Source organism: Haloechinothrix sp. LS1_15, assembly GCF_033042135.1.
In the GTDB taxonomy this organism is placed as follows: Bacteria; Actinomycetota; Actinomycetes; order Mycobacteriales; family Pseudonocardiaceae; genus Haloechinothrix.
On the sequence record NZ_WBXM01000017.1, the window covers coordinates 1 to 47,024 of the forward strand.

40 protein-coding genes, 1 tRNA gene and 1 other RNA gene are annotated in these 47,024 nt (G+C 68.9%); 15 read left to right on the forward strand and 27 right to left on the reverse strand.

The genetic code is table 11. The annotated features are described in order from the left end of the window. Nucleotides 1-130: 130 nt before the first annotated feature. A complete protein-coding gene (gene glpK, locus F8178_RS19095; protein WP_317496229.1) occupies nucleotides 131-1,648 on the reverse strand; it encodes a glycerol kinase GlpK in 1,518 nt (505 codons plus the stop codon). A 60-nt stretch (nucleotides 1,649-1,708) separates the two neighbouring features. Further along, nucleotides 1,709-2,479, reverse strand: coding sequence for an IclR family transcriptional regulator (locus F8178_RS19100; RefSeq protein ID WP_317496230.1), 771 nt, complete (start codon nucleotides 2,477-2,479; stop codon nucleotides 1,709-1,711). Between the two features lie 304 nt (nucleotides 2,480-2,783). Here F8178_RS19100 and F8178_RS19105 point away from each other — a divergent pair, with 304 nt between their 5' ends. The 6 genes from F8178_RS19105 to F8178_RS19130 all read left to right on the forward strand — a co-directional run bounded on the left by F8178_RS19105 (nucleotide 2,784) and on the right by F8178_RS19130 (nucleotide 8,447). After that, on the forward strand, nucleotides 2,784-3,545 hold the full coding sequence (locus tag F8178_RS19105; RefSeq protein ID WP_396345831.1) for an MIP/aquaporin family protein: 762 nt from the start codon (nucleotides 2,784-2,786) through the stop codon (nucleotides 3,543-3,545). A gap of 36 nt (nucleotides 3,546-3,581) precedes the next feature. After that, the gene (glpK, locus tag F8178_RS19110; protein ID WP_317496232.1) at nucleotides 3,582-5,102 is read left to right on the forward strand and encodes a glycerol kinase GlpK; all 1,521 of its coding nucleotides are present in this window, start codon (nucleotides 3,582-3,584) and stop codon (nucleotides 5,100-5,102) included. Between the two features lie 12 nt (nucleotides 5,103-5,114). After that, complete coding sequence (gene glpD, locus F8178_RS19115; RefSeq protein ID WP_396345822.1) at nucleotides 5,115-6,827, forward strand: glycerol-3-phosphate dehydrogenase; 1,713 nt, start codon at nucleotides 5,115-5,117, stop codon at nucleotides 6,825-6,827. A 9-nt stretch (nucleotides 6,828-6,836) separates the two neighbouring features. Next, entirely contained in the window at nucleotides 6,837-7,628 is a 792-nt protein-coding gene (locus tag F8178_RS19120) for an HAD-IIA family hydrolase (protein ID WP_317496233.1), read from the forward strand. A gap of 27 nt (nucleotides 7,629-7,655) precedes the next feature. Then, nucleotides 7,656-8,138 carry a ribonuclease E activity regulator RraA gene (gene rraA, locus F8178_RS19125; RefSeq protein ID WP_317496234.1) on the forward strand — a complete coding sequence of 161 codons (483 nt, stop codon included), beginning with the start codon at nucleotides 7,656-7,658 and terminating at the stop codon, nucleotides 8,136-8,138. A gap of 147 nt (nucleotides 8,139-8,285) precedes the next feature. Then, the gene (locus F8178_RS19130) at nucleotides 8,286-8,447 is read left to right on the forward strand and encodes a hypothetical protein (RefSeq protein ID WP_317496235.1); all 162 of its coding nucleotides are present in this window, start codon (nucleotides 8,286-8,288) and stop codon (nucleotides 8,445-8,447) included. 30 nt (nucleotides 8,448-8,477) lie between these two features. On the opposite strand, the gene F8178_RS19135 is transcribed toward F8178_RS19130, so the two are convergent. Genes F8178_RS19135 through hutH form a run of 5 tightly spaced genes read right to left on the reverse strand, consistent with a single transcriptional unit; the run spans nucleotide 8,478 to nucleotide 15,505 of the window. Beyond that, entirely contained in the window at nucleotides 8,478-9,656 is a 1,179-nt protein-coding gene (locus tag F8178_RS19135) for an amidohydrolase family protein (protein WP_317496236.1), read from the reverse strand. Further along, nucleotides 9,653-10,963, reverse strand: a complete 1,311-nt coding sequence (locus tag F8178_RS19140) for a formimidoylglutamate deiminase (protein ID WP_317496237.1) — start codon at nucleotides 10,961-10,963, stop codon at nucleotides 9,653-9,655. The genes F8178_RS19135 and F8178_RS19140 overlap by 4 nt, the downstream gene beginning before the upstream one ends. A gap of 9 nt (nucleotides 10,964-10,972) precedes the next feature. Next, nucleotides 10,973-12,256 (reverse strand): allantoate amidohydrolase, encoded by a 1,284-nt coding sequence (locus F8178_RS19145; RefSeq protein ID WP_317496238.1) that lies wholly within the window; start codon nucleotides 12,254-12,256, stop codon nucleotides 10,973-10,975. Next, nucleotides 12,240-13,922 (reverse strand): urocanate hydratase, encoded by a 1,683-nt coding sequence (gene hutU, locus F8178_RS19150; protein WP_317496239.1) that lies wholly within the window; start codon nucleotides 13,920-13,922, stop codon nucleotides 12,240-12,242. The genes F8178_RS19145 and hutU overlap by 17 nt, the downstream gene beginning before the upstream one ends. After that, the gene (gene hutH, locus F8178_RS19155; protein ID WP_317496240.1) at nucleotides 13,919-15,505 is read right to left on the reverse strand and encodes a histidine ammonia-lyase; all 1,587 of its coding nucleotides are present in this window, start codon (nucleotides 15,503-15,505) and stop codon (nucleotides 13,919-13,921) included. Before hutH ends, hutU begins: the two co-directional genes overlap by 4 nt. 102 nt (nucleotides 15,506-15,607) lie before the next feature. On the opposite strand from hutH, the gene F8178_RS19160 reads away from it, so the two are divergent. Beyond that, nucleotides 15,608-16,393: an IclR family transcriptional regulator gene (locus F8178_RS19160; RefSeq protein ID WP_317496241.1), complete on the forward strand. Its 786-nt coding sequence runs from the start codon at nucleotides 15,608-15,610 to the stop codon at nucleotides 16,391-16,393. Nucleotides 16,394-16,400: 7 nt separating this feature from the next. Here the strand turns inward: F8178_RS19160 and F8178_RS19165 are convergent, their stop codons facing one another. Next, nucleotides 16,401-16,607 (reverse strand): hypothetical protein, encoded by a 207-nt coding sequence (locus tag F8178_RS19165; RefSeq protein ID WP_317496242.1) that lies wholly within the window; start codon nucleotides 16,605-16,607, stop codon nucleotides 16,401-16,403. Nucleotides 16,608-17,152: 545 nt separating this feature from the next. Between F8178_RS19165 and F8178_RS19170 the strand changes: the two genes are divergently transcribed. Further along, the gene (locus F8178_RS19170) at nucleotides 17,153-17,629 is read left to right on the forward strand and encodes a hypothetical protein (protein ID WP_317496243.1); all 477 of its coding nucleotides are present in this window, start codon (nucleotides 17,153-17,155) and stop codon (nucleotides 17,627-17,629) included. Nucleotides 17,630-18,020: 391 nt separating this feature from the next. Here the strand turns inward: F8178_RS19170 and ssrA are convergent. The 8 genes from ssrA to F8178_RS19210 form a co-directional block, all read right to left on the reverse strand. After that, nucleotides 18,021-18,401, reverse strand: a transfer-messenger RNA (tmRNA) gene (ssrA, locus tag F8178_RS19175). Nucleotides 18,402-18,489: 88 nt separating this feature from the next. Continuing rightward, nucleotides 18,490-18,966, reverse strand: a complete 477-nt coding sequence (gene smpB / locus F8178_RS19180) for an SsrA-binding protein SmpB (protein WP_317496244.1) — start codon at nucleotides 18,964-18,966, stop codon at nucleotides 18,490-18,492. A gap of 55 nt (nucleotides 18,967-19,021) precedes the next feature. Beyond that, nucleotides 19,022-19,927, reverse strand: a complete 906-nt coding sequence (ftsX, locus tag F8178_RS19185) for a permease-like cell division protein FtsX (protein ID WP_317496245.1) — start codon at nucleotides 19,925-19,927, stop codon at nucleotides 19,022-19,024. A 100-nt stretch (nucleotides 19,928-20,027) separates the two neighbouring features. Continuing rightward, nucleotides 20,028-20,717: a cell division ATP-binding protein FtsE gene (gene ftsE, locus F8178_RS19190; RefSeq protein WP_317496246.1), complete on the reverse strand. Its 690-nt coding sequence runs from the start codon at nucleotides 20,715-20,717 to the stop codon at nucleotides 20,028-20,030. A gap of 129 nt (nucleotides 20,718-20,846) precedes the next feature. Next, nucleotides 20,847-21,974, reverse strand: a complete 1,128-nt coding sequence (gene prfB, locus F8178_RS19195) for a peptide chain release factor 2 (RefSeq protein ID WP_317496247.1) — start codon at nucleotides 21,972-21,974, stop codon at nucleotides 20,847-20,849. A gap of 98 nt (nucleotides 21,975-22,072) precedes the next feature. Next, nucleotides 22,073-22,573, reverse strand: coding sequence for a PadR family transcriptional regulator (locus F8178_RS19200; protein ID WP_317496248.1), 501 nt, complete (start codon nucleotides 22,571-22,573; stop codon nucleotides 22,073-22,075). A gap of 259 nt (nucleotides 22,574-22,832) precedes the next feature. Then, nucleotides 22,833-22,909 (reverse strand) — tRNA-Met (locus F8178_RS19205). Nucleotides 22,910-23,164: 255 nt separating this feature from the next. Beyond that, on the reverse strand, nucleotides 23,165-26,131 hold the full coding sequence (locus F8178_RS19210; RefSeq protein ID WP_317496249.1) for a UPF0182 family protein: 2,967 nt from the start codon (nucleotides 26,129-26,131) through the stop codon (nucleotides 23,165-23,167). Between the two features lie 213 nt (nucleotides 26,132-26,344). Here F8178_RS19210 and F8178_RS19215 point away from each other — a divergent pair, with 213 nt between their 5' ends. Further along, nucleotides 26,345-27,001: a PPA1309 family protein gene (locus tag F8178_RS19215; protein WP_317496250.1), complete on the forward strand. Its 657-nt coding sequence runs from the start codon at nucleotides 26,345-26,347 to the stop codon at nucleotides 26,999-27,001. Nucleotides 27,002-27,014: 13 nt separating this feature from the next. On the opposite strand, the gene F8178_RS19220 is transcribed toward F8178_RS19215, so the two are convergent. Further along, nucleotides 27,015-28,190: a PDZ domain-containing protein gene (locus F8178_RS19220; protein WP_317496251.1), complete on the reverse strand. Its 1,176-nt coding sequence runs from the start codon at nucleotides 28,188-28,190 to the stop codon at nucleotides 27,015-27,017. Nucleotides 28,191-28,347: 157 nt separating this feature from the next. Between F8178_RS19220 and F8178_RS19225 the strand changes: the two genes are divergently transcribed. Next, nucleotides 28,348-29,787 (forward strand): zinc-dependent metalloprotease, encoded by a 1,440-nt coding sequence (locus F8178_RS19225; RefSeq protein ID WP_317496252.1) that lies wholly within the window; start codon nucleotides 28,348-28,350, stop codon nucleotides 29,785-29,787. 115 nt (nucleotides 29,788-29,902) lie between these two features. On the opposite strand, the gene F8178_RS20490 is transcribed toward F8178_RS19225, so the two are convergent. Next, a complete protein-coding gene (locus F8178_RS20490) occupies nucleotides 29,903-30,163 on the reverse strand; it encodes a DUF2283 domain-containing protein (RefSeq protein ID WP_396345827.1) in 261 nt (86 codons plus the stop codon). Nucleotides 30,164-31,422: 1,259 nt separating this feature from the next. Further along, entirely contained in the window at nucleotides 31,423-31,953 is a 531-nt protein-coding gene (locus tag F8178_RS19230) for a M48 family metallopeptidase (protein WP_317496265.1), read from the reverse strand. A 266-nt stretch (nucleotides 31,954-32,219) separates the two neighbouring features. Here F8178_RS19230 and F8178_RS19235 point away from each other — a divergent pair, with 266 nt between their 5' ends. From F8178_RS19235 to F8178_RS19245, 3 genes are all read left to right on the forward strand, one after another. After that, nucleotides 32,220-33,278 carry a hypothetical protein gene (locus tag F8178_RS19235; RefSeq protein ID WP_317496253.1) on the forward strand — a complete coding sequence of 353 codons (1,059 nt, stop codon included), beginning with the start codon at nucleotides 32,220-32,222 and terminating at the stop codon, nucleotides 33,276-33,278. A 109-nt stretch (nucleotides 33,279-33,387) separates the two neighbouring features. Beyond that, nucleotides 33,388-34,707, forward strand: coding sequence for an AarF/ABC1/UbiB kinase family protein (locus F8178_RS19240; RefSeq protein WP_317496266.1), 1,320 nt, complete (start codon nucleotides 33,388-33,390; stop codon nucleotides 34,705-34,707). Between the two features lie 128 nt (nucleotides 34,708-34,835). Next, on the forward strand, nucleotides 34,836-35,756 hold the full coding sequence (locus F8178_RS19245) for a hypothetical protein (RefSeq protein ID WP_317496254.1): 921 nt from the start codon (nucleotides 34,836-34,838) through the stop codon (nucleotides 35,754-35,756). 78 nt (nucleotides 35,757-35,834) lie between these two features. Here the strand turns inward: F8178_RS19245 and F8178_RS19250 are convergent, their stop codons facing one another. The 4 genes from F8178_RS19250 to F8178_RS19265 form a co-directional block, all read right to left on the reverse strand. Continuing rightward, nucleotides 35,835-36,029, reverse strand: a complete 195-nt coding sequence (locus F8178_RS19250) for a hypothetical protein (RefSeq protein WP_317496255.1) — start codon at nucleotides 36,027-36,029, stop codon at nucleotides 35,835-35,837. Between the two features lie 79 nt (nucleotides 36,030-36,108). After that, entirely contained in the window at nucleotides 36,109-36,429 is a 321-nt protein-coding gene (locus tag F8178_RS19255; RefSeq protein ID WP_317496256.1) for a WhiB family transcriptional regulator, read from the reverse strand. Between the two features lie 224 nt (nucleotides 36,430-36,653). Then, nucleotides 36,654-36,887, reverse strand: a complete 234-nt coding sequence (locus F8178_RS19260; RefSeq protein WP_317496257.1) for a hypothetical protein — start codon at nucleotides 36,885-36,887, stop codon at nucleotides 36,654-36,656. Nucleotides 36,888-37,076: 189 nt separating this feature from the next. Next, entirely contained in the window at nucleotides 37,077-39,173 is a 2,097-nt protein-coding gene (locus F8178_RS19265) for an ATP-dependent DNA helicase UvrD2 (protein WP_317496267.1), read from the reverse strand. A 238-nt stretch (nucleotides 39,174-39,411) separates the two neighbouring features. Between F8178_RS19265 and F8178_RS19270 the strand changes: the two genes are divergently transcribed. Then, on the forward strand, nucleotides 39,412-40,143 hold the full coding sequence (locus tag F8178_RS19270) for a DUF4191 domain-containing protein (RefSeq protein WP_317496258.1): 732 nt from the start codon (nucleotides 39,412-39,414) through the stop codon (nucleotides 40,141-40,143). On the opposite strand, the gene F8178_RS19275 is transcribed toward F8178_RS19270, so the two are convergent. After that, entirely contained in the window at nucleotides 40,144-40,644 is a 501-nt protein-coding gene (locus tag F8178_RS19275) for an RDD family protein (protein ID WP_317496259.1), read from the reverse strand. Between the two features lie 282 nt (nucleotides 40,645-40,926). Between F8178_RS19275 and glnA the strand changes: the two genes are divergently transcribed. Continuing rightward, complete coding sequence (gene glnA, locus F8178_RS19280) at nucleotides 40,927-42,351, forward strand: type I glutamate--ammonia ligase (protein WP_317496260.1); 1,425 nt, start codon at nucleotides 40,927-40,929, stop codon at nucleotides 42,349-42,351. Between the two features lie 85 nt (nucleotides 42,352-42,436). On the opposite strand, the gene F8178_RS19285 is transcribed toward glnA, so the two are convergent. The 3 genes from F8178_RS19285 to F8178_RS19295 form a co-directional block, all read right to left on the reverse strand. Further along, the gene (locus F8178_RS19285; protein ID WP_317496261.1) at nucleotides 42,437-42,853 is read right to left on the reverse strand and encodes an acyl-CoA thioesterase; all 417 of its coding nucleotides are present in this window, start codon (nucleotides 42,851-42,853) and stop codon (nucleotides 42,437-42,439) included. 82 nt (nucleotides 42,854-42,935) lie between these two features. Beyond that, entirely contained in the window at nucleotides 42,936-45,935 is a 3,000-nt protein-coding gene (locus tag F8178_RS19290) for a bifunctional [glutamine synthetase] adenylyltransferase/[glutamine synthetase]-adenylyl-L-tyrosine phosphorylase (RefSeq protein ID WP_317496262.1), read from the reverse strand. Nucleotides 45,936-45,977: 42 nt separating this feature from the next. Continuing rightward, nucleotides 45,978-46,835: a GNAT family N-acetyltransferase gene (locus tag F8178_RS19295; protein WP_317496263.1), complete on the reverse strand. Its 858-nt coding sequence runs from the start codon at nucleotides 46,833-46,835 to the stop codon at nucleotides 45,978-45,980. Between the last annotated feature and the right edge of the window lie 189 nt (nucleotides 46,836-47,024).

Here is a 47,024-nt window from a genome sequence, read left to right on the forward strand (position 1 = left end):
GGCAACCTCGGCACCATCACCCAAGGAGACACCCTCGAACTCGTCAGCGACTACCACAGCCACTACCCCCAACACAACGCCATGTCCATCATGATCGGATTCGTCGAAGAAACCGACTGACACCGGCGAATCAGGGCGCGTCCTGGTGCGGGCGCATCCAGCCGAACGTCAGCTCCACCGCGCGCCGCCAGTTGGCGTACTCCAGCTCCCTGGTCCGCCGATCCATTCGCGGTAGCCACTGCGCCGCGCGGTGCCAGTTGCCACGCAGTGCCTCCAGGTCGGGCCAGTACCCCACGGCCAGTCCCGCCGCGTACGCCGCACCGAGCGATACCGTCTCGGCGATCATCGGCCGCATCACCGGCACGTCGAGCACGTCGGCGATGAACTGCATCAGCAGGTGATCGGCCGTCATCCCGCCGTCCACCTTCAACGTGGCCAGCTCCAGGCCGGAATCGGCATTCATGGCGTCCACCACCTCACGCGTCTGCCAGCCGGTGGCCTCGAGTACCGCACGCGCGAGGTGCCCCTTGGTGATGTAGGAGGTCAGCCCGGCGATCACGCCGCGCGCCTCGCTCCGCCAGTGGGGAGCGAACAGCCCGGAGAAGGCGGGCACGATGTAACAGCCACCGTTGTCGTCGACGGTGCCCGCGAGTGTTTCGATCTCCGCTGCAGTGGAGATCAGGCCCAGGCTGTCACGGAACCATTGCACCAGTGACCCGGTCACGGCGATGGAACCTTCCAACGCGTACCGCGCCGGTTCGTCACCGATCTTGAAACCGACCGTGGTGAGCAGCCCGTGCGTGGAGTGCACCCGTACCGGGCCGGTGTTCATCAGCAGGAAGCCACCCGTGCCGTAGGTACACTTCGCCTCGCCTTCGGAGAAGCAGGTCTGGCCGAACAGCGCGGCGTGCTGGTCGCCAAGAGCGGCTGCGATGGGGATCCCCGGCACGACCCTGCGGGTGTGGGCGTAGATCTCTGCTGATGGCCGGATGCGGGGCAACATCGCCTGCGGCACCCCGAAGAACTCCAGCAGCTGCCTGTCCCAATCCAGCGTGTCGAGGTTCATCAGCAGGGTGCGGCTGGCGTTGGTGACATCGGTGACGTGCACGCCGCCATCGGTGCCGCCGGTGAGGTTCCAGATCAGCCAGCTCTCCATGGTGCCGAACAGCACGTCGCCCGCCTCGGCTCGGCTGCGCAATCCCGGCGTGTTGTCCAGCAACCACGTCAGGCGCGGGGCGGAAAAGTAGGTGGCCAGTGGCAGGCCGCACCGCCGGATCACTTCCTCGGCACCCGACTGCCCCCTGAGCTGCTCGACCAGCTCGCCGGTTCGGACGTCCTGCCACACCACGGCCCTGGTGACCGGGATCCCTGTGTGGCGGTCCCACAGCACCGTGGTCTCCCGCTGGTTGGTGATGCCCAGCGCCGCCACCTGCGTGGCGTCCGCACCCGCTTCACGCAACGCCTGGGGCAGCAGGCGGTCCACGGTTCGCCAGATCTCCAGCGCATCGTGCTCGACCCAGCCCGGCTTGGGGAAGTACTGGTGCTGCTCACGCTGGGCGATCGACACCAGCCTGCCGCGGTGATCGAAGACCATGCAGCGGGTCGAGGTCGTTCCCTGATCGATCGCCATCACGTAGCGCTGCGCCATGATCACTCGGCACTTTCTGTCGGTCGGGCGGCGGAAGGGGCGAGGGTGGCCCTGCCGGGGCTAGTGGTGGGTGAGGTCCCGGGATATCGCGCGGGCGGCCTCGGTGACCTGCGATACCACGGACTTCGCTGGCCTGCCCCCTGCATCGCAGATGCGCTCAGCCACACCCGTGACGCCGATCGCGCCGACGACGAGGCCACCGTGTGTGCGGATCGGCGCGGCGACGCTCGCCTCACCGGGCAGCGACTCACCGACCTCGACTGCCCAGCCCGATTCACGCACCGTGGCCAGCGCCCGTGCCAGCCCGTTCGGGGACGTGATCGTGCGCCGGGTGAACGAGGCCAGCTCGGATCGGCATACCCGCGCGGCGAGATCGGCATCGTAGGCCAGCAGGACCTTACCGATGGCCGTGGCGTGCGGCGCGAGCGACGAACCCACATCGAGGGTCTGCAGCGTGTCGTCCGGCCGGAAAACATGGTGCACCACGAGCACGCTCTCCTCGACGGGTACCCCGATCCGGACTGCCTCGCCGCTACGGGCAGCGAGCGCGTCCGCCCAGTTGATCGAGCGCGACCGCAGCTCGTGGACATCGAGCGCATCGAGGGAGCCCGACCCCAGGTGCAACAAGCCCCGCCCGAGCCGGTACTTGCCGGTGCCGCGGTCCTGCTCCACGAACCCGACTCCCCGCAGGGTGCGCAGGATCCCGTGAGCCGTCGGCTTCGCCAGCGCGAGGGACTCGGCGATCTCCCCGACTCCCAGCGGTGCCGAACCCCTGGCCAGCAGCCGCAGGATCGCCGCGGCGCGCTCGATGGACTGGACGGGTCCCGGCATGGGCGCAACCTACCGCGAAACCGGCGATTCGACAATGTCGAACACACGACCCGACCGCCCATCACGTCACCCGTAAGGGTTGTGAGCTGCGCCATGTTTTCTACCACGAGTACCGGAGGGTAAGGACCTCGTGCGACACCGGCCAGCCCAGCTGTTCGACATTGTCGAACCACCTGTGTTGTGACCCCTGGGGGCACTGCATAGCGTCACCGTCATCGCGCCGCCCGGCGCACCGGTTCCCAGGAAAGGAGGAGGCGTGGATCTTCTCAGCTCCGTGTTCCTCAGCGAGGTTCTCGGCACGGGCATGCTCACGCTGCTCGGCTGCGGGGTCGTCGCCAACGTGTTGCTGGCCAAGACCAAAGGTCTCGGCGGTGGTTGGCTCTTGATCAACATGGGGTGGGGGCTCGCCGTCATGGCTGGGGTATTCGTCGCCTTCCAGTCCGGCGGTCACATCAACCCCGCGGTCACGTTCGGCATCCTGGCCAGCGGCGCGAACGAGTACGCGCCCGGCATCGACATCACCGCGGGTTCGTCGGCCGCCTACGTCAGCGGCCAGATGCTCGGGGCGTTCCTGGGGGCCTGCGTCGCGTACCTGGCCTACAAAAAGCACTTCGACGCCGAGGAAGACGCGGGGGCCAAACTCGCGGTGTTCGCCACCGGCCCGGAGATCCGACACTACTCGTGGAACTTCGCCACCGAGGTCGTCGGGACGTTCGTGCTGGTAATCGTGGTGCTGTCGTTCGCCGAGACGCCCCACGGGCTCGGCCCGGCCGCCGTGGCCCTGCTGGTGGTCGGTATCGGTGCCTCGCTCGGCGGCCCCACCGGCTACGCCATCAACCCGGCGCGCGACCTCGGGCCGCGGATCGCGCACGCGGTCCTACCGGTGCAGCGCGCCACCGAGCCGGCCGCGCCAGCCACGGTCGGCGCCTCGCCGGGGCCGGGCACCGCGACCGAACCCGCTCCCGCGAGACGGAAGAGCTCCGACTGGGCATACTCGTGGGTGCCGGTGTTCGGCCCGCTCGTCGGCGGTGGCCTCGCCGGCCTGCTGTCGCAGCTCGTGTTCTAGACCGTCCTCGCAGGCTTCACTCTCGAAGGGACAGTGATGAGAAACTACGTCGGAGCTATCGACCAGGGCACGACCAGCACCCGCTTCATGGTGTTCGACCACTCCGGACGCGAGGTGACACGTCACCAGCTCGAGCACGAGCAGATCCTGCCACAGGCGGGGTGGGTGGAGCACAATCCCACCGAGATCTGGGAACGCACCCGCGCGGTGATCACCTCGGCGATGAACAAGGCGGATCTCAGCGCCGCGGACCTCGCGGCGATCGGGGTGACCAACCAGCGCGAGACCACGGTGGTGTGGAACCGCACGACGGGACGTCCCTACTGCAACGCGATCGTGTGGCAGGACACCCGCACGGACAAGATCGCGAGCGCGCTGGAACGCGACGGTAAGGGTGAGATCATCCGACAGCGTTCCGGCCTGCCTCCCGCCACATACTTCTCCGGCGGCAAGCTCAAGTGGATCCTGGACAACGTCCCCGGTGTGCGGGCAGACGCCGAGAAAGGCGAGGCGATCTTCGGCACCACCGACACGTGGCTGCTGTGGAACCTCACCGGCGGCACCGACGGCGGCGTGCACGTCACCGACGCCACCAACGCCAGCCGCACCATGCTGATGGATCTGGAAACCTGGGACTGGGACGACGAACTGCTGTCCTTCTTCGACGTTCCCCGCGCGATGCTGCCATTCATCCTTCCCTCGTCGAATCCGGAGTTCTACGGCAAGACACGCAGCGACGGCCCGTTCAGCGGCGAGATCCCGCTGACGGGGATCCTCGGTGACCAGCAAGCTGCCACTGTCGGCCAGGTGTGTTTCAACCCGGGCGAGGCCAAGAACACCTACGGCACCGGAAACTTCCTGCTGCTCAACACCGGACACGAGCTGGTCCGCTCGCAGCACGGGCTGCTGACCACGATCTGCTACCAGTTCGGCGAGCAGACCCCGGTCTATGCGCTGGAGGGCTCGATCGCGGTCACCGGATCGGCGGTGCAGTGGCTGCGCGACCAGCTCGGCATTATCTCGGGCGCTGCACAGAGCGAGAGCCTGGCAGGCCAGGTCTCCGACAACGGCGGAGTCTACTTCGTCCCGGCGTTTTCCGGGCTGTTCGCGCCGTACTGGCGATCGGACGCGCGCGGCGCCATCGTCGGTCTGTCCCGGTACAGCACGAACGCGCACATCGCCCGCGCAGCACTGGAAGCCATCTGCTACCAGACCCGCGACGTCGTCGAGGCGATGGAAGCCGACTCGGGTGTCGCGCTCGATGTGCTCCGGGTGGACGGCGGCGTGACCGTCAACGAACTGTGCATGCAGCTGCAGGCCGACATTCTCGGCGTGCCGGTCTCCCGACCGGTGGTCTCCGAGACCACCGCGCTCGGTGCAGCATACGCCGCCGGTCTGGCCGTCGGCTTCTGGCAGACCACCGACGAGCTGGTGGCGAACTGGCAGGAAGACAAGCGCTGGCAGCCCACCTGGAGCGAGCAGGAGCGCGACACCGCCCACGAACGGTGGAAGAAGGCAGTGTCTCGCACGCTCGACTGGGTGGATGTCGAGGACTGAGGAGGTCATGAGGTGTCAGCCGTCCCACTGAACGCGGACTACCGGACTCGGGCGCTGCGCGATCTCGGGGAACGGACCGTGGACGTGCTCGTCGTCGGCGGGGGCGTGGTCGGCACAGGGGCCGCCCTCGACGCTGCGTCCCGGGGGTTGTCGGTGGCGTTACTCGAAGCGCGCGACTGGGCCGCGGGTACGTCGAGCAGATCGAGCAAGCTCATCCACGGCGGGCTGCGCTATCTCGAGCAGCGTGACTTCGGGCTGGTCGCCGAGGCTCTCCGGGAACGCGGGCTGCTGCTGCGCAAGCTCGCCCCGCATCTCGTGCGCCCGGTGCCCTTCGTGCTTCCGCTGCACAACGGCGTCACCGAACGCGCCTACATCGGTGCGGGCGTGCTGCTCTACGACACCATGGGCGGGGCGCGCGCGTTGCCGAAGCACCGGCACCTGAGCCGGGGCGACGCGCTGGAGCACGCGCCCGCCCTGCGCCCCGACGCGCTCACCGGCGCGATCCGGTACTACGACGCGCAGGTCGACGACGCACGCCACACCATGACGCTGGCACGCACCGCCGCCCAGCACGGCGCCACGGTGCTGACCAGGACCCGGGTCACGCGCTACCTGCGGGAGAACGGGCGTGTCACCGGCGCCGTCGCCCGTGACACCGAGGGCGATCGCGAGATCGTCATCCGCGCGAACCGGGTGATCAACGCGACCGGGGTGTGGACCGACGAGATGCACGAGGCGGCAGGCGCACAGCCACCGTTCAGGGTGCGCATGTCCAAAGGAGTGCACCTGCTCGTCCCTCGGCAGCGCATCGCGATGGACACCGGCATGATCATGCGCACCGAGAAGAGCGTGCTGTTCGTCATCCCGTGGGGACAGCACTGGATCATCGGCACCACCGACACCGACTGGAGGTACGACAAGGAGCACCCCGCCGCGAGCAAGGCCGACGTCGACTACCTGCTCGCGACGGTCAACACCGTGCTGCGGGACCCGCTGACGACCGAGGACATCGAAGGGGTCTACGCGGGACTGCGCCCGTTGCTTGCCGGGACGAGCGACGACACCGCCACGCTCTCGCGCGAGCACGCCGTCGCCGAACCCATCGGTGGCCTCACCGTCGTGGCTGGCGGGAAGTACACCACCTACCGGGTGATGGCAGCCGACGCGGTCGACCACGCCATCGCCGGGCTCGGCCGGTCCATGAGCCCGTCGCTGACCGACAAGCTTCCTCTCGTCGGCGCGATCGGGTTCCACGAGATGTGGCAGCAGCGCCAGGCAGTGGCCGACCGCGCGGAACTCCCGCTCGCCATGGTGGAGCACCTGCTCGGCCGGTACGGCTCGGCGACCGGCGAGCTGCTCGAGATGATCGCGGCGGAGCCCGGGTTGGCCGAGCCGCTGCCCGGCGCGCCCGCTTACCACAGGGCCGAGGTGCGCTACGCGGTCACACACGAGGGAGCTATGCACCTTGAGGACGTGCTGACCCGGCGCACCAGAATCTCCGTCGAACAGTTCGACAGGGGGACCACCGCAGCCCGACCCGTGGCCGAGATGATGGGTGAGGTGCTCGGCTGGAGCGCCGAGCGAGTCGACGCCGAGGTGTCGCACTACTGCGAACGCGTGCACGCGGAGCGCCGCGCCCAGCAAGCTCCCGACGACGCGGCAGCCAATGCGGCGCGGCTGGCCGCGCCCGAGGTCGCGACGTCGGGCGCGCACCGCGCGGGCTAGGCTCGGGATATGACCGAGACGGCTTGGCGCTACCTGACCGACATGGATGGCGTCCTGGTGCACGAGGAACACCTGGTACCGGGCGCCGACGAGTTCCTCGGCGAGCTGCGCGCCAACGGGTGCCCGTTCCTCGTGCTGACCAATAACTCCATCTATACCCCGCGCGACCTGCGGGCACGCCTGCAGGTGACCGGGCTGGACGTGCCGGAGGACGCCATCTGGACGTCGGCGCTGGCGACGGCGAAGTTCCTGAGCTGGCAACGGCCGGACGGCTCGGCGTTCGTGATCGGAGAGGCGGGGTTGACGACCGCGCTGCACGAGGCGGGCTACGTGCTCACCGAACGCGACCCCGACTACGTCGTGCTCGGCGAGACCCGCACCTACAGCTTCAGCGCGATCACCAAGGCGATCAGGCTGATCAACGCCGGGGCGCGGTTCATCGCCACCAACCCCGATCCCACGGCGCCAAGTCGTGACGGGGTGCTGCCTGCCACCGGCTCGGTCGCCGCCCTGATCGAGCGGGCTACCGGGAAGCAGCCCTACTACGTCGGCAAGCCGAACCCGTTGATGATGCGCTCCGCGTTGCACGCTCTCGGTGCCCACTCGGGCGACACCGTGATGATCGGTGACCGGATGGACACCGATGTGCACGCGGGCATCGAGTCGGGTATGCGCACCATCCTGGTGCTCAGTGGGATCGCCGCCCGCGACACCGCAGAGCGCTATCCCTTCCGGCCGACGAAGGTCATCGACTCCATCGCCGACCTGGTCGGCAGCACCAAGGACCCGTTCCAGAACTGACGGGAAACGTGCTCTACATTCGAGCGTGTGAGTGAACTGATCAGTACCGCCGATCTCGTCGACCAGCACGGTGACGCACTGCGGGTGTGCGACACCCAGTTCCACCAGTTCGGCAAGCACCGGTCGTTCGCGGGCGCGGTGCGCACCGTGTCGTGCTATCAGGACAACGGCCTGCTGCGTGAGCTGCTCCGCACACCGGGCGAAGGCGGTGTGCTCGTCGTCGACGGTGGTGGTTCGCTGCACACCGCGCTCACCGGCGACCTCATCGCCCAGTCGGCCGTGGACAACGGGTGGCACGGGCTCGTGCTGCACGGCGCGGTGCGCGATAGCGCGGTGCTGGCCGATCTGCCCATCGGGATCAAGGCGCTCGGCACCAACCCCCGCAAGAGCAGCAAGGCAGGAGCGGGCAGCGTGGACGTCCCCGTGGGGTTCGGCGGCATCACCTTCCACCCCGGCGACCAGCTCTACGCCGACGACGACGGCGTCGTGCTGCTGCCCGCCACCGGCTGACGGCACGTGCGCTCATCATCCGATCGGGGATTCCTGGCTCCGTGACGTAACACACACCCTCTTGTCGAGATATCACGGATGCACAGGGTTTCGTGACTCTCTTTCGTCACGCGCGGCACCGCGCGACGCAGGCTGGAGGGAACGGTGATGACGCGGACGCAGGCCAGTAACCTCGATGTTCGATCGACAGCAGGGCACCGGGACAAGCGTGACCAGCACGAACGCGAGCACCAATCGCAGGTGATGGTGCCGCGGCCGCGCGATGACGACGAGGGCTTCGAACCCACCATCGTGCGCGGCAGGGAGTGACGGCAACCTGCGCTGGGCGGCGCCCGACAGCTAGCGCACCCGCTCCCCGCTCCGCCAGACGGCCCACGTCAGCGGGACGCCCGGCCGGTAGGCGAGATGGGTGATCGATGGTGCGTCCAGCACGTGCACGTCCGCCCGCGCACCGGGACGGAGCACGCCGACGGCACCGTCTCCGGTGTCCGCCCGCAATGCCTTGGCGCCGCCCCTGGTCGCTGCCCACACCGCCTCCTCGACGGATAACCCCAGCTGCAGCACGGCCGTGGCCACGCAGAAGGCCATCGAGGTCGTATACGAGCTCCCAGGGTTGGCGTTGGTGGCCAGCGCCACGACCGCACCGGCGTCCCACAACCTCCGGGCGGGTGCGAGCGGTCCCTTTGTCGACAAGTCACAGGCAGGGAGCACGGTGGCCACCGTTCCCGCCCGGCCGTCCCGCCAGCTACTGGCCAGCGCCTCGGTGTCGGCGTCGGTCGCGTAGCAGCAGTGGTCCACGCTCGCGGCGCCATGCCGCACAGCCAGCTGGATCCCCGGACCGTGACCGAGCTGGTTACCGTGCACCCGCGTCCCGAGTCCCCGCTCGGCGGCCGCCAGCAGCACCGTCTCCGCGTCCTGCTCACCGAATGCGCCCCGCTCGCAGAACACATCGACCCACTGGACGTGCCCGGACACCGCATCGAGCATCGGTCCCGTCACCTCGATCACATACTCCTCGCCGGAAACGCCCTCAGGGACGATGTGCGCACCGAGGAAGGTGACCTCGTCGGCGACCGAGGCGGCGATCCGTGCCGAGCGCGCCTCGTCGGCGACCGTCAGCCCATAGCCGGTCTTCGTCTCCAGATACGTGGTGCCCTGCATGCGGGCTTCGTGCGCCAACCTCGCGAGGTTGCTCGCCAGTCCGGCGTCTGAGGCTGACCTGGTGGCGGCCACTGTCACCGCGATCCCGCCTGCCGAATAGGGCTCGCCCGCCATCCGGGCGGTGAACTCCGCGGTGCGGTCACCGGCGAACACCAGGTGCGTATGCGCATCCACCCAGCCAGGCAGCACCGCTCGGCCGCCCGCGTCGAACCGGGCGTCGGCCGGGGGCGCCTCCGCAGCGGCCCCGACCCAGGCGACGCGCTGCCCGTCGAGTACGACGGCCGCGTCGCTGAGCGTGCCAAGCGCCGGCTCGTTCGTCGTCAACTCTCCGATACCGGTGATCAGCAGCGCCGTCATGCGGTGAGCTCCCTGATCGCGGTGTCCAGTTCCGCGGCGGTGTCGATGCCGAGGTGATTGCCCTGTCGCACCATCCACCGCCCGCCGACCATCACGTCCCGCACATCGGCAGCGGTCGCGCACAGCGGGATCCCCGCGGGGTCGCACCCCGCGGTCCGCACCGAGTCCAGCGATACCCGCACCAGGTCGGCGATCGCGCCGGTGGCGATGCGACCCGCTTCCGGCCAGCCGATCGCGCCGTGCGCGGCCCCGGCGGTGACCAGCTCGTGCGGCGAGAACCGGCCGCGCGACTCGGCGGCGAGCCGCTCGGCCATCTCCAGGCCGCGCAGTTCGGCCAGAGCATCGACCACGGCGTGCGAATCGCTGCCGAGCGCGAGCGAACACCCCGCGTTGGCCAGGCTGCGCGCCGGCCCGATGCCGTCACCGAGGTCCTGCTCGGTCGTCGGGCACAGGCACGCCCACGCCCCGCTGGAGCCCAGCCAGGTGATGTCCAGTCCCGTGGTGTGGGTGGCATGTACCGCGACGAACCGCTCGTCGAGCGCCCCCGCCTCGGCGAACAACTCGGTGGGGCTGCGCCCGTACACCGTGTGACACGTCTCGTTCTCCCCGCGCTGTTCGGACAGGTGAGCGTGCAGCGGCGCGTCACGCTGCCGTGCCCAGGCCACTATGACCGGCACCTGCTCCACGGGGACGGCGCGCAGCGAGTGCACCGCGGCACCGAGCCGTACCTGATCGCTACCCGGATCGAACCCGCTCGCCCGCTGCGCCCACGCGTCCGCGTCGGCATCGGCGAACCGGCGCTGTACCGGAGCCATCGGCGCACCACCGACCCCGCCCGCGAGGTAGCAGGCGTCCAGCAGGGTCAACCGGATCCCGGCGTCGACGGCCGCCGCGACGATGGCGCTCGACATCGCGTGCGGGTCGGCGTACGGGCTGCCGTCGGCGTCGTGGTGCAGGTAGTGGAACTCGCCGACCGCGGTGTAGCCTGCCAGCAACATCTCCGCGTAGACGGCCCTGGCCAACCGGTAGTACTGATCCGGGTCGATACGCTCGGCGAGCCGATACATGCGCTCCCGCCACGTCCAGAACGTGCCCCCGCCCGCGTGGGTCCTGCCGCGCAGCGCGCGATGGAAGGCGTGCGAATGCGCGTTGGCCATACCCGGCATGACCATCCCAGCCAGCACCGTGCCCGACCGGGGCGCGTCGCGCTGGACCGCGGTGATCCGGCCGTCATCGACCGTGACGGAGACCCCGCCCACAGGGCCTTCCGGCAGCCACGCGTGCTCGCACCAGTATGTCCGGCTCACCGCACCACCTCACCAGCTCCCGTTCCCACCGGTGCCGTCAGCACCGTCAGCGCCCGTCGAGCCAGCCAACTCGGACAGCACCCGCGTCAACGCCTCGACCCCCGATTCGCAGTCCTCCGGTTCGGCGTGCTCGGCGGGAGCGTGCGAGATGCCCGTCGGGTTACGCACGTACAGCATGCCCGCGGGCACGTGCGCGGCGAGCACGCCCGCATCGTGACCCGCCCCGGTGGCCAGTTCGGGAAGGTCACCGAGAATACCCCGCATCCGGGCGCGCAGCAGCGGATCGAACCGTGTCGCCTCGCTCCACGATTCGGCGAACACCTCGAGCTCGCAACCCTCCTGTTCGGCGGAACGCCCCGCCGCGGCACACACCTCGGCGACGACCTGGCGCACCACGTTCCCGTCGGCCGATCGCGCGTCCAACCACACATCCACCCGGGACGCGATGGCGTTGCTGCCGCCGGGGGACGGCTCAAGCCTGCCGACGGTCGCCCGCGCGCCGTCGTGGCTCGCGGCGCGGGCCGCCTGCCGCGCGGCCACCACCGCGTGCGCCGCGGGCACCATCGGGTCCCGCCGGTCGGCCAGCGCAGCCGAGCCTGCGTGATCACCCCGTCCCGTGATGCTCAGCCGCCAGCGGCCGTGCGGGTCGATGGACGTTCCCAGCGCCACCGGCGAGTCCAGGTCGACCAGCCCCCTGCCCTGCTCCACGTGCAGCTCCACGAACACCCCGATGCGCGCGAGCAGGTCGGCATCGGGCCCCATGCGCTCCGGTCGCAGCCCGGCGCGGGCCGCGACGTCGGCCAGCGTGTCGCCGTCCCCGTCGGTCAACCGCAACGCCGAGCCCGGTTCGATGGCGCCGGTGAGTAGCCGCGAGCCGAGGCACGGCACGCCGAAACGGCCGCCCTCCTCCTCGGCGAATGCCACGACCGCCAGTGGCCGCGCGGGCCGGAACCCGCTCGCGCGCAGCCGCTCGACCGCGCACAGCGCGGAGATCACCCCGAGCGGCCCGTCGAACGCGCCACCACCGGGCACCGAGTCCAGGTGGCTTCCCGTGACCACGGCAGGCGCATCGCCGCGCGGGCACGGGTGCCACCAGGCCCACACGTTGCCGTTGCCGTCCGGTTCGACGTCGAGGCCGCAGGCGGCGGCACGCTCGGCGAACCACTCGCGTAGCTCGCGCTCGGCGGTGGTGAACACGTGCCGCGAGTAGCCGCCGCGCCGCCGGTCTCTGCCGACGCCCTCGATCGCGCGCAACCGTGAGGCCACAGTGGCCGCGTCACTTACGGCCGTCATCGCGACCTCGCATCGGAATGCGGATCCCCTGCTGCCCGGCGACCCGCTCGGCACGTTCGTAGCCCGCGTCGGCGTGCCGCAGCACCCCCATCGCGGGATCGTTGCTCAGCACTCGCTCCAGCTTGCGCGCGGCCAGCTCGGTGCCGTCGGCAACGCAGACCTGCCCGGCGTGGATCGACCGCCCCATGCCGACACCGCCACCGTGATGCAGCGACACCCAGCTCGCGCCGGAGGCGGTGTTGACAAGCGCGTTGAGCAGCGGCCAGTCGGCGATGGCGTCCGAACCGTCGGCCATCGCCTCGGTCTCCCGGTACGGCGAAGCCACCGACCCACAGTCCAGGTGGTCGCGGCCGATCACGATCGGGCCGGATAGCTCACCGGAGGCGACCATGTCGTTGAACCGCAGGCCCGCCCTGTGCCGCTCGCCGTGACCCAACCAGCAGATCCTGGCGGGCAGCCCCTGGAAGGTCACCCGCTCGGCGGCCATGCCGAGCCAGCGCGCCAGCGAGGGCTGGTCGCCGAAGAGCTCGAGCACCGCACGGTCTGTCGCCGCGATGTCCGCGGGATCGCCGGACAGCGCCACCCACCGGAACGGACCTTTGCCCTCGCAGAACAGCGGCCGGATGTAGGCGGGCACGAAACCGGGGTAGGCGAACGCCCGCTCGCAGCCGCCCTGCGCGGCCTCGTTGCGCAGCGAGTTGCCGTAGTCGAACACCTCGGCCCCGGCGTCGTGGAAGTCCACCATGGCAGCCACGTGGCGAGCCATCGACTCCCTCGCACGCCCGGTGAACTCCTCCGGCTTGGCGCGCGCGTAGGCCTCCCACTCGTCCACGTCCACCCCGGACGGCAGGTAGGACAGCGGGTCGTGTGCCGAGGTCTGGTCGGTGACGATATCCACGGGCACGCCACGGCGGTACAGCTCGGGCAGTACGTCGGCGGCGTTGCCGATCACCCCGACCGACAGCGGCTGTCCCGCCTGCCTGGCTTCGGTGACCCGCCGCACCGCCTCGTCGAGATCACCCGCCACCTCGTCGAGGTACCGTGTGTCGACCCTGCGCCGCGCGCGGACCGGGTCGCACTCCACCACCAATGCCGCACCGCCGTTCATGGTCACCGCGAGCGGCTGGGCCCCACCCATACCGCCAAGGCCTGCCGTGACCGTCAAGCTCCCGGCCAGGGAGCCACCGAAACGCTTCTCCGCCACCGCGGCGAACGTCTCGTAGGTCCCCTGCAGGATGCCCTGGGTTCCGATGTAGATCCACGAACCGGCCGTCATCTGCCCGTACATGGTCAGCCCCAGCGACTCCAGCCTGCGGAACTCCGGCCAGCTCGCCCAATCCGGCACCAGGTTGGAGTTGGCGATCAGCACCCGCGGCGCCCACTCGTGGGTAGGCAGCACGCCGACCGGCTTGCCGGACTGCACCAGCAGGGTCTCGTCGGCGGCCAAGGCGGCCAGCTCGCGGCTGATGGCTCCGAAGCTGGCCGCATCTCGCGCCGCCTTGCCGCTGCCGCCGTAGACCACCAGTTCGTCGGGGCGCTCGGCTACCTCGGGGTCGAGGTTGTTGTGCAGCATGCGCAGGGCCGCTTCCGTCTGCCAGTTCCGCGCGGTGCGCTCGCTGCCGCGAGCCGCGCGGACGGTTCCCGGCCCGGTACCGCGTCCCATCATGACGTGACCTCCCCGTCGGAGCGCAGCGGCGCCACAGCCGCGTTCACCTTCCCCGCCGCGACCAGCTCCTCGGCGGCGGCGATCTCCGGAGCCACATGCCGGTCGGGCCCCATCCCCGGCACACGTTCCCGCAACGCATCGACCGCCGCGCCGGTGGCAGGCGCAGGCCGTAACGGTGCGCGCAGGTCGAGCGCGCGTGCCGCGACGAGGTACTCCACAGCGACGACCGTGGTCAGGCCCGCGAGAGCCGAGCGCAGCTTCCGCGCGGCCGACCACCCCATCGATACGTGGTCCTCCTGCATGGCCGAGCTGGGGATGGAATCCACAGAGGCCGGGGTGGCCAGCCGCTTGAGTTCCGAGACAACGGCGGCCTGGGTGTATTGCGCGATCATGTACCCGGAGTCGACACCGGGATCCTGCGCGAGGAACGGCGGCAATCCCTGCGAGCGCGCCACATCGAGCATCCGGTCGGTGCGGCGCTCGGCCATGCTCGCGATATCGGCGGCCGGGATGGCGAGGAAGTCGAGCACGTAACCGATGGGGGCGCCGTGGAAGTTCCCGTTGGACTCCACCCGGCCGTCGTCGAGGACCACGGGGTTGTCGATCGCCGAGGCCAGTTCCCTGCCAGCCACGGTGCGGGCGTGCTCCACGGTGTCCCGCGCGGCGCCGTGGACCTGTGGCGCGCAGCGCAACGAGTACGCGTCCTGCACACGCGGGCAGTCGTCACCGCGGTGGCTGGCCACGATCGCCGAACCGGCCAGCGCCGTGCTCATCCGCGCGGCCGAGATCGCCTGCCCCTGTTGCGGACGCAGGTACTGCAGGTCGTCTGCGAACACCCGATCGGTGCCGAACAGCGCTTCCACACTCATCGCAGCGGTCACGTCGACCGTGTCGATGAGGCACTCGAGATCGGTGATGGCCATGGCGAGCATGCCGAGCATCCCCTCGGTGCCGTTGGTCAGCGCGAGACCTTCCTTCTCGGCCAAGCTGACCGGCTCGATACCGGCCGCGGCCAGCGCCTCGGCAGCAGGGACCACGGTGCCGTCCGCGTCGAACACCTCACCCTCGCCGGTCAGCGCCAACGCCACCGCCGACAGTGGCGCCAGGTCACCGGAGCACCCGAGCGAGCCGTACTCGGCCACCACCGGCGTCACCGAGGCGTTGAGCAGCGAGACCAGGGCGTCGGCGGTGTCGATGCGCGCGCCGGTGCGGCCGGTGGCGATCGTCCGTAGCCGCAGCAGCATCATGGCGCGGACCACTTCGGTTTCCACCGGGGCGCCCGCGCCTGCCGCATGCGAGCGCACCAACGAACGCTGCAGCGTGGCACGCCGGTCGGGCGGGATGGACTGCACCGCGAGTGCCCCGAATCCTGTCGAGACGCCGTAGGCGGGGCGGGGTGCCGCGGCCAGCGCGTCCACGTGCCCGCGGGCGCTGAGGATGCGTTCGCGTGCGGCGGCGGTGAGCTTCACCCGCGTGCCGTGCCGCGCCACGTCAACAACCTGAGTCACCGTCAGTGGTTCCGGCCCGACCGCCACGATCGCGTGCTCGCCTACCTGGTCGTCGGTTACGGGGATCTCGCTCATACCGCCATTTCACCGCCTGTGTTGCGCGGGATCACCTGTCATCCGCAGAATTCTGTCTGGGATCCCAGACCGATCACGCGAGAGTGGGAGGCGGTGCCCGCGATGGGACCGAGCTCGGACATACCGGCGTTGCGGCGGGGCCTGGCCGTGCTGCGTACCCTCGCCTCCCACGCGGGCCCAGTACCCGCGGCCACGGTGGCCAGGTCGCTGCGCCTGCCGCGGTCGACGACCTATCACCTGCTCGCCGAGCTGGAACACGCCGGATTCGTGGTGCACCTGGCGAGCGAACGGCGGTACGGACTCGGTATCGCCGCTTTCGAGCTCGGTTCCGCCTATCTGCGGCACGAACCGCTGGAGCGGCTGGCAGGCCCGATCCTGCGCGCGCTGGTGGATCGCATGCAGCACACTGCCCACCTCGGCGTGCTGCACGGCAACGAGTCCCTCTACCTGGTCAAGGAACGTCCCGCGCACCCGGAGACGACGGTCACCGATGTCGGGGTGCGGCTACCCGCACACCTGACGGCCTCGGGGCGCGCGATCCTCGCCCACCTACCCCGCGCCCAGGTGCGCGCGCTCTTCCCGCAGCCAAGCTCGTTCCTCCGGCGGACCAACCGTGGCCCGCGCGACCTCCGTGAGCTACGCAGCCTGCTCGCCGTGGAACGCCGCACCGGCTGGGCCATCGAGGACGGCTTCGTCACCACGGACTTCGCCTCGGTCGCCTGCCCGGTGTTCGATCACAGCACTCACCCGATCGCGTCGATCAGCATGACCTTCCGGCACGCGTGCCACACCGAGGGCGGGTGCGCGGAGACGTGGCCCGCGCTGGCTGCCACGGTCCGCGCCGCGGCGCGGGAGCTCACCGGCCGTCTCGGCGGTCGGGCACCGTGACGCGACCTCAGCGCGCCGCGGTCTCGCGCACCACATCCAGTTCGAGACCCAACATGTCCAGCAGCTCACGACACTCGGCGGCGTCGGTGGCATGTCCGGCCACGGTGACCGCGGCTTTACCCGCTTGAGCCTCCCACCGGACACGCTCGGCTTCCCTGGCCTCCTCGGTCCACCTGTGCTCCTGCTGGACATCGGCGTGCTTCGACGCTGCCATGGGGCGTCCTCCTCGGGGTGGCGATATCGGCCCAGGCGTCTGCCCGCAAATCGTGACCATCATTACAGCCAGGTGGCCCGTCCGTGGGCACAGATACGTCAGTGGCGCAACTACGCCACCGATCGAGCGCGGATCCCGTTGTTGCGAAAAAGGCCCCGGGCTCAACGGCCTGGGGGGAAACCGGAGCCCGGGGCTACTGTCTGCCGCTGGGGGACCGGCAGACGTCTCTAGCGTAATCCATGCGCCGGTTCATGCAAAGAGATACACCGGCGTGTCGCACGCCACAGCGAGATCAACATGCGGTGTCCGCACGCCTTGTTACGAAACGTAACCAGGCTTACGGTCACTGTCCTCCCTAACCGCGTCCCTGGCCTCCCTGGCCGCCCCGGTTGTCGCCGTTGCCTCCGCCATTACCGCCGCTGTTGCCGTTGCCCTGTTCCTGTGGCTGCGACGAGCGCTCCGAAGACGGCTCTGTCGATCGTTCCGATGGTTCCGGAGAGCCCGACGGCTCTGGGGATCCGGACTCGGGCGGCCTCGATTCCGAGGTGCCGGACTCCCTCGGCGGAGCCGAAGAGGATTCCTTGGGCGGCGACGAGGGAGCCGAGGAATCCTCGGCCTCCTGCGAGGGTGGTGCGCTTGACTCCGCGGGCGGGCTCGTCCGGGACGGCTGCGAGGTGTCGCGCTCCGACGAACGCTCGGCTCGCTCACCACTCGCGGCGTCCCGCGACGAGCCGGTCGCGGTGGTTGAGGGGTCTGCGGAGCCGCCGGAGCCGGACCGCGCGCTGGCGGTCGACCGTGGGTGGGAACCGGCGGAGCCGCCGGTCGCCTGCGAACCGATGTCCGCTCCCAGCGGGTGGTACCGGGACGAGTCCTCGCGGTCCTGGTCACCGTCGGCGTGGCTGCCCGGTCTGCTCGGCGAGCCCGTCACGGTCGCCAGCGGCAACGGCAGCGTGCGCCCATCGGACGACTCGGGGGTGGCCAGGTCGCTCGGCGCGCTCGGGGCTGGCGACATCCCCGCGTGAGGTGCGAGCGCGAGCATCCCCGTCACGGTCGCGCCGCACAGCACCGTCACGCTCGCCGCAACCGCCACCGGCCCGCCACGGCGCTGCCGACCACGACGTCGCGGCGGTTGCCCGTCGACTCCCTCCCGGCGCAACAGCTCGGCGACCGAGACCTGCGATTCAGGCTTGTCCGCGGGCACCCGCACACCTCCCCGGTCATCGCTGCCAGTGTTCCATCTTTTCCTACATGTGTTACCGATTCGTTGCGACAAGGAGCGACGAACGTCACAGTCACGGAGTAGCGCTATCACGCGTTCGATACATGATTCGACGCTCGCGGATACTCCAAGTAACAGAACTCGGTCGCGCACGACAACGTCCCTGCCCGGTAGTACCGGACAGGGACGCGGCCAGGTGGAGGTGCCGGGAATCGAACCCGGGTCCTCTGCTGCTTTGCCAGGACTTCTCCGTGCGCAGTTCGCTATGCCTCTACTCGGCCCCACCGGTCACGCGAACAAGCCGGTGTGACGGGCCCAGCCGCTGTAAGATGTCCCGTCCAGGCCCGCGGCCGGCCTCGAACGGTCAGTCCTCCTTGCTGATGCCGGTCATCGGATCGGAGGACGAATCCGGACCGACAAGGATCAACTAGCTCACGCAGCGAGCGCGAACTGATCCTGGCGCGCTTCTTGCTTGTTGGCGCTTATATGTTTGCGACGACGCTTAACGGTGGTCTCTCGCCTGCACCGGCACGCTTCTCCTGACTCAACATGCAGAGTCGAAACCGTTCACCCCCTTCGTCCTCTTCCGAGTGGGCGCTATCAGCATAACGCGCACGGCAAGCTCGTGTGTTCCCGCCGCCCCGGACTACGGGTGGCGGCCTACTAGATCTTCCCCTTGACGGCCCTGCCGACAGACTTGGCGACCTCGCGCTGCGCTTCCCGCCGCGCGATGTCCCGCCGCTTGTCGTGCTTGCGCTTACCCTGCGCCAGCGCCAGCTCGACCTTGACCTTGCCGTCGGAGAAGTACAGCGACAGCGGGACCAGCGACAGCCCGCTCTGCTTGGTCTTGCCGATCAGCTTCGCGATCTCGGTGCGATGCAGCAACAGCTTGCGGTGCCTGCGCGGGTGATGGTTGGTCCAGGTCCCCTGCGCGTACTCGGGGATGTGCACCCCGCGCAGCCACACCTCGCCGTCGTCCACGGTGGCGAACGAATCCACCAACGAAGCCTTACCCGCACGCAGGCTTTTCACCTCGGTGCCCGTGAGCACAATCCCCGCCTCGAATGTCTCGAGGATCGTGTAGTCGTGCCGCGCGCGCCGGTTCGACACGATCGTGCTGCGACCACGTTCTTTCGGCATAACCACCACTCTACGGGCGAGCAGCGCCACTGTGACGCACGCTCGAGGCACACTCCTAGTGACGCACGTACATCCGTAGTGTCACGTAGCCGGTGACCGCCGAGATCACCACCGCGGACAGCAGCAGGACCGGTGCCACGATCAACACGGTGTACAGCAGCGACGGTATGGCGATGATCCCAGCATCGCGTATCTCGGCCAGCACGCCGTCCACCACGAACAGCTGCACGCCCACCAGGGAGGCAACCGCGAGTAACGCGCCGGTCACCCCGGCCACCACCGCCTCGAGCAGGAACGGCAGCTGCGTGTACCAGCGGGTGGCGCCAACCAGGCGCATGATGCCCACCTCGGTACGCCGCGTGAACGCCGAGATCTGCACCATGTTCGCGATCAGCAGCAACGCCGCTGCCAGCAACGCGACCGAACCGACCAGCGTGATGTTGCGGAAGCTGTTCAGCCCGTCGATCAACCGCTCGAGGAACACGCCCTGATCCTGGATCTGGTGGATCCCCGCTTCCCCCTCGTACTCGTTGGTGATCACATCGGCCCGTTCCGGATCGACCAGCCGCACCCGCAACGATGCGGGAAGGGCTTCGGGCCGAGCCAGCTCCACCAGCTCGGGCTGCTGCTCGAAGATGCGCTGGAAGCTCTCGTAGGCCTCTTCCCTGCTCTGGAAGACGACGGTCTCGACCTCGGGGTTTTCCTCCAGCGAGCGGCGCAGATCGGCACACGGCTGCTCCGTGCAGTTCTCGTCGTTGGCGCTGACGTCGTCGGTGAGGAAGATGGATACCTCGATGTCGTCGAGGTAGCGGTCCTTGGTGAGGTCGACCGTCTGCATGATGAGCAGGCCACCACCAAGCATGGTGAGCGAGATCGCGGTGGTCAGGATCATCGCGATGGTCATCGTGACGTTCCTGCGGAGACCGGTGGCGACCTCACTGAACACGAAGCTGGCACGCATCTGGCGACAGAGTCCTTCGGTCGGGGGTTAGCGGGTTGACGGGAGCGTGGCGCGGTTCGCCGGGCGGTGGCGCCACGGGCGCGGCAGGGCGCGCGGTGCGTCAGTGACCAACGCCGTACACCCCTCGCGCATCATCGCGGATGACCTTGCCGAACTCCAGCTCGACCACCCTCCTGCGCATCGAGTCGACGATCGAGTGATCGTGCGTGGCCATCAACACCGTGGTGCCCGTCCGATTGATGCGCTCGAGCAGCAACATGATGTCCTGACTGGTCTCCGGATCGAGATTGCCGGTCGGCTCGTCGGCAAGCAGCATCAGCGGGCGGTTCACGAACGCCCTGGCGATCGCCACGCGTTGCTGCTCGCCGCCGGAGAGCTCGTTCGGCATACGATCGGACTTGCCGTCGAGGCCGACCAGCTCCAGCACCTCGGGAACCACCTTGCGGATGGTGTGGGCGGGCTTGCCGATCACTTCGAGCGCGAAGGCGACGTTCTCGAACACGGTCTTGTTGCTCAGCAGCCGGAAATCCTGGAAGACGCACCCTATGGTCTGCCGCAGCCGCGGTACCTTCCGGCGCGGCATCTTGGCAACATCGACGTCGGAGATGAAGATCTTGCCGCGGGTCGGTGTCTCCTCACGGAGCAGCAGGCGAAGGAACGTGGACTTCCCCGAGCCGGACGGGCCGATGACGAACACGAACTCGCCCTTGTCGACCTCGACCGACACCTCGCTCAGCGCGGGTCGTGTCGAGGTCTTGTACACCTTGCTGACGTCTTCAAGCCGGATCACGATGCGTGATCCTACCCGCCAGACGTGTGAAATCTTGATAGTGCCCGCGGCGATGCGCCGAGCCGAAGGACTCCTCGGGTACCGAATATGTACCGAAGGGCCCCTTCGGCTCACCACCCGACGCGGGGGTCACGGCTGGCTACCGGCCTGCTCCTGCTGCTTGCGCCAGCGGATACCCGCCTCGAGGAAGCGGTCGATCTCGCCTTCCAGCACCGGCGTGGGGTTACCGACCTCGTAGTCGGTGCGCAGGTCCTTGACCATCTGGTACGGATGCAGCACGTAGGAGCGCATCTGATTGCCCCAGCTCGAGCCGCTGTCCTTGAGCGCATCGAGCTCGGCCTGCTCCTCCTCTTTCTTCCGCTGCAACAGCTTCGCCTGCAGCACCTTCAGCGCGGCGGCCTTGTTCTGCAACTGGGACTTCTCGTTCTGGCAGGAGACGACCACGCCCGTCGGCAGGTGGGTGATCCGCACGGCCGAGTCGGTCGTGTTGACGCTCTGGCCCCCTGGCCCGGAGGAGCGGTAGACGTCCACCCGGATGTCCTTCTCCGGGATGTCAATGTGGTCCACCTCGGCGACCTCGGGAAGCACCTCGACGTGGGCGAAGGAGGTCTGCCGCCTGCCCTGGTTGTCGAACGGTGAGATACGCACCAGCCGGTGGGTACCCTGCTCCACCGACAGTGTTCCGTAGGCGTAGGCTGCGGTGACCTTGAAGGTCGCCGATTTGATGCCTGCTTCCTCGGCGTAGGAGATGTCGTAGACCTCGGTCGGGTAGCCGTGCCGCTCCGCCCACCGCAGGTACATGCGCAGCAGCATCTCCGCCCAATCCGCGGCGTCCACTCCCCCGGCCTCGGCGCGGATGTTGACCACCGCGTTGCGGTCGTCGTACTCGCCGGACAGCAGGGTGCGCACCTCGAGGGCGTCGATCTCGGTCGCCAGGCGCTCACGCTCGGCGTCGGCCTCGCTGCGCGCCTGCTGCGCCTCCTCGTCGCTGTCCGACTCGGCGGCCAGCTCGTAGAGCACGGTCAGGTCGTCGAGGCGCTGCCGCAGCTCGGTCACCTTCCGCAGATCGGCCTGCCGGTAAGACAGCCTGCTGGTGACCTGCTGGGCGGTCTCCGGGTTATCCCATAGATGCGGGTCCGCGGCCTGTTCCTCCAGCGAAGCGACCTCGGCACGCAATGCGTCGAGATCCATCACCGCCTCGACCTGGCTCAGCGTGCCGGAGAGTTGCTTCAGCTGGGTGTCGACATCCACGCTCACAACTCTCCAGGTTACGCCTCACCAGCGTGCCATCGCCGCCGGGGCACAGGCGAAGCCCGCGTGACGCCGACCGGCGTCACGCCGGGCCGCCACCGCTCTCACGCGTTCTCGACGGCGTCGACCAGCTTCAGCGCCGCACGGGCGTAAGCGTAGCCGAACTCGGCTATCGCCTGGTCAATGGGATCCTCGGTCTCCTTGGCGACCGTCCGCATCGTCGCGGCTTGCTCCTTGTAGCGGGCACGTGCCTTGTCCATGAGCTCGGCACGCTGCTTGTCCGTCACCACACCCGAGTTGATCACACGCAGGATCATGGTGCTGCGGATGTGGTCGGGACCGGCGTCCTCGTTGATCCACTGTCGGAACGCCTTCTTGCCCGCGGGGGTGAGCACGTACTCCTGACTCGACCGCGCTCCACGCTTGCCCAACCGCACCAGCCCGGCCTCGGCGAGTACCGGGAGCTCCCGGTAGACCTGGCTGCGCGTCACGCTGAAGAAGGTTCCGAACGCATCCTCAGCGGCAGCGACGAGCTGGCCACCGGTGGCGGGCCCGTCGTGGAGCAAGCCGAGCAGCGCTGCTGATGTCGCATTGATATCGGCCATAGTGTCTACAGTGCCACTGATTCGTCGACTTGTCCACTGTGGCCCCGCTCAGGTCCACAATAGAAGTCGGTGCGCAGCGACTCAGCACCTGTTCGGGTGAGACAGCGGATGGGGCCACGTAGGACCCGCCGCTACCAACGATGCGCTGGTCGCCGGGGGTATGCCTGACCTCGGGCCTGTCAGTGCGCCACCAGGGGCCACGGCGGCCGGAACACGATCAGGGCCCTTACCGGAAATGCCCGGTAAGGGCCCTGATGTCTGGTAGCGGGGACAGGATTCGAACCTGCGACCTCTGGGTTATGAGCCCAGCGAGCTACCGAACTGCTCCACCCCGCGTCGTTGTGTTGTGCCTTCACCATACATGCCGCCCTCACGGCCCGTGCACGGGGGGTCCCGGCGGCCGAACCCGCCCCGTAACCAACCGAGATGCCGTGTCTGAAGCTGACCGTGCCACGAAAAGGCTCGTGGGGGCCACGAGTGTTCTCGTGGCCCCCACGAGCATCGGACGACTGGAAACTACCCAGCTAGCCGACGCAGGGTGTCACAGCGCCCAACACGGAGTGCCGAAGCCCTGGACATGGCTACCCGCGGTCAGCCGCCGGGCTGCACGTCGTCGTCACCGGCCTCGGCGTTGTTCTTCGCCTCCTCGTAGCGCTGGGCCGCCTCGTCGAGCTCGGTGAGCGCGTCACCCTGCTCGGCGAAGTCGCCGTTGCTCTGCGCCTCCTGGTACCGGGCCCATGCAGCCTGCATGTCCGCGGCCGCCTGCTCCATCTCGGCGGTCATCCCTTCGACCTGCGCGGGGGCCTCGTCCACCTCGTCGGCGTCCTCGGCGGGCTCCTCGTCCTCGTCGCGCACATCGGGCAGGTCGACATCGGCGTCGCCCTCGACGGGGGTGGTCACCACATCGGTGATGCCCTCACCGAAGACCTGCTCCATCGCGCCTTCCAAGGTCGGGTGGAAGCCCACCCGGTCACCGAAGGCGACCAGCACGCGCGCCAGCTGCGGGAAGGCGTGCTCCCTGGTCTGCTCGATGTAGACCGGCTCGACGTAGAGGAACCCACCGGCCACCGGCAGCGTGAGCTGGTTGCCGTAGATCACGTCGATGTTCGGGTTGTCGAACAGCGTGCGGTCCTGAGCGACGTCCGGATCACTCTCGAACCGGTTCTGCACCTGGATCGGGCCCTCGGTCTGCTGCGTCTCGTCCGTGGACGGCAGCCGCAGGACGTGCATCTCACCGTAGGTCTCCGGATCCGAGGACACCGACATCCATGCGGACAGGTACTGCCTGCGCAGTGGCGTCAACGGGCTGGTGAGCTGGAACGTCGGTTCCTCGAAGCCCGGCGTCTCCGCCATGATGTAGTACGGCGGCTGCTCGGGCTCGTCCTCGACCGTCGGGTCCGGCGGCACGTCCCAGAACTCGTTGGTGGTGTAGAACTCCCGCGGGCTCTCGACGTGGTACCGCGTCAGCAGCTCCCGCTGCACCTTGAACATGTCCGAGGGGTAGCGGAAGTGCTCCCGCAGCTCGTCCGAGATCGCCTCCTCCGGCTCCACCAGGTCGGGGAAGACGTTCTTCCACGCTTCCAACACCGGGTCGTCCGGGTCCTTGGTGTACAGCGTCACCGTGCCGTCATAGGCGTCCACGGTGGCCTTCACGGAGTTGCGAATGTAGTTGATCGTGTTCTGATCCGGCCGCTCGAGCCCGGTGATGGGGTCCTCGATGACCTCACCCAGCGGCTGCTGCTGCGAATACGGGTAGTTGTCCAGCGTGGTGTAGCCGTCCACGATCCACTTGATCTCCCCGTCGATCACGGCGGGGTACGGGTCACCGTCCACCGTCAGCCACGGGGCGATGTCCCGCACACGGTCGGTGGGGTCGCGCTTGTACAGGATCTTCGACCCGTCGCCGATCTGGCCGGTGAACAGGAAGTTCCGCTCGCCGTAATGGGCGGAGAAGATGGCCCGGTGGAAGAGGTTGTCCACCGGCACCCCGCCTTCGCCGGTGTAGACGTAGTCTTGCTCCTGATTGGTGCTGCGCTCACCGGGACCGGACTCGCCGACAATCGCGTAGTCGTGGTCCAACTCGCCGTAGTAGATCCGTGCCTGGTCGACCTCGATGCCGTGAGCGCCTGCCGGGGTCTCGGTGTCGCTGGTTCCCAGCACCGGGAAACCACCGTCGCTACCGTCATCGCCGCCAAGCGCGCGATCGATGCGGTTGGCCGGGGCGGCCACGAAGCCGTTGCCGTGGGTGTAGACCATGTGCCGGTTGATCCAGCTCCCCTGCGCCGGGGTCAGTCCCTCCGGGTCGATCTGCTTCAAGGCCACGATGAAGTCCTGCTTCTCCCCGTCGATCTCGTACCGGTCGATATCCAAGATCTCGGGGAAGCCGTAGTAGTTCTCCCGGCCAGCGAGCTGAGTGAAGGTTCGTTCCAGCACGGCCGGATCCAGCAACCGGATGTTCGGGATCGTGCCGATCTCCTCGGCGACCTCGTCAGCGGAGGCCTCCGTTCTGCCGGTGTAATCGTGGAACTCGACATCCTGGAGATCGTAGGCATGTCGCGTGGCGGTCATGTTCCGCTCGATCGATTCGGCCTCGCGCTCGATCTGGTTCGGCTGCACCGCGAACCGCTCCAGCAGCGCGGGCCACGCCGCACCCACCACCACGCTCGACAGCAGCAGCAACACCAGCGCGATCGCGGGCAGCTGAAGATTGCGCATCACCGCGCCCGCGAACAACGCCAGCGCGCAGAAGACGGCGATGCTGGTGAGGATCAGCTTGGCTGGCAACACCGCGTGCAGGTCGGTGTAGGTGGCGCCCATGAAGATGTCGTTACGATTCGACAGCAGCATGTCGTAGCGGTCGAGGAAGTAGTCGACCGCCTTGATCAGGACGAAGATGCCCGCCGTGATCGCCAGCTGCACTTTGGCGGCGCTGCTGAAGTAGCCGAGCCTGCCCATGCCGGTGCCGAATCGGATACCGCCGAAGACGTAGTGCACGACCGCGGCCGCGATGAACGCGAGGGCGCTGGCCACCAGCCCCAGGTTCACCAGCCAGTTGTAGAACGGCAGGCTGAACGCGAAGAAGCCGACGTCCAAGCCGAACTCGGGATCGGTCTCGCCGAACTCGGTGCCACCGAAGAACAGCCGCACCATCGCCCAGTCCGCCTGTGCCGTGGCGCCCGCAATGATGCCGATGAAGGCGGGGATACCGATCCCGAACCACTTCGCCCTGCCGATGATCGTCGTGCGGTACTTCGCGAGGGGATCATCCTCGGAGGAGACCGGGACGAACACCGGCCGGGTCCGATAGGCGAGGTAGAGACTCAGCGCGACGATCCCGCCGACGACGGCGCCGACGGAGAAGAACAGGCCGATCCTGGTCAGCAGGATCGTACTGAACACCGATCGCGCATCGACCTCGCCGAACCACAACCAATCGATATAGGTGTCGATCAGCCTCGTCCCGGCCAGCAACGCCAGCACGGCGATACCGCCGAGGACGAGAAGGACCCGGCTGCGCTTGCTCAGCTGGGGGACGTTCACAGGGGGCCTGGTGGCCACGGCACACGCTCCTGAGATCTGGGTTGTTCTGGCGGGCTACGCACGAGCGAGCTCCTCGTATAGCTCCGGCACGCTACTGCACGGAGCTACACGGCTGCACCTGCGTCCCTCATCACTCTCACTGCCTCTATCTGTTCAACTTTACGGATTATCCGCTGAGTTCCCCAACGGGGTGCCTCCCCAGTGGCGGACGTGCTGGGGCAGCATGGGGACATGGCAGAGTCCCAACCCGAATCCGAGCCTCACTCGCAGGTCCGGCCCCAGACGCATGTGAATACCAGCGTATCGAGTGCCGCACGCGAGGTCGAGGAGTTCCTGGCCGCAGGCGGGTGGGATCAGCCGGTACAGCTCTTCGCCCTTGTCGCCACCGACGAGCTGCTGGCCAAGCAGCCGGACCTGCGCGAGCAGCTGGATCCGCGGAACCCGCTGACCCCGGTGGCGCAGGACCAGCTCCCCGAGTCCGACCTCGCCGAGGCCCTGGCTGGCATCGTGTGGCCGGATACGGTGCACGGCTGTGCGCTGGCCCAGGAGATCATCGTGCTGCCTCCGGAGGCCGAGCAGGACCTGCCCGACAGCGGCGAGGACGCCGATGGCAGTGAGGCCGGTGCCACCCCCGACGCCGAGCGGCTGCGCCGGGCCGCCGCCGACCATCCCCACCGCACGGAGGCACGGCTGGTGGCCGCCGTGACCCGCGACGGTGCCAGGGCGTGCGTCATGCGGTTACGCGCGCAGCAGAGGTCCGGCGATCGGCCCGGTGATCAGCACAGCGCGGATGAGGAACCGCTCGACCTGCCCGTCGACGAGGTGATCGAGCACCCCGATCTGGCGCCGAACCTGCTCGACGCCCTCGAAGCGACCCTGTACCCGTAGCGGGCCGGGCGTCTCACTCGCAGGTCGGCACGTCCCCGCCGGCGGTGTAGGCCTCGAGCGCGTCGATCGTTTCCTCCAGAGTGCCCACACTGATCAGCGTCATATCGCCCGCGTCGGCCGCCACGGCTTCGGGGCAGTTCTGTTCCGGGACCAGGAACGCATCCACGCCCGCATCCCGCGCGGCGTCGACCTTGAAGCCGATACCACCGATAGGCCCGACCTCCCCGGTCACCGCGATCTCCCCGGAGCCTGCGACGTGCTCGCCGTCGAGCAGGTCCTCCTCGGTCATCCGGTCCACGATCGCGACCGCGAACATGATCCCGGCCGAGGGCCCGCCCACGTCGGCGAGCTCGATGTCGATGGTGAAGTCCACCTCGGCGCGTTCGGTGAGCGTGACTCCCATGAAGCCCTGCTCCCTGTCCTCGCGCGCGCCGAGCTCCAGCGTGTCGCTGTGCTCCTGTCCGTCCTCGTCGCGGTAGTCCAGCTCGACCACCTCCCCCGGTCCGCGGTCGGCCAGCACGTCGTGCACCTCGTGGATGGAGTCGAGCTCGGTGCCGTCCACTGCGAGTAGCTCCGCGCCCGGCGGGACGATGTCCTCGGCGGGTTCATCGGGCAGGACCTCCTGCACGTACACACCCGTCGGGTAGCCGAGCAGCCGCAGGGCCGCCACCTCGGCCGAGTCCTGCGAGTGCTCGAACTGGGCGATGTTCTCCTCCTGGATCTCCTCCTCTGTCAGCCCCGGGCGGAAATACTGTTCGCGGGGAGCCAACGCGAACTGCCCGCTCACCCACCGGGCGAGCGCGTTGAACATGGTGACGTCATCGGCCACCGACACCGTGGTCAGGCTGGCCGAACCGGTGGTGTCGTACACCAGGTCCTCGACGATCTCGCCATCGTCGTCGCGCACGCTGATGACGGGTTCGTCGTCGATCTCGCCAAGCGTGTCGTATATCGGGCCGGGTCCCAGCGCGACGTACGGCACGCTCACCGTGGCACCAACCGCGCCGAACACCGCGACGAGCAGGGCGCTGCACACCAGCGTCCATCCCCTCCTGCTCAGCCGCCGTGCCGGGCGCCCTTCCCCACCCGAGGAGGTCGCCGCGGCGGGTGCCGCGAACGGATGCTCGGAGGTGTCATCGTGCTGCGCCCGCTGCCGCGCCTGCTCGTTGCCTTCCTGCGCGTCGCTCACACCGCACAGCGTACGGCCACCCCCGACCGCGCAGGCGACCTGGCCGCCTGCCATGGCGACCGGCACCGGCCAGTGTTCGCTCTCGGGTGAGGCACCGGGCGCCGACACCGGCCGGTGGCAGGCACAGCACACGGCCCGAACCGCGTACCGTGGGGGCATGAGCAACCTCCCGTTCGGCTTCGGTCCGCCGGACCCAGACAGGCGCGACGAGAACGACCAGTCGGGCGAGTCCGGTCAGCAGTCCGGTTCCGACCCGTTCAGCCAGCTCGGTCAGATGCTGAGCCAGCTCGGTCAGATGCTGAGTCAGGCGGGACAGAGCAGCGGGCCGGTGAACTACGACCTCGCCAAGCAGATCGCGCTGCAGCGGTTGGCGAACGAGAACACCGGCAGCCGGATCGGATTCAGCTCGTCCGACAAGGGCGGCGACGCGAAGAGCGCGGTGCACGACTCGGCGCACCTGGCCGAGCTCTGGCTGGACGCGGCAACCACGCTGCCCGCGGGGGCGGTGAGCACGCAGGTTTGGTCGGCGAAGGACTGGGTGGAGCAGACCCTTCCAACCTGGCAACGGCTGTGCGACCCGGTGGCCAGGCAGGTCTCCGCCGCCTGGACCGGCGCGCTGCCCGAGGAGGCCAAGCAGGCGGCGGGGCCGTTGCTGTCGATGGTCAACCAGATGGGTGGGATGGCGTTCGGCTCGCAGCTCGGCAACGCGCTCGCGCAGCTCGGCTCGGACGTACTGACCTCGACCGAGATCGGGCTTCCGCTCGGCCCAGAGGCGACCTCGGCGCTGCTGCCTGCCAACATCGAGAAGTTCACCGAGGGGCTGGAGCGTCCAAGCAGCGAGGTGCTGGTGTTCCTCGCCGCCAGGGAAGCCGCGCACCAGCGGCTGTTCGCCCACGCCCCGTGGTTGCGCCAGCGCCTGCTTGACACCGTGGAGGAGTTCGCCCACGGCATCACGGTCGACACGGCGGCCATCGAGCAACTGGCCACCCAGATCGACCCGTCGAACCCGGCCAGCATCGAGGAGGCGATGTCTTCCGGGCTGCTGGAGCCGCAAACCTCGCCCGAGCAGCAGGCAGCGCTGACCCGGCTGGAGACACTGCTGGCGCTGGTCGAGGGCTGGGTGGACGTCGTCGTCGCGGACGCCATCGGGGATCGCCTGCCAGGTGCCGAGGCGCTGCGCGAGACGCTGCGCAGGCGCCGCGCCAGCGGCGGCCCTGCCGAGCAGACCTTCGCCACGCTAGTCGGGCTCGAACTCCGGCCGCGGAAGCTGCGGGCCGCGGCGGCGCTGTGGCAGATGGTCGGCGACCGGCACGGCATGGCGGCCAGGGACGGGCTGTGGGCGCACCCCGACCTGATGCCGACCACCGACGACATCGACGCGCCCAAGGAGTTCGCCGAGCGACTCGGCCAGCAGGAGCACGCCGACATGGACCCCATGGCCGAACTGCTGCGTACCGAACAGGCCGAGCAGGCGGCCCACGACGAGCACGTCGGCCAGGGTGACGAGCAGAGCAACGACAGCACCGGGGACAGCAACACCGAGCACGGGGGCGAGAACGACGACGACAGCGGCACCGGCGGAGGCTCTGCGCGTTAACCCCCTGTCGGTGACACCTTCTTCATGCGCGGCGCGCTCCGCGAATCGCCTCACAATCTATTGGCTCGCGCCGCGCACATACTCTCGGAATCGCGACGATCAGTGGCAACCGATATCAGGAGCTTTCGCCGGGCGGCTCCGCGGGAAGGTAACGGATACGATCACGTAGGGCATCCGGCACTTGCTTCCTCGCGTCCAGTAGTTCCACCCCGAGAAGCTGCCCGTCGGGCCCGAAGTCGAGGAGCGCTATCACGTCACCCTGTTTCGACCGGACCGGAATAGAATCGCTAGCTATCCTGCCACTCCGCTCGGAAAATCCGATATACGCGGCATTCGCTTCATTATCGACTTCAACAACGGGCCACTTCGAATTCATCCGATGCTCCGTTAGACCATGGACTGCGTGCAGAAGACCCGGCAGGCATCACTGACTATATGCGTCCTTGGATACATGCCATCTGTGAACAATTATACCCTATCTTTCCGCTTGGCCGAAACGAGATTCCGTCGTGCTGCCGAGTGGAATCCTGCGGACGGGATCAGGAGCCACGCACGGCGCTCGTACCCCGAATCCGCCTACAGTTTTGACAGCACACTCCAATCCCGGTTCCTACCCAGGAAAGTCAATTTACGACACGGGAACAGATCATAACGCAATCCTCCCGCACGTGGCGGGCCGCACTCGGTGCGGCCCGCCACCGCACAATCCGATGAACCGCACTTGCTTGCTCGCCCCTACGGCGGCCAATCGCCGCCCAACCTCGGTCGAATCGCGAACATCTGTGCGACCTATCCAATATACTGGACCAATGGGTGCGCGCCTGACATCGACCCCCGTGCCGACGAAGCAATCATACCTAATAGACAGTGACAACGTATGCATTCTGATTCATTACGACCGTGATATCCCAACCGTCGTAACGCCAGTTTCCGTTGTCCTGCAGCACAGCACTGCGGCACTCCATATTTACCGTACTTCGTACTTCAGATTCACTGATCCCCCTTTCAGTCATCCTTAGTCGAGCGTGGGTCGTGAAGCCAGACACATGACACGGTGCCGAGGAATGTGTTTCAGAGTGCCGACTGTCGCTGACCTGCTGCGCACCGATGTTACTGTGCGACATACTCGCCGTTGCAACGATACTGTGAGTTGCACTCGTGGCTGTGTCAGCGGCAATCGTGGACTGAACACCCCCTAGCATAAGCATCGCCGCAGCGAAAAACACGGCTAGAATTTTGATCATGCGCTGAATCATGCAAATCTCCCCACAACTATTCCCCAGTAGTCACCACGCGCTCCGGTGCACTGCTGGCGACGGCACAGATACGCTTGCTTATGCTACGCAAACCACCTGAGGTCCAGTCAAGCACGTGAATCGATACAGCCGGCATGGCTAACCGAATTGGTGATTCGACGAGCGTAGGTATATAGAGCGTAGGTATATAGCATAGGCCCAGCGTCACCCTCGGGATTCGACCGGTTTTCGACCGGTTGTGGGCGCACAACGGTATCATCAGTGGTCGATCGACAGCTGAATCAGCGGACGTTCGACGACCACCCGACGAGTAGACGTTCGGGGCTCAAGGTAACGGGTTGGCGCCCTGAGCACGGTCGGCCACGCAGCGCACTCTCGCTCACTCTTGCGCGTGCCCGTCCACGCCGGCAATCCCCAGGCCCGCCGCGTCGGATAAGCCCTCCAGGTAGCCGATGGCGCGATCGGTGTGCGGGTAGCTCCGGCACAACTCCCAGAACCGCGCGTCGTGTCCGGCCACACGCAGGTGGGTCAGCTCGTGGACCAGGACGTAGTCGAGCACCCAAGCAGGGACGTTCCGCAGCCGCTCGCTGACTCGGATGGTGCGCTGCGCAGGGGTGCACGAGGCCCAGCGCGTGCGCATCGGCGGCACCCAACGCACCGAGGCGGGCTCGCGGTCGGACCCCAGATAACGACGGTTCAGCTCGTGACACCGGGCCAGCAACGCCGCGTCGGACTCGCGGGCGGGTGAGACCTTCTTGCGCGCCGTGCGCAGCAGCTTCCGTTCCATCTCGGCCACCCAGCGCCGCTCCTCGGCCCGGCTCATCCTGGCGGGCAGCTGCACGACCAGCGTCCCGCCGTCGAGGTAGGCCGAGACCGTGCGCCGCCTGCGCTTGCTCCGCCGCACCTCCACGGCGTCGACCCGCGGGCCGTGATCACCCGCGCCGCCTGGGCGACCGGTGCTGCCGGTGCTGCCGGTGTCGTCGGTGTCGTCGGTGAATGCGTCAGCCACGCACTCAACAGTACGATCCACCGCCGACATCGGGTGACACCTCGCCGCGATCCTTCGCGATTCCTGACCACCCTTCGCCCGCACATCCGCTCCCGGTCAGCCCCGGCTGTGGACAACTCGGATCGCGGTTAGTCGGCCGTTAGCGGGCGGGCTCACCGTAGCCCGGTATGACACACGGCACACACCAGGCTCGTCCCGGCGGCGAGGCCGCCATAGCCGAGCTACCCGAACGGCCACGGTTGCTCCCCGGCATCGGGGTGTACCGGCGGGGTGAGGCCGAACTCCAGATCGGCCTGGACAGTAGGCACGCGGTCGTGCTGGGCAACCTGTCACCGTCGCTGGTGGCTGTGCTCCGGTCACTGGACGGCACGCGCAGGCTCCCCTCGCTGTTGTCGGGACTGTCGCCCGCCGAATGCGACCACCTGCGCGGCCTGCTCGCCCAGCTGGCCTCCCGCGGGCTGGTCACCGACGCGACCACCACCCGCCACGGCGAGGCGGGCGGCACCGGTAGCGGACTGTGGGCGTTGCGCGGGATCGGCCCGGCAGCCCGCCTGGCACAACGCTGCGCCCACAGTCACGTCCGGCTCCACGGCCACGGTGGGCTGCTCGCCGCCGTGACCTGCGGGCTGGCAGAAGCGGGAATCGGCAGGCTCGAGATCTCCGCACCCGGAGCCGTGGCACGTCATGACGCCGGGTGCGGTTACCGGGTCGGCGATGTCGGCAAGCCACGCGCCGAGGTCGTCGCCGGGATCGCTCGCGAGGTCAACCCCTCGGTGCGCGCCACAACGGCGCAGGCGAGCACACCCTGCGACCTGGCGGTGATCACTGACATGGTGGTGCCACCCCCGGAACTGGCGCACCGGCTGCTCGGCGAGCGCATACCCCACCTCCCGGTCCGGCTCAGAGAGGGAACCGGCATCATCGGGCCGCTGGTGTTGCCGGGCAGGACCAGCTGCCTGCACTGCGCCGACCTGCATCGCGCCGATCGTGACGGGTGGTGGCCCTCGGTGGCCGCGCAGCTGGCCGGGCGGCCACAGGCAGCGGGCGTCGCCGGGATCCACGCCACCGCAGGGCTGGCTGTGACGCAGATCATCCGGGCCGCGCACGCGCTCGACGGGCCGTGCCCCACCTGGAACACCACGCTCGAGCTGGACATCTTCGACGGGCGAGTGCTCAGCAGGCCATGGCCACCTCATCCCCGGTGTGGCTGCGGGGCCGGACGCTGACTCGAACGGGTGGGACTTTCCCGATCAACAAGGCAGAATCGAAGGCGTGACCGAGCCCGACAAGCGCACCGGCGCGTCCGGAGAACACGACGGCGAGCTCGACGCGGATCTGCCGCACCGCGCCGCCGCGCGTACCGCGAAGCTGGCGAGCCTCCCACTGGGCATCGCAGGTCGCGCCGTCGGGAGCTGGGGGCGGCGCCTTGCCGGGCAGCATTCCGAGGAACGCGACGCCGAGCTGTCCGCGAAGGCCGCGGAGCAGCTGTTCGAGGTGCTCGGCACCCTCAAAGGCGGAGCGATGAAGTTCGGGCAGGTCCTCAGCGTCTTCGAGGCGGCCATTCCCGACGCCTACGCCGCCCCGTACCGCGAGGCACTGACCAAGCTGCAGCAAGAGGCTCCGCCGATGCCTACCCGGCAGACACGCCGGGTACTCGCCGAGCAGCTCGGCACAGCGTGGACCGAGCGGTTCGCCGACTTCAGCGACGACCCGGTGGCCTCGGCCAGCATCGGTCAGGTGCACCGGGCAGTGTGGCACGACGGCCGCGACGTCGCGGTGAAGGTGCAGTATCCGGGCGCGGACGAGGCACTGCGCAGCGACCTGCGGCAGCTGATGCGTTTCCAGCGGCTCATCCAGGCGCTCGTGCCGGGAACCGAGGTCAAGCCGCTGCTGACCGAGCTGGCCGACCGGATGGACGAGGAGCTCGACTACCGCATCGAGGCCGATCACCAGCGCGCCTTCGCCGCCGCGTTCGACGGCGATCCGCAGTTCTCCGTCCCCCGGGTGGTGGCCAGCTCCCCCAAGGTCATGGTCACCGAGTGGGCCTCCGGCACCCCGCTGTCCACCGTCATCGCGGACGGAAGCACGGCGCGGCGCAACGAGGCAGGCAGGTTGCTTACCGAGTTCCTGTACTCGTCACCGGCGCGAGCCGGGCGGATGCATTCGGACCCGCATCCCGGCAACTTCAAGCTCGATGCCGACGGCAGGCTCGGCGTCATCGACTTCGGCGCGGCGCTGCGGCTGCCGCACGGGATCCCGAGCGGGCTGGGCGAGATCGCCCGGCTCGCGCTGGAATCCCGGCCAGAGGAGCTGATGACGGCGCTACGCGAGCACCGTTTCGTCCGGCCGCAGGCTCCTGTGGAAGCCGAGGATGTGCTGGCCTACCTCGCACCGTTCATCGAACCGCTAGCCACGCCGACGTTCCGGTTCACCCGCCGGTGGATGCAGAAGCAGGCCACACGGGTCGGGGACGCGCGCGGCTCGGACTTCCGCACCGCGCGCTCGCTGAACCTGCCAGCCGAGTACCTGATGATCCACCGCACGGCCGCGGGCAACACGGCCATCCTGTGCCAGCTAGAGGCCGAGTTCGCCATCCGCGCCATCGCCGAGCGCTGGATACCGGGGTTCGCGCGCGGGGGCGGCATGGACCACTGAGCGGCTCAGAGCCGCACGGCCGCGGGCAACACGGGCGGCTGTCCACAACCAGAAAGCGTGCGACGGGGTTGTCCCCAGATCACCCGCGGGTTGCCTGTGCGGCGTCGCACCCAGCGCATCATCGGCCCATGCCTTCCTCGCCGAATGACCGGCCGCCCGCACCCGACGGGGTGGCCACGCACGCCGCGCTGCGCGCGTGCGGAGTACCGAAGAGCACCATCGCCTACCGGTGCCGCCCCACGGGTCCGTGGCGGCGCCTGCTGCCCGGCGTGGTGCTGCTGGACACCGCGGCACCGACCCGGCGGCAACGGCTCAGGGCCACGATCGCCCGTGCCGGGGCACCTGCCGTGATCACCGGTGCCGACGCGCTGCTCGCCCACGGTCTCGGCCTACCGGTTCCCGCGCTCGCGCGCGTGCTGCTCCCCCATCACCGGCGGCTGGTCATCGGCGAGCTCGCCGTCGCGGAGCGCACCACCCGGCTACCGGAACCGATGGTCATCGATGGGCTACCCTTCGCGCCACCCGTGCGCGCCACGGCCGATCTCGCCCGCAACACCGCTGAGGAGGACGAGCTGCACCGGCTGCTCGCCCGCGTGATGCGGGCCGGACTGTGCGATCCCGACCGGCTGCGGGAGGAGCTGGACGCCGGAAACCAGCGTGGCTCGGCCGCGGTACGCACCGCGCTGGAGGCTCTCACTGCGACCGAGGACGCCACCGGGCGTGGCCCCGCGCGGGCGATCCTGCGTCGCTGGTCGATCGCGCCCCCGGAATGGGACGTGGTGGTCCACGACGCGATGGGCCGCACCGTCGGTCACGTGGACGCGTGGTGGGACGCGCTCGGTGTCGGCTGGCGGCTGGACACCGGCCCGTCCGGCGCGCTCGCCGCGGCCGCCGCCGGAGTCACGATCATCCGTACCCCGGTGGCTGAGGTGCGGGCCGCCACCCGTGACAGCCGCCGCGCGGCCGCCGTGGCCGGTGAGCTCAGCTCGGCACTGGCGGCCGCGGCACGCAGGCGACGACCCTCGGTCCGGGTCTCACGCCCGCTGTGAAGCCCTGGGGAAGCCCTGGGGAAGCCCTGGGGAAGCCCTGGGGAAGCCCTGGGGCATCCCCAAGGGCGCGGGCCCCGGTCAGGGGGTGCGTGCCGGTTCGGCGCGTGCCGCCTCCGCCCGATCGGCGGCCCAGCGTGCGACGCCATCCCAGAAACGCGCCGCGCGCAGGCGCCTGCGCGTCACCGCGTACCGGCGCGCCGTCTCCAGCCGGCTCACCTCCTCCTGTGTCTCCAGCCAGCGCGCTCGCGCGGCCTGTTCAGTCATCTGATTCATGTGCTGCTCCCTAATGGTTCGCTACCTCGCTCGGGCCGTTCACCCCTGTGGCCCTGGAGGGTCGTCAACGCTGTGCCGGTCACGCGGCGTTGCTCGCCCGCTCGCTCGCGGCGTGCTTGCGCGGGCGGCCGCGACCTCGCTTGCGCGGGACCACCGTGCCGCCCTCGAAGATCTCTCCGCCCCAGACGCCCCAGGGCTCCTGCCGCTCGATCGCGCCCGCCAGGCAGGCCTGGCGCACAGGGCAGTCCGTGCACAGCTGCTTGGCACGTTCCAGAGCGGACGGTGACTCGGCGAACCACAAGTCCGGATCCCCCGTACGGCACGGCAAGGTGCACTCGTTTGCCAGTTCCTCGGGTAGCGCGAACGCCCCGCCTGGGACGAATGCGGGTGCCGATGGCATGGCTACTGTCTCCTTCGGTCGTGTCAGGAAGTTCGTCGTGCTGTGTCGTCGTTCACCGGTCGGGTTGTTCCACCGTTCTCACCGGCCGGTGTCGGCTGCCGCCCCCGAGCGGCACCGCCATCCAGCTGGTGAACAACCCCCGGCCCCCACCTCCCCAGACAGCAAAAAGGCCGCGGATCCGGTGAGGTTCCGCGGCCTGTGAGCCAACTTCCTGACGGTTGCTGTCAGGGACATCGCTCTTCGATGAGCAGCGGAACATCGACCACGCCGGTGTCGCCTGGGATGCGACGCTTGGCCGCCTCGCCGAGACCGGCCTCCGGCGCACCCCGCATGCCGATCCGGTCACGGCGCTCGGCGAGAACCGCCGTGGTGCCCACACCGGAGAGGTCGATACCGCGGCGGCACGCGTTCGCTCGCGAGAGGTCGAGGATCTCTACACCGATCATCGGCTTCATCACGATCCACCTCCTCGCAGTACGCTGTGCCACCGGTTCCGCCCACCGCCCGGGTTCGCCCGGTCGCAGAGCAGATTCTCGTACGGGTGTTCAACCCGTCCCTTGCAGGTTAGCGGCGCACCGGGTGGACCGGCAACCGAATTTTCGAATTCGTTCGGGTGGCCGTGCCACAAACCGGGCGTGATGCCGTCCTCACGTGCGGAAGACCCGCTCGCTCTCGCCTCTGACCAGCGCGAGCACGTCCGCACCGAACCGTTCCAGCTTCGTCGCACCGATCCCCGGGATGGCCACCAGCTCGCTGTCGTCGCCCGGCCGCCGCTCGGCGATCGCGGCGAGCGTGGCATCGGTGAACACGACGTAAGCGGGAACGCTCAGTTCACGCGCCCGTTCCGTACGCCACTCCCTCAATCTCGACAGCAGTGCTTCGTCTATATCGGACGGACACTGTGCACAGCGCCCCGCAGCTGCCTCCTGCGGATCGGACACCGGTCCGGAGCAGATCCGGCATCGCTCACTCCGTTTGCCACGCTGCTTACGCGACGGGGAGCCGGCAGGAGCTCGGGCCTGATCCGGCACGAGCCCGCGAAGGAACCGGCTGCACCGCCTGCTGCGACGCCCACCCGGCGTCCGGGACAGCGCCCACGACAGCCAGAGGTGCTCGCGGGCGCGGGTGACGCCCACGTAGAGCAGCCTACGCTCCTCCTCGATCGCGGCTTCGGAACCGTCCGCGTGCTGGATCGGCATCGTGCCCTCGGCCAGCCCTACGAGGAACACCGCGTCCCATTCCAGCCCCTTGGCCGAGTGCAGCGACGCGAGCGTGACGCCCTCGACGGTCGGCGGGTGCTGCGCCGAGGCGCGCTGCTCCAGCTCCGCGACGAACGCCCCCAGCGTGGGTGTGCTGCTCACCGTCGCGAACTCCCCAGCGAGGTCGACCAGCGAGACCAGCGCGTCCCACCGTTCCCGCGCCGTACCGCCCTGCGGCGGCTGCTCGCTCAGCCCGACCGGCTCGAGCGCACCGCTGACCAGCTCACGCAATCCGGTCTCCCCACCGGTGTCGTCGCCGGTTCCCTCCCCCGCGCGGGCCGCGGCCTCGCGCAGCGCGGCCATCGCCGCCCGCACTTCGCGCCTGGCGAAGAATCGCTCCCCGCCTCGCACCAGGTACGGCACGTCCACCTCGGTCAATGCCTGCTCGTAGTCCTCCGACTGGGCATTGACGCGGTACAGCACTGCGATCTCACTCGCCGGGACCCCGCCGTCGATCAGCTCGCGGATCCGCTTGGCGACCGCCGTCGCCTCCGCGGTCTCGTCGTCGAACTCGCCGAATCGCGGAGCGGGCCCGGCCGGGCGCTGCCCGACCAACCGCAGGCGCGCCGTTGCCTGGCGGGAACCCGCACCGTCGATCACCGAGTTGGCCAGCGAGACGACCTGGGGAGTCGAGCGGTAATCGCGTTCCAGCCGCACCACGGTCGCCTGGGGATACTTTCGAGGGAAGTCCAGCAACCCCTGCGGGGAGGCGCCGCCGAAGGAGTAGATCGTCTGGTTGGCGTCGCCGACGACCGTCAGATCGTCCCTGCCGCCCAGCCAGGCCTCCAGCAACCGCTGCTGCAGCGGTGTCACGTCCTGGTACTCGTCGACCACGAAGCAGCGGTATCGATCGCGGAACTCCTCGGCCACCGCCCGGTGCTCCTCGATCGCCGCCGTGGTGTGCAGCAGGAGGTCGTCGAAATCCAGCAGTCGCCTGCTGCTCTTGAGCTGCTCGTAGGCCGAGTAGACCGCCGAGACGCGGTCCGGCGGGACGGGAGGGTCACGGCGGTACCGCGTCACGGCAGCGGGGTAGTCGCCCGCGCCGATCAGCGAGGCCTTCGACCACTCGATCTCGGTGGCCACGTCCCGCAGCACATCGGCGTCGGTGGAGATACCGACGCGGTTGGCGACCTGCGCGAGCAGCCGCATCTTGCCGTCCAGCAACTCCCACGGTTCGTCGCCGACCACGCGCGGCCAGAAATACCGGAGCTGGCGCAACGCCGCGGCGTGGAAGGTGCGGGCCTGCGCCCCCTCCACTCCCAGGTGTCGCAGCCGGTTGCGCATCTCACCCGCCGCGCGGGCGGTGAACGTCACCGCCAACACCTGGCCTGCCGCGACGTGCCCCTCACGCACCAGGTAGGCGATGCGGTGAGTGATCGTCCGGGTCTTACCGGTGCCCGCGCCCGCCAGAACGCAGACCGGGCCGCGTGGCGCGGTCACCGCGGCGCGCTGCTCGGGGTCGAGCCCGTCCAGCGGTCCCCCCATACCGGATTCGGCGCTCACTGGGCCACGTCACCCCGCCCTCCTGTGCCGTGCTGCCGTGCCGTGCTCGCGGATCATCCTCGCACCCTAGCCCGACAAGGCCACGAGCTCCGGCCACGGTACCCACCGCCGCACCGGCCGGTCCGGTGCCGCTGCCGGGCAGGCGCAGGCCCGGCACGGTTTCCGCGTGGAGACCGGCCCGAGGGACCGCATCAGGCGCGGTCACCGTATCCTGGACGATATGGCTGCCGGTCAGGACAAGGACGCGAAGAAGCAGGCTAAGCAGGCCAGGAAGCAGGCGCGCAAGCAGAAGCGCAGCCAGATCTTCCAGGCCTTCAAGATGCAGCGCAAGGAGGATAAGGCGCTCATCCCCTGGATGCTGGGGGTGTTCCTGGTCCTCGGGGGCACGATCTACGGCCTCGGCCACCTGACCGGCATCCCGTGGCTGATGCTGCCGCTCGGCATCGTCACCGGCGCGATGGGCGCCATGATCGTATTCGGTCGCCGGGTGCAGCGCACCGTGTACTCCAAGGCGGAGGGGCAGCCGGGCGCGGCGGCCTGGGCGCTGGACAACCTGCGCGGCAAGTGGCGGGTCACTCACACCGTGGCGGCCACCACCCAGCTGGACGCCGTACACCGGGTACTGGGCGGACCCGGCGTGATCCTCGTCGCCGAGGGCGCGCCGCACCGCGTGAAGGGCCTGCTGTCGCAGGAGAAGAAGCGTGTTGCCCGGCTGGTCGGCGAGGTGCCGATCTACGAGTTCGTCGTCGGCAACGACGAGGACCAGGTGCCGCTGCGTAAGCTCCAGCGCCGGATGATGAAGCTGCCGCGTAACCTCCGTGGTAAGGAGGTCGACGCGCTCGAGGCGAAGCTGGCCGCCCTCGGCACCAGCCGGGGTGCCGCCGCTCCCAAGGGGCCGCAGCCGAACACCGCCAAGATGCGGAACGTGCAGCGCACCATCCGTCGGAAGTGATCAGCGCATCGTGATCACGACCGTCCCCGTGGCCCTGTCGTGCAGGCCACGGCCGTCGACGTTGCGGATCACCACGGGGATCAGCAGGAAGGTCATCGCCCAGCGCACCACCGCGCGCCACAGCCCGATGGTGCCTGCGCCGTCGAGCCTGCCGACCCGGATTCCCGCCACCGCCATCCCGGGGGTGTAACCGAACATCGCCGCGGCCGGGACGGTGATCGCGAACCAGGCGATCACCGCGGCGATCTGGTACTGGTAGCCACCACCGGAAGCTCCCTCGGTGACGGTCATCTCGTACACCGGCGGGGGGACGAACAGCGACGCGATCAACCCCGCTGCCAACCAGTCCAGCAGCAAGCCGACCGCGCGTTTACCGCCACCGGCCGCCGCACCCACACCGTCGGCGGGCAACCCCAGCCGCTCACCCGGCCACCGCGGCTCGTCCCCCGAGCCGTACCCGGCACCGAGACCGGACAACCACGTTCCCGTCCACCTCGCCATCACCCCAGGATAGGCCGACTTCCGGCGCACCTCCGGGCCGGGCATCACCCGCGAGACGTCGCCCACGTGCCGGCAGGCACGGAGCGACATAGCATGGAAACGCCCGGCGCAACACCCTTCCCCACATCGTTAACACCAGCGAAACATACGGGTGACGGTGAGGCAACACCGCCCGCCTAGCGTGAGCGATCAGATGGGCCCGAGCGGGGCTACCGCCTGCGCCCCGCCGGCGCCGCCGCCGGTCCACGCAAGCTAGGCACGACACTTAAGGAGCGACCCAGCGTGTTCAAGTCTCCAGAAGAGGTACTGCGCTTCATCTCGGAAGAGGATGTGCAGTTCATCGACGTACGGTTCTGCGACCTGCCTGGCATCATGCAGCACTTCACCGTGCCAGCCTCCGCCTTCGATGCCGACACCTTCAACGACGGGCTGGCCTTCGACGGGTCGTCGGTGCGCGGGTTCCAGGAGATTCACGAGTCGGACATGCTGCTGCTGCCCGACCCCTACACGGCCCGCATCGACCCGTTCCGGGCGGAGAAGACGCTCATGATGAACTTCTTCGTGAGCGACCCGTTCACCCGTGAGCCCTACAGTCGTGACCCGCGCAACATCGCGCGCAAGGCCGAGGAGTACCTCCGCGAGTCCGGCATCGCCGACCTCGCGTTCTTCGGCCCCGAGGCCGAGTTCTACGTCTTCGACTCGATCCGCTTCTCCCACACCGAGAACGCGTCCTTCCACGAGATCGACTCGGTCGAGGGCTGGTGGAACACCGGCCGCATCGAGGAGGGCGGCAACCTGGGCTACAAGACCCGCTTCAAGGGCGGGTACTTCCCGGTCCCGCCGGTGGACCACTACGCCGACCTGCGTGACAAGATCAGCCGGAACCTGGAGAACGCCGGGCTCACCGTCGAGCGTGCCCACCACGAGGTCGGCACCGCGGGCCAGGCCGAGATCAACTACAAGTTCAACACCCTGCTGCACGCCGGTGACGACCTACAGCTGTTCAAGTACATCGTGAAGAACACCGCGTGGCAGGAGGGCAAGTCGGCCACGTTCATGCCGAAGCCGCTGTACGGCGACAACGGCTCCGGGATGCACTGCCACCAGTCGCTGTGGAAGGACGGCTCCCCGCTGTTCTACGACGAGTCCGGCTACGCGGGCCTGTCCGACACCGCCCGGCACTACATCGGCGGCATCCTCACCCACGCGCCGAGCCTGCTGGCGTTCACCAACCCGACGATCAACTCCTACCGTCGCCTGGTTCCCGGCTTCGAGGCCCCGGTGAGCCTGGTGTACTCGCAGCGCAACCGCTCGGCCTGCGTGCGGATCCCGATCACGGGTGACAACCCGAAGTCGAAGCGCATCGAGTTCCGCTGCCCCGACTCCTCCGGGAACCCCTACCTGGCGTTCGCGGCCATGATGATGGCCGGGCTCGACGGGGTCCGCAACAAGATCGAGCCGCCGGAGCCGGTCGACAAGGACCTCTACGAGCTGCCGCCCGAGGAACAGGCCAACGTCGCGCAGGTGCCGGGCGATCTCGAGAGCGTGCTCAACAGCCTGGAGCGGGACCACGAGTTCCTGCTCGACGGCGACGTGTTCACCCCGGACGTGATCGAGGCCTGGATCGCGTTCAAGCGGGAGCACGAGCTCGACCCCATGCGGCTGCGCCCGCACCCGTACGAGTTCTCGCTCTACTACGACTGCTGAGACCCCGGCACAGCACCGAGCCGAAGGGCCCCTCCGGTACCGAATATGTACCGGAGGGGCCCTTCGGCTCGCCACCCTAGGCTCGCTACGGCACCGCGAGTCCCGCCCGTTCCAGCTCGCCGCGCGGGTCGGGGACGAGCTTCCGCCGGCTCAGGTCCATCACCCCGAGGGTGCAGGTGATCTCCGCGGACAGCGTGCCGTCAAGCTTGTGAATCTCGCTGTCCATCCGGAAGGTCTTGCCGTCGCCGAAGGAGACATCGCAGCTGACGTCCACCTCATCGCCCGCGCGGAGTTCGCGCCGGAACCGGATGGTGGATTCCAGCAGGACGGGGGCCAGCTTCGCCTGGCGCAGCCCGTTGCCGCCCCCGCCGACGTGCTCGAACCACTCTAACCGCGCCACCTCGCCGTAGAGGTGGTACACGGAGTGGTTGAGATGGCCGAGCGTGTCCAGCTCGTAGTGCCGGACCTTGATCCTGGTACTGAAGCGTTCGCTATCGGTCACCGGTCCACTGTAAGGACGCGATCATGTGCCGCGGCATTTCGGTAGCGCCGCCCCGTCACCCGGCACGCCGCCCAGCGGGCCGTCAGCCCTCGTAGAACACCCGCTCGACCACCGAGCGGGTATGCCGCAGGACCCGCCGGTACTGGTCGACGAACTCACCGGGGTCGTCAGCGACGGAGTAGCCGAGCACCGCGGCCACGGCCGCGAGCTCCTTGCCCGAGGTCGGTACCGCGTCGACCGGCTTGCCACGCACCAGCGTGGCCGCGTTACGTACCCGGGTGGCCGTGCACCATCCCTCGGTGAGGGTGGCCGCGTCGGCCGCGTCCAGCAGTCCGGCTCCGGCGAGCGCCTCGATGCCATCCAGCGTCGACGTGGTGCGCAACCCCGCGTGCTCATGCGCGTGACACAGCTGCAGCAGCTGCACGGTCCACTCGATGTCGCCGAGCCCACCCGGGCCCAGCTTGGTGTTCGCCCAGGACTCGCCGGACCGGGGCAACCGCTCGGTGTCCACACGTGCCTTGATACGGCGGATCTCACGCGCCTGCGCCGCGGTCAGTCCGGGCTCCGGGTAGCGGATCGGCTCGATCATCTCGACGAACCGCCTGCCCAACTCGGCGTCCCCGGCCACCGGCCGGGCGCGGAGCAAGGCCTGCCACTCCCACACCTCACCCCACCGCTCGTAGTAGGCGCGGTACGAGTCGAGGGTACGCACCAGCGGCCCGTTGCGCCCCTCCGGACGCAGATCGGCATCGACCTTCAGCGGGGGGTCCTGGCTCGCGGCACCGAGCAACCGGCTCACCGTGCTGGCGATGCCGGTGGCGAACCGGACCGCTTCGGCGTCACTCACCCCGTCGAACGGTTCGCAGACGAACAGCACGTCGGCATCCGAGCCGTACCCCAGCTCGCCCCCGCCGAGTCGCCCCATGCCGATGACAGCGATTCGCGCGATCGGCTCCCCGGTCCCGCGCTGCGCGGCTGCCAGCGTCGCCTCAAGCACGGCAGCCCACACGCTCGACAACGCCTCACACGCCTGGCGCACCCCCATCGCACCCAGTACGTCGGCGCTGGCCACCCGCAGCATCTCGTGCCTACGCAGCGCCCGCGCAGAGGCGATGGCCTGTTGCAGCGACCGGTGCCGCGCCACGGCCTTGCGCAGCGCGCCAGCCACCTCGGCGGGATCCCTGGCAGCCAGCTCGGCGGTGTTGCCGAGCTGCTGCAGTACCTCAGGGGCCCTGACCAGCAGGGACGGGATGAACTTCGAGGTACCCAGCAGCATGGCCAGGTTCTCCACGACCGCGCTCTCATCCCGCAGCACCCGGAGGTACCAGTGCGTCTCGGCCAGCGCCTCGGACACCTTGCGGTAGGCCAGCAGGCCACCGTCCGGGTCGGGCGTGGCCGCCAGCAGGTCGAGCAGCACCGGCAGCAACGTCTGCTGGATCGCGGCGCGTCGCGACACCCCCGAGGTGAGTGCTTTGATGTGGTTCAGCGCCCCTTCCGGGGCCGTGTAGCCCAGCGCGGCGAGCCTGCTCTTGGCCTGCTCGGTGGTCAGCTGTAGCTCCTCAGCAGGCACCTTGGCCACCGCCTCGAGCAGCGGGCGATAGAAGAGCTTCTCGTGCAACCTCCGCACCGCTTTGATCTTGCTGCGGAACTCCGCCTGCAGCACCTCGCTAGCGGTGCGGCCCCTCCTCGGTACCGCGCCGCACGCCCGCGCCAACCAGCGCAGCTCACCGGTCGCCGAGGGCTCGGGGAAGAGGTGTGTCCGGCGCAGCCTGCGCAGCTGCAACCGGTGCTCGATCATGCGGAGGAAAGCGTAGGAGGACTCCAGCTCGGCCACATCGGACCGTGCAACGTACCCGCCTCTGCCCAACGCGGCAAGGGCTTCCATTGTGGATGCCGATCGGAGTTCGGTATCCACTCTGCCGTGTACGAGTTGCAGCAACTGCACCGCGAACTCGACGTCACGCAGGCCGCCCCTGCCCAGCTTGATCTCGCGGTCGGCGACATCGCTCGGCACGTGCTCCTCGACACGCATGCGCATCCGCCTGACGTCGGTCACGAAGTTCTCCCGCTCCGCGGCCGTCCACACCATCGGCGCGACGAGCTCGGCGTATCGATCCCCGAGCTCGGCATCCCCGGCAACGGGTCGGGCCTTGAGCAACGCCTGGAACTCCCAGGTCCGCGCCCACCTGCGGTAGTAGGTGGCGTGGCTGTCCAGCGTGCGCACCAGCGCACCGGCCTTGCCCTCCGGCCGCAGTGCCGCGTCGACCTGGAAACACGCCGCCCCGACGAGACGCATCATCTCGCTTGCGACCCGTCCTGCCAACACGAGGTCGCCTTCTGCGACGAACACGACATCGACATCGCTGACGTAGTTGAGCTCCCGACCCCCGCACTTGCCCATCGCGATCACCGCGAGTGCGACCTCGCCGGGCCGGTCGGTAGCGTTGCCGCCCCCGCCGTCAGTGGTTTCGTTGGCCTGCTCGTTCCATGCCAATTCCAGGCCCGCGCGCAGCGCCGCCTCGGCCAGCGCGGTCAACCGGGCGGTGATCTCGGCGTAGCTCGGCTGCTCCAGCTCGTGCTCCACCAGGTAGCCGAGATCGCTTGCCGCGATCTCCAGCAGCACGCCGCGGTAGGCGGCCCGCAGCGCCCGTATGGCGTCCTTGCCGTGCAGCAAGCCCTCACCGCCGCGGACCGAGTCCAGCAGCTCGGCGGTGTAGTCCGTCACCGACGCCTCACGTGTCTCGACCAGCCTTGTCCATTCCTCGGGCGCGCCGACCAGGACGTCGGTGAGCACCGTCGAGCCGCCAAGCACCGCGAGCAGCCTGCCACGGAAACCCGGGTTCTGGTGCAGCGCCTCACTGATCTCCTGCCAGTCGTGCTCGCCAGCCTCCTGTAGCCGCAGCAGCCCGATGAGTGACTGATCAGGGTCGGCGGTCCGGGACAGCGCGGCCAGCACCGGCTCACTGCCCGGGGCTGGGCCCTGCGGCGTCCACAACCCCACCGTGGCCAGCCGCTCTTCCGCACGGTCATCGGTCAGGCCGAACCGCACCGGGCTCTGGCCGAGTCGTTCGCGCGGGATCACCCCAGCCAGCCTAGTAGGACACGCGACCCGGCGCCGTCGCGGTCAGCTGCCTTCCGTGGTCGCGGTAAGCCTGTACTCCGCCGCTTCGTGCACCGGTACGAAACCGATGCGGCGGTAGATCTCGTTCGACACAGGGTTGGCGAGATCGGTGAACAGCAGCACATGCTCGGCCCCCTGATCGAGGGACCAGCGAGCCATGCCGGCGGTGACCGCTGAGCCGTACCCGTGACCCCGGTATTCGGGCGGGGTGTAAACGCCACCGATACGCGACATCGCGCAGACCGGCATGGTCGCCATGGCGCAGGAGCGCGGCGCGCCGTCCACGCGCCAGATGCCGTGAGCGTGGCCCGCGGCGATCGACCGGCGCGCGGCCTCGCGATGGTCGGTCACCGATGACGGCGGGAGCGCCTCGACTGCCAACGCCGCCCGGTACCGTGCGAGGACGTCGACGTCACCGTCGTCCGCGAAAGTCAGCTCGCCTGGCACCGAGGGCTCACGCAGGGTCGTCAGTCGGTGCAGGCGCAGGCTCATCGCCTCCGTGGCCTCGCCTGCACCGGACTCCCTCCAGGCTGCCACGAACGCCGCTACGGCTTCGCGTGGCCCGGACACCGCCTCAGGTGCGGCACCGTGCTCGCGCAACGCCCGCGCCAGTGTCCCGGCGCAGGCCTCGGGAACCGCGCTGACGGCGAGCGGGGCGGGTGGGGTCTGCAACGCTGCACCGATCACCCGGTCGCCTTCGGCGATTGACACGAGCAACGGAGCCTCGCCCGCCGCGCCGTGACCCCGCAGCATGGTGTGCAGCACCGGAAGCGCGATGCAGTGCCGTACCGGGTCAGCTTCGAAGAGCGCGCCAGCGCGTTCGGCGAACTCGGCCGGGTCGTCGTGCAGCCTGTAGTCCACAACGCACAGGCTGACCGACCGCGCCGTGTACGGTCCACCGAATTTCGACCGGCGAACCCAGCACACAAAGAACCGAGTCCCCGGGCGGTGTGCTCGGGGACTCGGTTGGTGGTTTGTGGGGGCCGGCGGTGTCCTACTCTCCCGCACGCCTGTCGGGTGCAGTACCATCGGCGCTGGCAGGCTTAGCTT

What these genes read in the sequence shown, in the direction of transcription:
- F8178_RS19275 (WP_317496259.1), bottom strand. Translation starts at nt 40,644, where the DNA reads ATGGCGAGGTGGACGGGAACGTGGTTGTCCGGTCTCGGTGCCGGGTAC.
- F8178_RS19105 (WP_396345831.1), top strand. Translation starts at nt 2,784, where the DNA reads ATGCTCACGCTGCTCGGCTGCGGGGTCGTCGCCAACGTGTTGCTGGCC.
- F8178_RS19135 (WP_317496236.1), bottom strand. Translation starts at nt 9,656, where the DNA reads ATGACGGCGCTGCTGATCACCGGTATCGGAGAGTTGACGACGAACGAG.
- F8178_RS19215 (WP_317496250.1), top strand. Translation starts at nt 26,345, where the DNA reads ATGGCAGAGTCCCAACCCGAATCCGAGCCTCACTCGCAGGTCCGGCCC.
- F8178_RS19255 (WP_317496256.1), bottom strand. Translation starts at nt 36,429, where the DNA reads ATGCCATCGGCACCCGCATTCGTCCCAGGCGGGGCGTTCGCGCTACCC.
- F8178_RS19160 (WP_317496241.1), top strand. Translation starts at nt 15,608, where the DNA reads ATGGGACCGAGCTCGGACATACCGGCGTTGCGGCGGGGCCTGGCCGTG.
- glpK (WP_317496229.1), bottom strand. Translation starts at nt 1,648, where the DNA reads ATGGCGCAGCGCTACGTGATGGCGATCGATCAGGGAACGACCTCGACC.
- F8178_RS19145 (WP_317496238.1), bottom strand. Translation starts at nt 12,256, where the DNA reads ATGACGGCCGTAAGTGACGCGGCCACTGTGGCCTCACGGTTGCGCGCG.
- hutH (WP_317496240.1), bottom strand. Translation starts at nt 15,505, where the DNA reads ATGAGCGAGATCCCCGTAACCGACGACCAGGTAGGCGAGCACGCGATC.
- F8178_RS19265 (WP_317496267.1), bottom strand. Translation starts at nt 39,173, where the DNA reads ATGGGGGGACCGCTGGACGGGCTCGACCCCGAGCAGCGCGCCGCGGTG.
- hutU (WP_317496239.1), bottom strand. Translation starts at nt 13,922, where the DNA reads ATGATGGGACGCGGTACCGGGCCGGGAACCGTCCGCGCGGCTCGCGGC.
- F8178_RS19130 (WP_317496235.1), top strand. Translation starts at nt 8,286, where the DNA reads ATGACGCGGACGCAGGCCAGTAACCTCGATGTTCGATCGACAGCAGGG.
- F8178_RS19100 (WP_317496230.1), bottom strand. Translation starts at nt 2,479, where the DNA reads ATGCCGGGACCCGTCCAGTCCATCGAGCGCGCCGCGGCGATCCTGCGG.
- ftsX (WP_317496245.1), bottom strand. Translation starts at nt 19,927, where the DNA reads ATGCGTGCCAGCTTCGTGTTCAGTGAGGTCGCCACCGGTCTCCGCAGG.
- F8178_RS19165 (WP_317496242.1), bottom strand. Translation starts at nt 16,607, where the DNA reads ATGGCAGCGTCGAAGCACGCCGATGTCCAGCAGGAGCACAGGTGGACC.
- F8178_RS19225 (WP_317496252.1), top strand. Translation starts at nt 28,348, where the DNA reads ATGAGCAACCTCCCGTTCGGCTTCGGTCCGCCGGACCCAGACAGGCGC.
- F8178_RS19200 (WP_317496248.1), bottom strand. Translation starts at nt 22,573, where the DNA reads ATGGCCGATATCAATGCGACATCAGCAGCGCTGCTCGGCTTGCTCCAC.
- F8178_RS19245 (WP_317496254.1), top strand. Translation starts at nt 34,836, where the DNA reads ATGCCTTCCTCGCCGAATGACCGGCCGCCCGCACCCGACGGGGTGGCC.
- F8178_RS19270 (WP_317496258.1), top strand. Translation starts at nt 39,412, where the DNA reads ATGGCTGCCGGTCAGGACAAGGACGCGAAGAAGCAGGCTAAGCAGGCC.
- glpK (WP_317496232.1), top strand. Translation starts at nt 3,582, where the DNA reads ATGAGAAACTACGTCGGAGCTATCGACCAGGGCACGACCAGCACCCGC.
- smpB (WP_317496244.1), bottom strand. Translation starts at nt 18,966, where the DNA reads ATGCCGAAAGAACGTGGTCGCAGCACGATCGTGTCGAACCGGCGCGCG.
- F8178_RS19250 (WP_317496255.1), bottom strand. Translation starts at nt 36,029, where the DNA reads ATGAATCAGATGACTGAACAGGCCGCGCGAGCGCGCTGGCTGGAGACA.
- F8178_RS20490 (WP_396345827.1), bottom strand. Translation starts at nt 30,163, where the DNA reads ATGAATTCGAAGTGGCCCGTTGTTGAAGTCGATAATGAAGCGAATGCC.
- F8178_RS19235 (WP_317496253.1), top strand. Translation starts at nt 32,220, where the DNA reads ATGACACACGGCACACACCAGGCTCGTCCCGGCGGCGAGGCCGCCATA.
- F8178_RS19120 (WP_317496233.1), top strand. Translation starts at nt 6,837, where the DNA reads ATGACCGAGACGGCTTGGCGCTACCTGACCGACATGGATGGCGTCCTG.